General features: G+C 70.3%; 51 protein-coding genes (2 of these 51 only partly in view). 21 read left to right on the top strand and 30 right to left on the bottom strand.

Translation table 11 applies throughout. The features are described from left to right. From ACG04R_RS09560 to prfB, 3 genes are all read right to left on the bottom strand, one after another. Positions 1-622: the 5' portion of a class 1 fructose-bisphosphatase gene (locus ACG04R_RS09560; RefSeq protein ID WP_394408742.1), read on the bottom strand. Its footprint begins 389 nt before the window's first position; only the first 622 of its 1011 coding nucleotides appear in the window; its start codon is at positions 620-622; its stop codon lies off the left edge, out of view. Positions 623-627: 5 nt separating this feature from the next. Then, the gene (gene pepN, locus ACG04R_RS09565) at positions 628-3303 is read right to left on the bottom strand and encodes an aminopeptidase N (protein ID WP_394408745.1); all 2676 of its coding nucleotides are present in this window, start codon (positions 3301-3303) and stop codon (positions 628-630) included. A gap of 99 nt (positions 3304-3402) precedes the next feature. Beyond that, a protein-coding gene (gene prfB, locus ACG04R_RS09570) for a peptide chain release factor 2 (RefSeq protein ID WP_394408749.1) occupies positions 3403-4507 on the bottom strand; the annotation gives its coding sequence in 2 pieces (ribosomal slippage) (positions 3403-4425 and positions 4427-4507; 1104 coding nt in all). Positions 4508-4565: 58 nt separating this feature from the next. On the opposite strand from prfB, the gene ACG04R_RS09575 reads away from it, so the two are divergent. Next, a complete protein-coding gene (locus tag ACG04R_RS09575) occupies positions 4566-4820 on the top strand; it encodes a DUF4212 domain-containing protein (protein WP_394408752.1) in 255 nt (84 codons plus the stop codon). Positions 4821-4832: 12 nt separating this feature from the next. Here ACG04R_RS09575 and ACG04R_RS09580 read toward each other — a convergent pair whose 3' ends face one another. Continuing rightward, positions 4833-5672 (bottom strand): substrate-binding periplasmic protein, encoded by an 840-nt coding sequence (locus ACG04R_RS09580; protein WP_394408755.1) that lies wholly within the window; start codon positions 5670-5672, stop codon positions 4833-4835. Between the two features lie 67 nt (positions 5673-5739). After that, positions 5740-6636 carry an alpha/beta fold hydrolase gene (locus tag ACG04R_RS09585; RefSeq protein ID WP_394408758.1) on the bottom strand — a complete coding sequence of 299 codons (897 nt, stop codon included), beginning with the start codon at positions 6634-6636 and terminating at the stop codon, positions 5740-5742. Positions 6637-6680: 44 nt separating this feature from the next. Between ACG04R_RS09585 and ACG04R_RS09590 the strand changes: the two genes are divergently transcribed. The 3 genes from ACG04R_RS09590 (at position 6681) to ACG04R_RS09600 (ending at position 10692) form a co-directional block, all read left to right on the top strand. Next, on the top strand, positions 6681-7211 hold the full coding sequence (locus ACG04R_RS09590; protein WP_394408761.1) for a GNAT family N-acetyltransferase: 531 nt from the start codon (positions 6681-6683) through the stop codon (positions 7209-7211). A gap of 97 nt (positions 7212-7308) precedes the next feature. After that, a complete protein-coding gene (locus ACG04R_RS09595; RefSeq protein ID WP_394408764.1) occupies positions 7309-8994 on the top strand; it encodes an acetate--CoA ligase in 1686 nt (561 codons plus the stop codon). Between the two features lie 180 nt (positions 8995-9174). Continuing rightward, complete coding sequence (locus tag ACG04R_RS09600; RefSeq protein WP_394408767.1) at positions 9175-10692, top strand: glycoside hydrolase family 30 protein; 1518 nt, start codon at positions 9175-9177, stop codon at positions 10690-10692. 10 nt (positions 10693-10702) lie between these two features. On the opposite strand, the gene ACG04R_RS09605 is transcribed toward ACG04R_RS09600, so the two are convergent. From ACG04R_RS09605 to ACG04R_RS09625, 5 genes are read right to left on the bottom strand one after another with little or no spacing between them, the layout of a single operon-like run. After that, positions 10703-11344 carry a hypothetical protein gene (locus ACG04R_RS09605; protein WP_394408770.1) on the bottom strand — a complete coding sequence of 214 codons (642 nt, stop codon included), beginning with the start codon at positions 11342-11344 and terminating at the stop codon, positions 10703-10705. A 4-nt stretch (positions 11345-11348) separates the two neighbouring features. Then, a complete protein-coding gene (locus tag ACG04R_RS09610; protein ID WP_394408772.1) occupies positions 11349-12086 on the bottom strand; it encodes a hypothetical protein in 738 nt (245 codons plus the stop codon). Between the two features lie 24 nt (positions 12087-12110). Beyond that, positions 12111-12734: a hypothetical protein gene (locus ACG04R_RS09615; RefSeq protein WP_394408775.1), complete on the bottom strand. Its 624-nt coding sequence runs from the start codon at positions 12732-12734 to the stop codon at positions 12111-12113. Next, positions 12724-12960: a helix-turn-helix domain-containing protein gene (locus ACG04R_RS09620; RefSeq protein ID WP_394408777.1), complete on the bottom strand. Its 237-nt coding sequence runs from the start codon at positions 12958-12960 to the stop codon at positions 12724-12726. The genes ACG04R_RS09615 and ACG04R_RS09620 overlap by 11 nt, the downstream gene beginning before the upstream one ends. Continuing rightward, positions 12960-13508: a DUF2975 domain-containing protein gene (locus tag ACG04R_RS09625; RefSeq protein ID WP_394408781.1), complete on the bottom strand. Its 549-nt coding sequence runs from the start codon at positions 13506-13508 to the stop codon at positions 12960-12962. The genes ACG04R_RS09620 and ACG04R_RS09625 overlap by 1 nt, the downstream gene beginning before the upstream one ends. Positions 13509-13597: 89 nt before the next feature. Here ACG04R_RS09625 and ybaK point away from each other — a divergent pair, with 89 nt between their 5' ends. From ybaK to ACG04R_RS09640, 3 genes are all read left to right on the top strand, one after another. Continuing rightward, complete coding sequence (gene ybaK / locus ACG04R_RS09630) at positions 13598-14092, top strand: Cys-tRNA(Pro) deacylase (protein ID WP_394408784.1); 495 nt, start codon at positions 13598-13600, stop codon at positions 14090-14092. A 76-nt stretch (positions 14093-14168) separates the two neighbouring features. Continuing rightward, positions 14169-14879: a glycerol-3-phosphate 1-O-acyltransferase PlsY gene (plsY, locus tag ACG04R_RS09635; protein ID WP_394408787.1), complete on the top strand. Its 711-nt coding sequence runs from the start codon at positions 14169-14171 to the stop codon at positions 14877-14879. Between the two features lie 4 nt (positions 14880-14883). Continuing rightward, positions 14884-15237, top strand: a complete 354-nt coding sequence (locus ACG04R_RS09640) for a RidA family protein (RefSeq protein ID WP_394408790.1) — start codon at positions 14884-14886, stop codon at positions 15235-15237. Here ACG04R_RS09640 and ACG04R_RS09645 read toward each other — a convergent pair. Continuing rightward, positions 15234-15788 carry a flavodoxin family protein gene (locus ACG04R_RS09645; protein ID WP_394408793.1) on the bottom strand — a complete coding sequence of 185 codons (555 nt, stop codon included), beginning with the start codon at positions 15786-15788 and terminating at the stop codon, positions 15234-15236. The genes ACG04R_RS09640 and ACG04R_RS09645 overlap by 4 nt on opposite strands. A 22-nt stretch (positions 15789-15810) precedes the next feature. Next, positions 15811-18072, bottom strand: coding sequence for an aminotransferase class V-fold PLP-dependent enzyme (locus ACG04R_RS09650; protein WP_394408796.1), 2262 nt, complete (start codon positions 18070-18072; stop codon positions 15811-15813). Between the two features lie 98 nt (positions 18073-18170). Between ACG04R_RS09650 and ACG04R_RS09655 the strand changes: the two genes are divergently transcribed. Next, entirely contained in the window at positions 18171-18635 is a 465-nt protein-coding gene (locus ACG04R_RS09655; protein ID WP_394408799.1) for an Lrp/AsnC family transcriptional regulator, read from the top strand. A gap of 26 nt (positions 18636-18661) precedes the next feature. Here the strand turns inward: ACG04R_RS09655 and ACG04R_RS09660 are convergent, their stop codons facing one another. Genes ACG04R_RS09660 through ACG04R_RS09675 form a run of 4 tightly spaced genes read right to left on the bottom strand, consistent with a single transcriptional unit; the run spans position 18662 to position 22276 of the window. After that, positions 18662-19471, bottom strand: coding sequence for a sulfite exporter TauE/SafE family protein (locus ACG04R_RS09660; RefSeq protein WP_394408802.1), 810 nt, complete (start codon positions 19469-19471; stop codon positions 18662-18664). A 3-nt stretch (positions 19472-19474) separates the two neighbouring features. Continuing rightward, positions 19475-21142, bottom strand: a complete 1668-nt coding sequence (locus tag ACG04R_RS09665; RefSeq protein WP_394408805.1) for a bifunctional protein tyrosine phosphatase family protein/NAD(P)/FAD-dependent oxidoreductase — start codon at positions 21140-21142, stop codon at positions 19475-19477. A 29-nt stretch (positions 21143-21171) separates the two neighbouring features. Further along, positions 21172-22068, bottom strand: coding sequence for an MBL fold metallo-hydrolase (locus tag ACG04R_RS09670; protein WP_394408808.1), 897 nt, complete (start codon positions 22066-22068; stop codon positions 21172-21174). Positions 22069-22090: 22 nt separating this feature from the next. Further along, entirely contained in the window at positions 22091-22276 is a 186-nt protein-coding gene (locus ACG04R_RS09675) for a YgaP family membrane protein (protein WP_394408811.1), read from the bottom strand. Between the two features lie 255 nt (positions 22277-22531). Here ACG04R_RS09675 and ACG04R_RS09680 point away from each other — a divergent pair, with 255 nt between their 5' ends. Beyond that, positions 22532-23857, top strand: a complete 1326-nt coding sequence (locus tag ACG04R_RS09680) for a sigma-54 interaction domain-containing protein (protein ID WP_394408813.1) — start codon at positions 22532-22534, stop codon at positions 23855-23857. Here the strand turns inward: ACG04R_RS09680 and trxC are convergent. After that, positions 23854-24276 carry a thioredoxin TrxC gene (gene trxC, locus ACG04R_RS09685; RefSeq protein WP_394408815.1) on the bottom strand — a complete coding sequence of 141 codons (423 nt, stop codon included), beginning with the start codon at positions 24274-24276 and terminating at the stop codon, positions 23854-23856. The genes ACG04R_RS09680 and trxC overlap by 4 nt on opposite strands. A 243-nt stretch (positions 24277-24519) precedes the next feature. On the opposite strand from trxC, the gene cydP reads away from it, so the two are divergent. From cydP to ACG04R_RS09710, 5 genes are read left to right on the top strand one after another with little or no spacing between them, the layout of a single operon-like run. Then, on the top strand, positions 24520-24696 hold the full coding sequence (cydP, locus tag ACG04R_RS09690) for a cytochrome oxidase putative small subunit CydP (protein ID WP_394408818.1): 177 nt from the start codon (positions 24520-24522) through the stop codon (positions 24694-24696). Continuing rightward, positions 24693-26249: a cytochrome ubiquinol oxidase subunit I gene (locus tag ACG04R_RS09695; RefSeq protein WP_394408821.1), complete on the top strand. Its 1557-nt coding sequence runs from the start codon at positions 24693-24695 to the stop codon at positions 26247-26249. Before cydP ends, ACG04R_RS09695 begins: the two co-directional genes overlap by 4 nt. A gap of 10 nt (positions 26250-26259) precedes the next feature. Further along, positions 26260-27402, top strand: coding sequence for a cytochrome d ubiquinol oxidase subunit II (cydB, locus tag ACG04R_RS09700; RefSeq protein WP_394408824.1), 1143 nt, complete (start codon positions 26260-26262; stop codon positions 27400-27402). 11 nt (positions 27403-27413) lie between these two features. Beyond that, positions 27414-27536 (top strand): cytochrome bd-I oxidase subunit CydX, encoded by a 123-nt coding sequence (gene cydX, locus ACG04R_RS09705; RefSeq protein ID WP_394408827.1) that lies wholly within the window; start codon positions 27414-27416, stop codon positions 27534-27536. Next, positions 27533-27808 (top strand): cyd operon YbgE family protein, encoded by a 276-nt coding sequence (locus tag ACG04R_RS09710; protein ID WP_394408830.1) that lies wholly within the window; start codon positions 27533-27535, stop codon positions 27806-27808. Before cydX ends, ACG04R_RS09710 begins: the two co-directional genes overlap by 4 nt. A gap of 26 nt (positions 27809-27834) precedes the next feature. Here the strand turns inward: ACG04R_RS09710 and ACG04R_RS09715 are convergent, their stop codons facing one another. Then, a complete protein-coding gene (locus ACG04R_RS09715; protein ID WP_394408834.1) occupies positions 27835-29853 on the bottom strand; it encodes a DEAD/DEAH box helicase in 2019 nt (672 codons plus the stop codon). A 136-nt stretch (positions 29854-29989) separates the two neighbouring features. On the opposite strand from ACG04R_RS09715, the gene ACG04R_RS09720 reads away from it, so the two are divergent. Continuing rightward, positions 29990-30769 (top strand): oxygen-binding di-iron domain-containing protein, encoded by a 780-nt coding sequence (locus ACG04R_RS09720; RefSeq protein ID WP_394408837.1) that lies wholly within the window; start codon positions 29990-29992, stop codon positions 30767-30769. A 30-nt stretch (positions 30770-30799) separates the two neighbouring features. On the opposite strand, the gene ACG04R_RS09725 is transcribed toward ACG04R_RS09720, so the two are convergent. From ACG04R_RS09725 to ACG04R_RS09740, 4 genes are read right to left on the bottom strand one after another with little or no spacing between them, the layout of a single operon-like run. After that, positions 30800-31285: a hypothetical protein gene (locus ACG04R_RS09725; protein WP_394408840.1), complete on the bottom strand. Its 486-nt coding sequence runs from the start codon at positions 31283-31285 to the stop codon at positions 30800-30802. 36 nt (positions 31286-31321) lie between these two features. Then, positions 31322-32041, bottom strand: a complete 720-nt coding sequence (locus ACG04R_RS09730; RefSeq protein ID WP_394408843.1) for a M56 family metallopeptidase — start codon at positions 32039-32041, stop codon at positions 31322-31324. A gap of 7 nt (positions 32042-32048) precedes the next feature. Continuing rightward, positions 32049-33299, bottom strand: a complete 1251-nt coding sequence (locus ACG04R_RS09735; RefSeq protein ID WP_394408846.1) for a M56 family metallopeptidase — start codon at positions 33297-33299, stop codon at positions 32049-32051. Then, complete coding sequence (locus ACG04R_RS09740; RefSeq protein ID WP_394408849.1) at positions 33292-33672, bottom strand: BlaI/MecI/CopY family transcriptional regulator; 381 nt, start codon at positions 33670-33672, stop codon at positions 33292-33294. The genes ACG04R_RS09735 and ACG04R_RS09740 overlap by 8 nt, the downstream gene beginning before the upstream one ends. A gap of 117 nt (positions 33673-33789) precedes the next feature. Between ACG04R_RS09740 and ppk2 the strand changes: the two genes are divergently transcribed. Together ppk2 and ACG04R_RS09750 are read left to right on the top strand one after the other, a co-directional pair. Continuing rightward, positions 33790-34695 carry a polyphosphate kinase 2 gene (gene ppk2, locus ACG04R_RS09745; protein ID WP_394408852.1) on the top strand — a complete coding sequence of 302 codons (906 nt, stop codon included), beginning with the start codon at positions 33790-33792 and terminating at the stop codon, positions 34693-34695. Between the two features lie 99 nt (positions 34696-34794). Continuing rightward, positions 34795-35139, top strand: a complete 345-nt coding sequence (locus ACG04R_RS09750) for a glutaredoxin family protein (protein WP_394408855.1) — start codon at positions 34795-34797, stop codon at positions 35137-35139. Between the two features lie 96 nt (positions 35140-35235). Here the strand turns inward: ACG04R_RS09750 and ACG04R_RS09755 are convergent, their stop codons facing one another. Beyond that, the gene (locus tag ACG04R_RS09755) at positions 35236-35520 is read right to left on the bottom strand and encodes a hypothetical protein (protein WP_394408858.1); all 285 of its coding nucleotides are present in this window, start codon (positions 35518-35520) and stop codon (positions 35236-35238) included. Between the two features lie 254 nt (positions 35521-35774). On the opposite strand from ACG04R_RS09755, the gene ACG04R_RS09760 reads away from it, so the two are divergent. After that, on the top strand, positions 35775-37763 hold the full coding sequence (locus ACG04R_RS09760) for a DUF4253 domain-containing protein (protein ID WP_394408861.1): 1989 nt from the start codon (positions 35775-35777) through the stop codon (positions 37761-37763). Between the two features lie 153 nt (positions 37764-37916). On the opposite strand, the gene ACG04R_RS09765 is transcribed toward ACG04R_RS09760, so the two are convergent. After that, entirely contained in the window at positions 37917-38552 is a 636-nt protein-coding gene (locus ACG04R_RS09765) for an L-threonylcarbamoyladenylate synthase (RefSeq protein ID WP_394408864.1), read from the bottom strand. Between the two features lie 184 nt (positions 38553-38736). Between ACG04R_RS09765 and ACG04R_RS09770 the strand changes: the two genes are divergently transcribed. Beyond that, the gene (locus ACG04R_RS09770; protein ID WP_394408867.1) at positions 38737-39786 is read left to right on the top strand and encodes a PEP-CTERM sorting domain-containing protein; all 1050 of its coding nucleotides are present in this window, start codon (positions 38737-38739) and stop codon (positions 39784-39786) included. Positions 39787-39793: 7 nt separating this feature from the next. Here the strand turns inward: ACG04R_RS09770 and ACG04R_RS09775 are convergent, their stop codons facing one another. The 5 genes from ACG04R_RS09775 to ACG04R_RS09795 form a co-directional block, all read right to left on the bottom strand. Next, positions 39794-40672 (bottom strand): 3',5'-nucleoside bisphosphate phosphatase, encoded by an 879-nt coding sequence (locus tag ACG04R_RS09775; protein WP_394408870.1) that lies wholly within the window; start codon positions 40670-40672, stop codon positions 39794-39796. A 45-nt stretch (positions 40673-40717) separates the two neighbouring features. After that, positions 40718-42634, bottom strand: coding sequence for a methyl-accepting chemotaxis protein (locus tag ACG04R_RS09780; protein WP_394408874.1), 1917 nt, complete (start codon positions 42632-42634; stop codon positions 40718-40720). A gap of 80 nt (positions 42635-42714) precedes the next feature. After that, on the bottom strand, positions 42715-44529 hold the full coding sequence (locus ACG04R_RS09785; RefSeq protein WP_394408877.1) for a bifunctional diguanylate cyclase/phosphodiesterase: 1815 nt from the start codon (positions 44527-44529) through the stop codon (positions 42715-42717). 208 nt (positions 44530-44737) lie between these two features. Continuing rightward, positions 44738-46462, bottom strand: coding sequence for a single-stranded-DNA-specific exonuclease RecJ (gene recJ, locus ACG04R_RS09790; protein WP_394408880.1), 1725 nt, complete (start codon positions 46460-46462; stop codon positions 44738-44740). Next, complete coding sequence (locus tag ACG04R_RS09795) at positions 46459-47334, bottom strand: hypothetical protein (RefSeq protein WP_394408883.1); 876 nt, start codon at positions 47332-47334, stop codon at positions 46459-46461. The genes recJ and ACG04R_RS09795 overlap by 4 nt, the downstream gene beginning before the upstream one ends. A gap of 95 nt (positions 47335-47429) precedes the next feature. Here ACG04R_RS09795 and ppk1 point away from each other — a divergent pair, with 95 nt between their 5' ends. Together ppk1 and ACG04R_RS09805 are read left to right on the top strand one after the other, a co-directional pair. Then, positions 47430-49499 carry a polyphosphate kinase 1 gene (ppk1, locus tag ACG04R_RS09800; protein ID WP_394408886.1) on the top strand — a complete coding sequence of 690 codons (2070 nt, stop codon included), beginning with the start codon at positions 47430-47432 and terminating at the stop codon, positions 49497-49499. Positions 49500-49503: 4 nt separating this feature from the next. Then, entirely contained in the window at positions 49504-49965 is a 462-nt protein-coding gene (locus ACG04R_RS09805) for a SixA phosphatase family protein (RefSeq protein WP_394408889.1), read from the top strand. Positions 49966-50019: 54 nt separating this feature from the next. On the opposite strand, the gene ACG04R_RS09810 is transcribed toward ACG04R_RS09805, so the two are convergent. After that, positions 50020-55343, bottom strand: partial view of a hypothetical protein gene (locus ACG04R_RS09810; RefSeq protein ID WP_394408892.1) — the 3' portion only. 2209 nt of this gene lie beyond the right edge of the window; 5324 of the gene's 7533 nt are visible here — the last part of the coding sequence; the start codon falls outside the window, past its right edge — the gene reads right to left on this strand; it ends in the stop codon at positions 50020-50022.

Genomic DNA, 55343 nt, shown 5'->3' on the forward strand with positions numbered 1-55343 from the left:
TCGCGAATTCCTTCGTGTCCTCGGGAATCCTGATCTGGTCCTGCGTCAGCACCCACGAACCCGTCTCGCGGTCCAGCGTGAAGACGGCGACGCCGTCGCCCACCGTCAGCACCAGCATGCTCTGCGGGCCGTAGACGCAGTAGCCGGCGGCGGCCTGCTGCTTGCCGGGCTGCAGGAAGTCGTCTTCGCTGACGCCGCGCGAATGGCCCACCTTGCGCAGCACGCTGAAGATGGTGCCGATGGAGACGTTGACGTCGATGTTGGACGAGCCATCCAGGGGGTCGAACAGCAGCAGATATTCGCCTTGCGGGTAGCGGTTGGGCACGACGTAGATGCCGTCCATCTCCTCGCTGGCCATGGCAGCCAGATGACCACCCCACTCGTTGGCCTCGATCAGCACCTCGTTGGCGATGATGTCGAGCTTCTTCTGCACCTCGCCCTGCACGTTCTCGCTGCCGGCGGAGCCGAGCACGTCACCGAGGGCGCCCTTGTTGACGGCGATGGCGATGCGCTTGCAGGCGCGCGCGACGATCTCGATCAGCAGCCGCAACTCCTGCGGGATGTGGCCGTGTTCGCGTTGCTGCTCGATGAGGTACTGGGTGAGGCTGGTCTGGCGGGACATACTGCTTAGGCTCCAGAGGCGAGGGCGCGTTCGACGATCTCGCGAACGTCGGTGGACAGGTCGGACTTGGCGGCCACGCGGGCGATGGCTTCGCGGGCGGCGCTGCGGTAGGGCTCGGCAAGCTGGGCCCAGCGGTCCATCGCGCGGGCGACGCGGCTAGCGAGCTGCGGGTTGATGGCGTCCACGGCCAGCACCTGCTCGGCCCAGAACACGTAGCCCGCGGCGTCGGTGCGGTGGAAGGCGGCCGGGTTGAACATGCACAGGGATGCAAGCAGGCTGCGTGCCCTGTTGGGGTTCTTCAGCGTGAAGTCGGCGTGCTTGGTCAGCGCCTTCACGCGGGCGAACACGCGGCCTTCGGACTCGGGCGCGCGGGCTTGCAGCGCGAACCACTTGTCGATGACCAGCGCGTCGTCCTTGAACAGCGCGTGGAAGCGCTCCAGCGCCGGCGCAGCCAGCTCGGCGCCCGCGTTGACGAGGGCAGCCAGTGCGCCGAGGCGGTCCGTCATGTTGGACGCGTCCTTGAAGCGCTGGTAGGCCTTGCCGGGCCAGACGGTGTCGCCGGTAGCCTGGGCGTCCAGCACCAGCATGGACAGTGCGAGGTTGGCCAGGGCGCGCTTGCCGGAGGACACCGGATCGGGCGTGTAGCCGCCCTGGATCTGGTGCGCCTCGAAGGCGGCGGCCCAGTCGTCGCGCAGTGCGCTGGCGAGCTGTGTCTGTGCCGCGATGACGGCGGCGTGGATGGCCTGCGGGTCGACGACGTCCAGCTGCTCGGCGATGTAGGCCTCGCCGGGCAGCGTCAGCGCCAGTTCCTTGAAGGCCGGGTCCAGCTCCGGGTGGTTGAGCACGCCGCGCATCGCGTCGATGAAGACGGGGCTCAGCACCAGCGGCTGGCCGGCGCGCAGCGCGTGCAGGATGCGGTTCAGCGCCAGGCGCTGGCCGGCTTCCCAGCGGTTGAACGGGTCGCTGTCGTGGCGCATCAGCACCAGCAGGGCCGCGTCGGACAGGCCGTCATGCAGAACGACCGGGGCCGAGAAGCCGCGCAGCAGCGAGGGCACCGGCTCGCTGTCGATGTTCTCGAACACGAAGGTCTGCTCGGCCTGGTCGAGCACGAGGACCTGCTCGGTGTCGCCGTTGGCGTTCAGCGCGAGCGCGGTGCCGTGGCGGTCCAGCAGGCCCATGACCACCGGGACGACTTGCGGCTGCTTGTCGGTCTGGCCGGGTGTGGCGGGCGTCTGCTGCGTGAAGCGCAGCGTGTAGGTGCGGGCAGCGGCGTCGTGCTCGCCAAAGGCCGTCACGCGCGGCGTGCCGGCCTGCGAGTACCAGCGCTTGAAGGCGTCCAGGCGCGTGGCGAGGGCCGATCCGGGGTTGGCGTCGGCTATTGCCGCGGCGAAGTCGTCGCAGGTCACGGCCTGGCCGTCATGACGCTCGAAGTACAGCTTCATGCCGGCCTCGAAGCCCTTGCGGCCGACCAGTGTCTGGTACATCCGAACGACCTCGGCACCCTTCTCGTAGACAGTGGCCGTGTAGAAGTTGTTGATCTCGCTGTAGCTGTCCGGGCGCACCGGGTGGGCCATCGCGCCGCTGTCCTCGGGGAACTGCATGGCGCGCAACTGACGCACGTCCTGGATGCGGCAGACCGCGCGCGCCGACGTCGTGCCGGCCATGTCCATGCTGAATTCCTGGTCGCGGAAGACGGTCAGGCCTTCCTTCAGCGACAGCTGGAACCAGTCGCGGCAGGTCACGCGGTTGCCGGTCCAGTTGTGGAAATACTCATGCGCGACGATGGACTCGATGCGCGCGAAGTCGGCATCCGTCGCCGTGGCCGGCGAGGCGAGCAGGGCGCTGGTGTTGAAGATGTTGAGGCCCTTGTTCTCCATCGCGCCCATGTTGAAGTCGGACACGCCGACGACCATGAAACGCTCCAGGTCCAGCGGCAGCTGGAAGCGGGCCTCGTCCCAGACCATGGACGCGATCAGCGAGTTCATCGCGTGCTCGGTCTTCTCCAGGTCGCCGCGGCGCACATAGACCTGCAGCAGGTGGTCCTTGCCGGCGCGGGTGCGCACGCGCTGCTCGCGCGCGACGAGGTCGCCCGCGACGACGGCGAGCAGGTAGCTGGGCTTGGGGAAGGGGTCGGACCAGACGGCGAAGTGGCGGCCCTTGTTGCCAGGTTCTTCCAGCGTGCCGCTGCTCACCAGGTTGCCGTTGGCCAGCAGCACCGGATACTTCGTCGCGTCGGCGCGCAGCGTGACCGTGTAGACGGCCATCACGTCCGGCCGGTCCAGGAAGTAGGTGATGCGGCGGAAGCCCTCGGCCTCGCACTGCGTGAAGAAGCTGCCGCCCGAGGTGTAGAGGCCCGACAGCGCGGTGTTCTTCTCGGGGCAGGTGGTGTTGCGGATCTCGAGCGCGAAGTCGGCATCTGGAGCGTTGTCGATGACCAGCTCATTGCCTTCCTGGCGGAACGACACGCTGCTGCCGTCGATCAGCACACGCAGCAGGTTCAGCTCTTCGCCGTGCAGGCGCAGCGGGCCATGCGGCACCGAGCGGTTGCGCTCGACCTGCATCTTGCTCGTGACGAGGGTCTTGGCCGGGTCGAGGTCGAACGTCAGGTCGACCTTGCGAATCCAGAACGCCGGCTGCTGGTAGTCCAGCCGCTGGATCAGGGGAGCGGTGCCTTCACGCATGTGGGCTTCCTTGGGGGAGGGAAAGGTCAGGGCGGCCGCCGGATCACGGCAGCCGCCAGAGGCCGGCCAGGCAGGATGCGAGGCCGGCGGCGCGGGTCATCAGACGCCTTGCTTCAACGACTCGGTGATGAAGGGGTCGAGGTCGCCGTCCAGCACCTTCTGCGTGGCCGACGTTTCGTAGTTGGTGCGCAGATCCTTGATGCGGCTCTGGTCCAGCACGTAGGAGCGGATCTGGTGACCCCAGCCGACGTCGGTCTTGGTGTCTTCCAGCTTCTGCTGCTCTTCCATGCGCTTCTTCATCTCGTGGTCGTACAGGCGCGAGCGCAGGCGGCGCCAGGCGACGTCGCGGTTGCTGTGCTGGCTGCGGCCGTCCTGGCACTGCACGACGATGCCGGTCGGGATGTGCGTCAGGCGCACCGCCGAGTCGGTCTTGTTGATGTGCTGGCCACCGGCGCCCGAGGCCCGGAAGGTGTCGGTGCGCACGTCGGCCGGGTTGATGTCGATCTCGATCGAGTCGTCCACCTCGGGGTAGACGAACAGCGACGCGAACGACGTGTGGCGGCCGCCGGACGAGTCGAACGGGCTCTTGCGCACGAGGCGGTGAACGCCGGTCTCGGTGCGCAGCAGGCCGAAGGCGTACTCGCCTTCCACCTTGATGGTCGCACTCTTGATGCCGGCCACGTCGCCCGGCGTCTCGTCTTCCATCGTCGTCTTGAAGCCCTTGCGCTCGGCGTACTTCAGGTACTGGCGCAGCAGCATGCCGGCCCAGTCGCAGGCCTCGGTGCCGCCGGCGCCGGCCTGGATGTCGATGAAGCAGTTGCTCGGGTCGGCCGGGTTGTTGAACATGCGGCGGAACTCGAGTTCCTCGATCTTCTCGCGCAGCTTGGCGGCGTCTTCCTCGATGGCCAGCATGCCGGCCTCATCGCCTTCCTCGCGGCTCATTTCGAACAGCTCGGTGTTGTCGGCCAGCGAGCCGGTCAGCATCGTGATCGTGTCGACCACGGCTTCCAGCGTGCGCTTTTCCTTGCCCAGTTCCTGCGCGCGCTTGGGTTCGTCCCAGACCTTGGGGTTCTCCAGCGCGGCGTTGACTTCGTTCAGTCGCAGTGCTTTGCGATCGAAGTCAAAGATACCCCCTTAGCGCGTCGGTGCGCGCTGAGAGGTCGGCGAGCGTGTTGCCGATTTGGTTGATGTGTTCGATGTCCATGACGGGCGACGGTCTTCTGGGAAAAACGCGGATTTTCTCATGGGCCAGAATCAGCGCCATGAAGGAAACACCCCCCGACGACTACTGGCGCCGCACGCGGCAGCTCACGGTCTGGCTGCTGCTGGCCTGGGGCGTGGTCGCCTTCGTGCCGGTGCTGTTCGCGCGCGAGCTCAGCGTCGAGGTGTTCGGGTGGCCGCTGGCGTTCTGGCTGGCTTCGCAGGGCGCGCTGCTGGGGTTCTGCGCCATCGTCATCGTCTACGCCCGCTGCATGCGCCGGCTGGACGAGTCGGTCGGCCCCGGCGAGCCTCGCTGACGGGCAGGGTCCTCAGTTGGCCTTGAGCGCGTTGTCCATGCGCCGCGTCTCGGCCTCGCCGAAATGCTGCGCATAGCACTGCCTCACCCAGCCTGTCTTCACCATCTCGGTCAGGCGCTGGTCCAGCAGTGCGATGGTGCGTACCGGCACGGCCTGGCGGTTCACGTACAGGCCCAGCACCTGGGGCCGGGCTTCGGGCTCGTCGACGATGACGAGGTCTGCCGGCAGCGTGCCGTCGCGGCGCATCTTCACGTGCACGGCGTTGGGCATGAGCGCGACCTGCACGCGACGTGCGGCCAGCTTGGCGCCGAGGTTGGTGAAGTCGGGCGAGTATTCGGCGCGGCGGATGGCGAGCAGCTGCTCCAGGTGGGCGTCGATGCGGCTGTTGGTGCGGATGCCGCGCACGACGCCGAGCGTCAGCTCCGGGCGGCGGACGATGTCGGCCAGGCCGCGCAGGCCGGTGGCGGCCTCTGGCACGACCAGCAGGTCGTGCTTGGTGTAGCCGTAGGGCAGGTGGGCGCCGACGCGGTCACGCTCCGGCGTGCGCAGCATGGACGTGATGATGTCGACCGCACCGCGGTCGAAGTCCAGCAGCGCCCGGGCGCGGGGCAGGAAGACAAGCTGGAACGGGCAGCCGGTGCGGGTCTGCAACTCGTTGACGAGGTCGGGGATGAGGCCGCGGATCTGCCCCTGTTCCTGGTAGCTGCCGAGCCCCAGGTCCGACACGGCGACCTTGAGCGGGCGATCGCAAGAGGCCTGGGCGGCCGCGCCGCCGCACAGCATGGCCACCGCCAGCGCCAGCCAGCGGCGTCGGCCGCCGCGCTGTCGGATCGTGGTCTCGTGTCCTGGCATGGCTGAATTCTGCCGACGCAGCGTCATAAATGACCTGCGGTGCGTCAAGCCGTGAGGCAGGCGGGGGTCAATCGAGAAATAGTTCCAGTCTGGCGGCCAGCGCCTCGGGCTGGTCGTGGTGCAGCATGTGGCCGGCGTCCTGCAACACAGTGCGCTCAAGACCCGGGACCAGCGCCAGTCGCGCCTCGAAGTCGTCACGCGGGTAGCGGGTGCCCCAGAAGCGCGTCAGTTGGTCGTCGCTGCCTTCGATCCACAGCGTCGGCGCGGCAATGCGTTGCCAGCAGGCCAGCACCTCGGCCTTGCGGTAGAGCACCGGGTTGGCCAGCTTGTGGGCCGGGTCGGCGTTGAGCAGGAAGCCTTCGGGGGTTTCGCGCGCCCAGTGCTGCGCCAGCCAGGCAGCCTTGTCGGCGGCCAGGCGCGGGTTGTTCTTGCGCAGGCGCTCGGCCACGTCGGCGAGCGTCGCGTAAGGGCGCAGGGTGGGCGGGTCCTTCAACTCGTCCAGCCAGCGGGTCAGGCGTTCGGGCGCGGCGGCGGGCGAGACATCGGGCATGCCGAAGCCTTCGAGGTTGACCAGGCGGCGGATGCGCTGCGGCCGCACGCCCGCGTAGCTCATGACGACGTTGCCGCCCATGCTGTGGCCCAGCAGGTCCACCGGCGCGTCGGGGCTCAGCCGGTCGAGCAGGGCGTCGAGGTCGCCGAGGTAGTCGGGGAACCAGTAGCTGTCGCTGCCGGACATCTCGCTGAGGCCGAAGCCGCGCCAGTCCAGCGCGACGACCTCGCGGTCCTGCTTCAGCGCGTCGACGACGAACTGGAACGACGCACCAACGTCCATCCAGCCGTGCACCATGATGAGCGGCGGCTGCCCTGGCACGGTCTGACCCCAGCGAAGGATGTGGTGCCGCAGGCCGCGAAGGTGCAGGAATTCGTCTTGGTGGACACGGTGCGGGGCGTAGACATCGGGCATATCCGCACTGTAGGACACGGCAGTCCGCGGACAATGGCGTCACCATGCCCGCACCCCGCCACGACATCCGCGCCGCCGAGCCGCGCGACCTGAGAGCCATCGTCCAACTGATCAGCGAACTTGCCGAGTTCGAGAACCTGACGCACCTGTTGGAGGTCACGCCGGACAGCCTGGACCCGCACCTTTTCGGCGACGAGCCGTCGGCGGAATGCCTGGTGGGAGAGATCGACGGCGAGGTCGTTGCCTTCGCACTTTTTTACAAGAACTTCTCGACCTTCCTGTCCAAGCCCGGGCTCTACCTGGAGGACCTGTACGTGCGCCCCGCCCACCGCCGCAGCGGTCTGGGCCGCGCACTGCTCATCGAGCTGGCCCGGTTGGCCTGCGAGCGCGGCTACGGCCGCTTCGACTGGACCGTGCTGGACTGGAACGAGGACGCCATCCGCTTCTACGAGAAGCTGGGCGCCGAGGTGCTGCCCGACTGGCGCATCTGCCGCCTGACCGGCGACGCGCTGGAGCGCTACAGCGACGGCGACCGGCCGAGCATGTGGTCGCCGTCGAGCTGGCTCGGTCTGTGACCTGACGGCCCGGGGGGAGCTCCGGGCAATCCATGAGGCCAGCGCTGACAGCGCTGGCTAGCATTCCGCCCCTTTTCTCCCTAGAACGGGGTGGGTGATGGAAGACCGTTACGCGCAGCTGCACGCCGCCTTCCGTTGGCAGGTGCCGGACGACTTCAACATCGCCGAAGCCTGCTGTGGCCGCTGGGCGCGTGAGACGCCCAAGGCGACGGCGATCTACTTCGACAGCGAGAGCGGCTGCCGAGCCGTCTACAGCTACGCGCAGCTGCAGCGTGCCGCCAACCGGCTGTCCAACGCCTTGCTGAACCAGGGCGTGCGCCGCGGCCACCGCGTGGCCATCCAGCTGCCGCAACGCTTCGAGACGGCCGTTGCCCACATCGCCATCCAGCAGATCGGCGCGATCGCGATGCCGCTGTCGCTGCTGTTCGGCGCCGAGGCGCTGGAGTGCCGGCTGCAGGACAGCGGGGCCGTGCTGGCCATCGCCGCCTGTGAGGCGCTGCCGGCGCTGCGCGAGGTGAAGGCGCGTTGCCAGGCGCTGCGGCGCATCCTGGTCGTCGGTGATTGCACCGTGGAGGCCGACGAGCTGCCGTGGATGGACGCGCTGCAGGCCGAGGAGGCGCGCTTCAAGCCGGTGGCAACCAAGGCCGGCGACCCGGCCATCCTCATCTACACCAGCGGCACGACGGGAGCGCCGAAAGGCGCGCTGATCCCGCAGCGGGCGCTGGTGGGCAACCTGACCGGCTTCGTCGCCAGCCAGGATTGGTTCGGCTTCGACCCCTTCAACGCCAGCAAGCCCAGCGATGCGGTGTTCTGGAGCCCGGCCGACTGGGCGTGGACCGGCGGGTTGATGGACGCGCTGCTGCCGACGCTGTACTTCGGCCGCCCCATCGTCGCGTGGCAGGGCCGCTTCTCTGCTGCCAAGGCCTTCGAGCTGATGGCGGCCTACGGTGTCACGCACGCCTTCCTGTTCCCCACCGCGTTGAAGGCCATGATGAAGGCCGAACCCCGGCCCAGGCGCCACGGCCTGAAGCTGCGCGCGCTGATGAGCGCCGGCGAGGCCGTGGGCGACGTGGTGTTCGGCTGGTGCCGCGACGCTTTGGGCGTGCCGGTCAACGAGATGTTTGGCCAGACGGAGATGAACTACGTCGTCGGCAACTGCCAGGCCTTGTGGCCGGCCAGGCCGGGCAGCATGGGCCGCGCCTACCCGGGCCACCGCGTGGCCGTCATCGACGACGACGGCCGCGAATGCTCGCCGGGCGAGATCGGTGAAGTGGCCGTGCATGCGCGTGACCGCCACGGCGAGCCGGACCCGGTGTTCTTCCTCGGCTACTGGAACAACGACGCCGCGACCAAAGCCAAGTTCACCGGCGACCCCGCGGACAGCTGGTGCCGCACCGGCGACCTCGCGCGCAGCGATGCCGACGGCACGTTCTGGTACGAAGGCCGCGCGGACGACGTCTTCAAGAGCGCGGGCTACCGCATCGGCCCCGGCGAGATCGAGAACTGCCTGCTCAAGCACCCGGCCGTCGCCAACGCCGCCGTCGTGCCCAAGCCGGACGCCGAACGCGGCGCGCTGGTCAAGGCCTACGTCGTGCTGGCCGACGGTCATGCAGGCGACGCAGCGCTGGTCGAGGCGCTGCAAGCCCACGTGAAGGCGCGGCTGGCGCCCTACGAGTACCCCAAGGAAGTCGAGTTCATCGCCGCACTGCCGATGACGACCACCGGCAAGGTGCAGCGCCGCGTGCTGCGGCTGCAGGAGCTGACGCGCGCCGCCGCGGCCTAGAGGCTCCCGCCTTGCCCTTGTGACCGGCATTGTCGGCCACGGCTTGGAATCGGTTCCATTGTTTGAGGTGAAAGCACGGGCGACGCTGACCGCCTCGTGATGCTTCTCTATTGACAAGTTCATGCCCTGTCTCGGACACTGAATTGGAACCGATTCCAATTTCAACCCAGGAGACAGAACGTGACAGGACGAAGCATCGTCGGCGGAGCCGTGGGCGCCCGTGGCACATGGTGGGGTGCGCTGCTGGCCGCAGCGCTGGTGGCTGGCTGCGGCGGAGGCGGTGGTGGAGGTGGTGCAACGACGACGCCGACAACCCCAACCACCCCCACCACACCCAGCACGCCCACCCCGGTTCCCACCGGTACCACGGCCGAGCTCTGGATCACCACGCCCGACCAGGCCTCGCTGCTGGCCGCGCAGACGGCACTGCCGCTCTACACCGGCGCGGCCTCGGGCGCGACCATCACTGTCGACGCGACGCAGAAGTTCCAACAGATGGTGGGCTTCGGTGCCGCCATCACGGATGCGTCGGCCTACGTGCTCCAGCACGACATGAGCGCCGCGCAGCGCGACGCCTTGCTGGCCGACCTGTTCGGCCCGCAGGGCAACCGCTTCGGCTTCACGCGGCTGACGCTGGGTGCGTCGGACTTCTCGTCCACGCACTACAGCTACGACGACATGCCCGCGGGCCAGACGGACCCGACGCTGGCGGGCTTCTCCATCGCCCCCGCGCGCCAGGACGTGCTGCCCACCGTGCGCGCCGCGCAGGCGTTGAACCCCGACCTCGCGGTGATGGCCACGCCCTGGAGCCCGCCGGGCTGGATGAAGACGACCGGCTCGCTCATCCAGGGCTCGCTGAAGACCGACAGCTACGACGCCTTCGCGCGCTACCTGACCAAGACCGTGCAGGCCTTCGGTGCCGAGGGCGTGACGGTGGACTACCTGAGCATCCAGAACGAGCCCGACTTCGAACCCGCCAACTACCCCGGCATGAAGCTCAGTGCCCAGCAGCGCATCACGCTGGTGGGCGACTACGTGGGCCCGGCGTTGAAGGCCGCGGGGTTGCAGACCAAGCTGCTGGAGCTGGACCACAACTGGGACCTGAGTGGCCAGGTACTGAGCGTGCTGGGCGACACCAAGGCGGCCGGCTTCATCACCGGCGTGGCCTGGCATTGCTATGCGGGCGACGTCAGCGCGCAGTCCACCGTGCATGACGCCTACCCCACCATGGGAACCTTCTTCACCGAGTGCGTGGGCGGCGACTGGTCGCCGGGCTTCGGCGACACGCTCGGCTACAACATCCGCACGCTGATGATCGGCGCCACGCGCAATTGGGCGCAGAGCGTCGTGATGTGGAACCTGGCGCTGGACCAGAACCACGGCCCCCATCTGGGCGGTTGCGACAACTGCCGCGGTGTCGTCACCGTCGACAGCACGACCGGTGCCGTGACGAAGAACGCCGAGTTCTACGCGCTGGGCCACCTGAGCCGCTTCGTGCAGAAGGGCGCGCGCCGCATCGCGTCCACCAGCGGCACGGGCAATGTGCTGTCGGTCGCCTTCCAGAACCCGGACGGCACCAGCGTGCTGCTGGCCTACAACAACAACGCGACGGCCACCAACGTCGTCATCAACGCCGCGGCCGGCAACTTCTCGTACAGCATGCCGGCGCAGTCGGCGGCGACGTTCCGCTGGAAGTAGCGCGCGCTGCTCACTTGCACTTGTAGGGCTTGCCGATCATCGAGACGGTGCTGGGTGCGACGCTGCTGTTGAAGGCGTTGTTGTCGGAGATGCGCGAGCGGAAGATCTCCACGCAGGTGCTGCCGCGGCGCATGACGGTGCGGTATTCACCTTGAGCGCCGACGCTCTGCGCATGGTTCTCGACGGGCTCCTCGACCCACGCGCCGGCGCCGCCGGTGGCATCGGCGATGCGATCCTCCAGCGTCGGCTTGGGCGTGTTGCTGCGCGGGTCGCTGAGCGCCGGGTTGCGCGCGGCCGCGGACGACGCGGCGTAGCCCGGCGGCAGGGTCAGGCGCAGGGCGGTGCGAGGCGGTTCTGCGGGCCTGGCCTCGGCGGGCGGGACGACGTGGATCACGGCGGGCGGCGCCGGTTCGGTGGCCGCCGCAGGCGCCGTGGCGGCCTGTGGTGTCGGCAGGGATGGGCGCACCGCCGCGGTCGGCGCAGGGGTGACGCGCGTCGGCTTGCGAGGCTGCACCGGCACGATGATGCGCATGGATACGGCCCGGCGCTCGCCAGCGTCCGTCATGGGTGGCGCGCGGTGAAGCCACAGCGCCACCAGCGCCGCGGCATGCAGTGCGACGACGAAGGCGCGGGCGGGCCAGCGGTGGTCCATCGCGCTAGAGCTTGATGCTCAGCTTGGTGTTGGCCGGCGGCACGAGGCGGGCGGCGTCGGGCCAGCTCTCCTGGCCCGTCAGCAGCGTGCAGGGGCGGCCCTTCTCGCCCTTCTTCGCGTCGGGGTCGCGCTCGTCGGCGGCCGGCGGCAGGGGCAGGCCCAGCAGTTGGCCGTCGGGGGAGCCTCCCTCGCGCCACTCCAGCTCCCAGGTCGGCGTGGCCGAGCACACGCGCACGGCCTGGATGCGCGGGAACAGCCAGCGCAGGTAGAAGGGCAGCAGCTCCTCGCGCAGCGTGCGCGCGACGCGGATGGCCTGGCGCACCTTGGCCATGGTCAGCTCCTCGGGCTTCACGTTGAGCTCGATGGTGCCGCGCACGGCCAACTGGCCCTTGGGCACGTTGGTGGCGAGGTCGGCCGTCTTGGCCTCGGCATCGGACAGCACGGGCAGATCGAACCCGCCTTCAGGGTGGATCTTGATGGGGTAGTCGGCGTCGTCGCTGGCGACGGCCAGGCGGATGTCGGCCACGGGGCGCTTGGTCTTCTCGGTGTCGACCTTGAAGTCCATTCGGTACACGCCTTCGCCGTAGCGGCGCATCTTGGAGATGACGCTGTTGATCTGCGCGTAGGGCAGGGCACTGCCGTCGCGCTTGAGCTCGGTTCGCACCGGCGGCAGGACTTCGAGTTCATCGGCGTGGGCGGTGGCGGTGGCGAGCAGCAGGGCAGGCAGCAGGAGCAGGCGCATGGCGGGTCGAGGTGGTGGGCGGGGTCAGCGCCGTTCGCAGCGGTAGGCGGGCGTGGCGCCCCAGGGCGTGGGTGCCGATGCTTCGTCGAAGGGCTGGCGCCCAGCGGTGCGGTTGCGATGCAGGTTGATGCAGGTGTTGCCGCGGCGCAGGCGCACCGTGTCGGCATCCATGCGCTCCTCGGCCCAGCGCCCGTCGCCACCGAGGTCGTTGGCGATGTGCTGGCCGAAGCGGCTGACGGGCGTGTTGCCGCGTGGGTCGTCCAGGGCCGGCTGGCGCCGTGCGGCGTCGGCCAGATCGGGCAACGTCAGCCGCAGCGGCGCGGACGGCTGTGGTGTCGGCGCGGCCGGGAGTGCGTCGGCGGTGCTGGGCTCGATGAGGTCGGGCGATGCGGCTGCTGGTACGGGTTCGGTGGTCGGCACCGCATCGGAGAGGTGCGGTTGCGGCGCGGCGGGCGGCATCACCGGCATCGGCGCGGTCGGTGGCGCGGGCCTCACGGGGATGAGTCGCAGCTCGCTCCAGTCGCGCGGCACGTTGCCGGCCGGCTGGGGGCGCGTGTTCAGCAAGGCCAGCACGCCGGCGTGCAGCGCGAGGATCAGCAGCCAGGCCGGCGCAGACGGGGCCCGCTGCGGCATGCGTTCAGCCCACATCGCCGTCGCCTTCGGGTTCGGGGCCGGGTTCCCACGCGAGCAGGTCGCCGGGCTGGCATTGCAGGGCCTCGCAGATGCGCGACAGCGTGTCGAAGCGCACGCCCCGCACCTTGCCGCTCTTCAGCAGCGACAGGTTGGCCTCGGTGATGCCCACGCGCTCGGCCAGCTCGCGCGAGCGCATCTTGCGCCGGGCGAGCATGACGTCGAGCGTGACGACGATGGGCATCAGATGAATCCAGCGTTCTCGTCGGCCACGCGAACCGCTTCGTGAAGGACTTGAGCCAGCGCCAGCAGCAGCAGGCCGAACAGCAGCGCGAGGTAGTGGTCGGACGACAGGCCGAACCACAGTTGGCGTTGGCCCTTGGGGTTGCCCCAGGTCAGCGCCAGGATGGCCAGCGTGTGGCCCAGCGGCTGGACCGCCGCGAGGCTGCTGACGCCCAGTCCCAGGCGGCGCAGATGCAGGGCCGGGCGCGGCGACAGCAGCTCGCCCTCGGCGAAGCAGCCGAACAGCGACCACATCTGCCACAGCGAGAACAGGATCACCGAAGTGGGCAGCATCATGGCCGCCAGGCCACCGAGCCGTGCGCCCATGTCCAGCTGCACGAGCGAGAGGTTCCAGGTCTTCTCAGCCACTTCGGCGACCCAGTCGGGCTGGGCCCAGAAGAAGAACGGCAGGATGCCGATGACCACGACGCCGAACAGGCACAGCAACCTCACGACCCAGGCCAGTCGGCGGATGCGCCGCAGGCCGTCGGAGGAAATGGAGTCGGGCATGGGGGTCTCTGAGGCGACAGGAAAACTTACTGTAAAACAATAATTCATTGCTGCGCTGCAGAATCTTGTCTCACCCCGAAAATGGAGGGATGAGCAAGAAGAACAGTCATGTCAGCGAGACCCCGGCGACGCAGGTGCTGCGTCGCGCCGGCATCGAGTTCACCGAGCACGTCTACGACTACGTCGATCACGGCGGCACCGCGGAGTCATCCAAGCAACTGGGCGTCGACGAGCATGCCGTCGTGAAGACGCTGGTGATGCAGGACGAGAAGGCAGAGCCGCTGATCGTGCTGATGCACGGCGACCGCACCGTGAGCCTGAAGGAGCTGGCGCGCCAGATCCCGTGCAAGAAGGTCGAGCCCTGCAAGCCTGAGGTGGCGCAGCGCCACAGCGGCTACCAGGTCGGCGGCACGTCGCCGTTCGGCGTGCGCAAGGCGATGCCGGTGTTCGTCGAGGCATCGATCCTTGAATTGCCGAAGATCTGCATCAACGGCGGCCGGCGTGGTTACCTCGTCGGCATCACGCCCCAGGTGCTGACCGACCTGCTGCAAGCGCGGCCGGTGAGCTGCGCGAACACAGCCTGAACCGGCATCGGGCGAAGGTCCGCACTCAGGGAAGTCCGGCGTGGACGCGTGCCTGGCTGCACGACAATGCCGCCCCATGCAAACCGCCTATTCCCTGCTGGCCGCGCTTGCCGGCTACCTTATCGGCTCGCTGTCCTTCGCCGTCATCGTCAGTCGCGCGATGGGCCTGTCCGACCCGCGCTCCTATGGCTCCGGCAACCCCGGCGCGACCAACGTGCTGCGTTCGGGCAACAAGGCTGCGGCCATCCTGACGCTGGTGTTCGATGCACTGAAGGGCTACCTCCCGGTGCTGGCCGTGAAGCTTTGGGGCGCGCCCTACGGCCTGGAGGAGGGCACGATGGCACTGGTCGGCCTGGGCGCCTTCCTGGGCCATCTGTGGCCGGTGTTCTTCAGGTTCGAAGGCGGCAAGGGCGTGGCCACGGCGGCCGGCGTCATCTTCGGCCTCAACCCGCTGCTAGGGGTTGCGACGCTGGCGACCTGGATCATCATTGCCGCGTTCAGCCGCTACTCGTCACTGGCCGCCATCGTGTCGGCCGCGTTCGCGCCGATGTATCAGTTGCTCATTTGGGAAGCCGGCCCGACCGCGCTGGCCCTGATCATCATGGGTCTGCTGCTGGTGTGGCGCCATCAGGCCAACATCAAGAAGCTGCTGGCCGGCACCGAAAGCAAGCTGGGCCAGAAGGCCGCGGGCGCGACGCCGGCGCCCGGCACCAGCAAGAAGCATCCGCACGGCACCGGCCCCAAGCCGGCCGGGCATTCGCATCACCATCCCTCACGAAAGAAGTGACCTCATGAGCAACAGCATCGACCGCTACGACGTCGGCCCCCGCATGTCCGAGATGGCCGTCTACAACGGCGTGGCCTACCTGGCCGGGCAGGTGGCCGAGGACGGCAGCCAGGGCATCGAAGGCCAGACGGCCCAGGTGCTGGCCGCCATCGACAAGCTGCTGGCCCGCGCCGGCACCGACAAGTCGCGCATCCTGCGTGCGCAGATCTTCCTCGTCGACCTGGCCGACTTCGCCGCGATGAATGGCGTGTGGGAGAAGTGGGTCACCGCCGGCCACACGCCGCCGCGCGCCACCGTGCAGGCCGCACTGGCCCGCCCGGAGTGGAAGATCGAGATCGTCGTGACCGCCGCCGTCTAAGCCGCGAAAAACGAATCCGCCTGCGCAAGGGCGGCCACGTCGGCGTCGATGGCGCCCGGCGGGCCGCCCTTGCCCCATAAGGCGCCGCCGAAACGCATGCCGAGGAAGTCGCCGCACAGGCGGGCCGAGTCCAGCATCGGCTGGCTCTTGGCGCGGTCGCCGCTGGTTGTCACGACGTGCAGCGTCTTGGCGGCCATGCTGGCCTTGAAGTCCACACCCGGCACGCGCATCCACGCGCTCCAGTGGTCCAGGTAGGTCTTCAGGTTCGACGGGAAGCTGAACCAGTAAGTCGGCGTGACGAGCACGAGGTCCGTGCAGGCCAGCGTCGCATCCAGCAGCCGGGCCATGTCGCCCGTCGGCGCGGGATAGGTGCCGGCCGTGTGGCGCAGGTCCACGAAGGGCAGCAGCTCGAAGTCGGCCAGGCGCAGCCAGGTCTGCGTCGTGTTGGCCGGCAGCTGCGCCGCGGCGCGGCGGGCGAGCTTCTCGGTGTTGCCTTCGTGGCCGGGCTCGCGTGTGGACGCGAGCAGGAAGAGGTAATGGGGCTTCGACATGCGCGGCATGCTAGCCGCCCGATCACGCGGCCACAGCCTCGCGGATGCCGTGGCAAAGCGCCACGCCGCCGTCCAGGCTCCAGGCCTGTTGCAGCCCCAGCCGACGCAGCGCCTGGGCGGCCTTTGCGCTGCGGTTGCCGCTGCGGCAGTACACCAGCAGCGTGATGTCGGCGCCGCCGGACAGCCAGCCGGGCAGGGCGTTGACCAGCGTGGACAGCGGCACGGCTTCGTGATGCCAGCCGGGGCCCAGGTCCGGGCGGCTGCCCAGGCGCTGCTCGTAGGCCTCGCGCACGTCGACGGCCAGCAGTCGCCGGCCCGGTTGCGGCAGCGCCAGGGTGTCGTCGAGGCTCAGCACGACGCGGGCGGCGTTGCTGCAACTGTCGACCCGCGCGCCGCAGGCCATCGTCTGGTACTCCGTGGGCGGCAGGTCTTGTTCCAGCGCGGCCTTGGCGCGGGCGAACGAGACATCGTCCAGGCCATCGAGCAGCAGCGAGGCCAGCAGCGGCTGGCGGGCGATCTCCGTGCCCAGCGTGCAGGCGTGGCGTTCGTCGTAGTCGTGGCCCGGCAGCAGCAGCGCGTGGCGGCCCACGGCGGCGTCGAGGGCGCGCAGCGTCGGGCCGAACGCCAGCGGCTGGCTCACCGGGAAGTCGCTCCGGCCCAGCGCCCCAGGCATCACCGTGTCGCCGACGAAGGCGGCCACCAGCCCGGTGGCGTCGCGCCACAGGTAGGTCACCGCATCGCTCGTGTGCCCCGGCGTGGGCAGGCGCGTGAGGCGCTGCGTGCCCAGCTGGATGGTGTCGGCACCCAGGGGCCAGCCGAGGGCATCGGCGGGCGGTGCGTCGGCCAGTGCCGGGGGCAGGGCGGCCCACAGCGCCGCGGCGGCGGACGCGTGGTCGCCGTGGCTGTGCGTGTCCAGCACGGCGGCCGGCGCATAGCCTTGGCAGCGCAGCCACTGCGCCAGCGACTCGGTCAGCTCGGGCGGTGGGTCGATGACGACACAGCGTCGCGTGGCGGCGTCGGCGACGACGTAGCAGCAGGCACCGTCGACGACATGCCGGGTCAGGCGCGGCGCCGGTGCGGCGGGTGTGCGATGGTCGCGCGTCATGCTGGGTGTCAGACAGCTCTCGCGCAGCGCGGCGCCGCAGTCCCGCAGGCGCCGGCAGGTCTCGTCGACGAGGTCGGCCGTGGTGGCCGGGCCGAAGGACAGGCGCACGGCCGACGCGCAACGCCACGGCGCCAGCCCCATGGCTCGCAGCACGTCGCTGGGCTGGGACTTGGCTGCACCGCAGGCCGACCCGCCGCTGACGCGGATGGCCGCCGCGTCGAACAGGTCCAGCAGCAGCTTGGAACTCAGCCCCGGCACCGAGAAGTTGATCGTCGTCGGCAGGCTGGTGGCCGGGTCGGCATTGAACACGACGCCAGGGAAGGCCTCCTGCAGCGCCGCGCACACGCGTGTGCGGTAGGCCTGCATCACGTCGGGCGGCTGGAAGCGGCCCGCCTCCAGCGCCGTGAAGACGGCACCCAGCGCGGCGATGCCGGGCATGTTCTCGGTGCCGGAGCGCTTGGCGCCTTCCTGGCCGCCGCCGGTGATCAGCGGCGTCAGCGGCGCGCCGTCGCGCACGTAGAGCAGGCCGATGCCCTTGGGCGCGTACAGCTTGTGGCCGGAGAAGGGCGCGTAGTCGATGGGCCGGGCCGACAGGTCCAGCGCGAGCTTGCCGAGTGCCTGCACGCTGTCCACCAGCCACAGCGCCGGCGAGCCCGCGAGCGCGTGCTGGATGCCGTCCAGGTCGCTGACGACGCCGGTCTCGTTGTTGGCGGCCATCGTGCACACCAGGCCGGCGCGCGGCGCATGGCGCTGCAGCCAGGTCAGGTCGTGGCGGCCATCGGTGCCGACGGGGATAGCCAGGATAGGCAGGTCCAGCCGCAGCAGCGCGTTCCAGTGCCGCAGCGCCTCGGGCACGGCCTTGTGCTCGGTGGCGCCGTACAGCAGCAGCTCGGCCCGGCCGTCACCCTGTTCGCGGCGCTGGCGCAGCGCGTTCAGTGCGGACAGCACGGCCGTCTGGATGCCCTCGGTGGCACCGCTCATGAAGAGAAGCTGCCCCGTCGGCGCGCCCAGCACGCGCCGCGCCTTCGCGCGCACGCCGTCTATCAGGGCGCGGGCCTTCAGGCCGCTGCCGTGGGTGCTGCTGGGGTTGCCGAAGTCGTCCTCCATCGCCGACAGCGCGGCCAGGCGGGCCTCGGGCAGGACGGGAGTGGTTGCGTTGGCGTCGAGATAGATTTCCATGGCCGTGGAATTCTGTAGAGAACGGCGCGCAAACGCCCTGCAGAATTTCTCTCAATTGGCCTAAAAATCGCAAGCATATTCCGAGTTTTGGATTGAAGATGAAATTGGATTCCATCGACAAGCGCCTCATCGAGGCGCTGCAGCACAACGCGGAGACGCCGGTCGCCGAGCTGGCCGACGCGGTGGGCCTGTCGCAGACCTCGTGCTGGCGCCGTGTGCAGCGCCTCAAGGACGCGGGCGTGCTGCGCGCCAGCGTGATGCTGGTCGACCGGCATCAGGTCAACGTCGGCGTGACGGTGTTCGTGTCGGTGCGCACGAGCACGCACAGCCAGGACTGGTTCGACCGCTTCCACGCCGCCGTGCAGGCCATCCCCGAGGTCGTCGAGTTCTACCGGATGAGCGGCGATGTCGACTACCTGCTGCGCGTCGTGGTGCCCGATATCGCCGCCTACGACCAGGTCTACAAGCGGCTCATCCGGGACACCCAGCTGTCCGACGTGTCCTCCAGCTTCGCGATGGAGGAGCTGAAATTCACGACGGCGTTGCCGCTGTCCTACGTCTGAAGGCGATGGCCTGCGGCGTGGCTGCGTCAGTGCCCGGCGGCCCGCACCAGCATCGCCATCGCCACCACGGCGGCCAGCACGCCGAAGGCCTGCTGCAGCCGGGCAGCGTTCAGCCGGGCGGTGAGCCGGCGGCCCGCCAGCAGCGCCAGCACGGCGCCGGCCGCGAACGGCGCGGCGACCTGCCAGTCCATCGCACCCTGCGTGGCTGCGCCCAGCACGCCCCCTACCGACACCAGCGCGATGACCGCCATCGACGTGGCCACGACGCCGCGCGACGGCACGTTGCTGATCTCCGAGAGCATCGGCACGATGACGAAGCCGCCACCCACGCCCAGCAGGCCGCTCAGCAGGCCCGACAGCGCCCCGGTCAGCGCCAGCAGCGCCGTGCACGGTGCGCGCCATGACAGCCGGCCGGTGGCCGGGTTCATCGCGCACGCAGGCCGGCGCCGGGGCTGGCTGTCGGCTGCCGGCGCCCGCGGCCGCAGATGGCGCCACGCGACCCAGGCCAGCACGAGGGCGAACAGCGCCATCACCGGGCCGTTGGGCAGGCGGTGCGACAACTCCACGCCCAGCGGTGCGATGAGCATGCCGGTCAGCCCGATCAGCAGTGCGGCTCGGTAGCGGACGATGCCCTCGCGCAGGCCCAGCAGGGCGCCCAAGGCCGCGGCCAGCCCCACGGCCAGCAGCCCGACCGGGGCGGCCTGCGCCATCTGCAGGTGCAGGCCGAACACCAGCAGCGGCACGGCCAGGATGCCCCCGCCTGCACCCGTGAGTGCCAGCACCACGCCGACGACGGCGCCCATCAGCAGGCTCAGGCCGGTGACGTCTGGCGCCACGGGTCAGCCCACCATCTCGGGCTCGGCCAGCCACTCGCGGCCCTTGAGCATGCCTTCCCAGTACAGCGGCGGCAGGATTCGCTCTTTCAGGAGCCAGGCCAGGCGCGACGGCCGAGTGCCGTCGATGAGCCACTTCGGGAAGCTGGGCGCCACCTTGCCGCCGTAGGTGAACTCGGCCAGCACGATCTTGCCGCGCTCCACGGTCAGCGGGCAGGAGCCATAGCCGTCGTAGCGGGCCTCGCCCTGGGCGGCGCCGCGGGCGGCCAGCACGTTGTGCGCGACGACGGGCGCCTGCTTGCGTGCGGCGGCGGCTGTCTTGGCGTTGGGGGTGTTGGCGGCATCGCCCAGCGCGAAGACGTTGGCATGGGCCCTGTGGCGCAGCGTGGCCGGGTCAACGTCCACCCAGCCGGCGGCATCGGCCAGCGGGCTCACGCGAATGAAGTCCGGCGCCTTCTGCGGCGGCACGACGTGGATCATGTCGAACTCGCGCACCACCTGGGTCTTGCTGCCGTCGGCGTGGGCCTGGCTGAAGGTGGCGGTGCGGGCCGGGCCGTCGATGGCGGTCAGCGTCTGGCCGAAGTTCAGGTGGATGCCGTAGGCCTGCACGTACTGCATCAGTGCGGGCACGTAGTCCGCCACGCCGAACAGCACGGCGCCGGCGTTGCAGAACTGGATGTCCACGTCGCGCAGCACGCCGGCGCGGCGCCACTGGTCGGCCGACAGGTACATCGCCTTCTGCGGCGCGCCTGCGCACTTGATGGGCATGGGCGGCTGCGTGAACACCGCGCGCCCGCCGCGCAGCTGCTGCACCAGTTGCCAGGTGTAGGGCGCGAGGTCGTAGCGGTAGTTGGAGGTGACGCCATGGCGGCCCAGTGTGTCCACCAGACCGTCGATGCCGTGCCAGTCCAGCTTCAGGCCCGGACAGACGACGAGCTGCCGGTACTTGACCACGCGGCAGCCGTCGAGGATGACCGCGTCGCGCTCGGGCTCGAACGCGGCCACGGCGGCCTTCAGCCAGTGCACGCCGCGCGGCAGCACCGAGGCCAGCGTGCGCGCGGTGGTGGCCGCGTCGAACACGCCGCCGCCCACCAGCGTCCAGCCGGGCTGGTAGTAGTGCACGTCGGCCGGGTCGATGATGGCGATGTCCAGGTCGGGCTGGCGCGCCAGCAGGCTGCTGGCCACCGCGATGCCGGCTGCGCCACCGCCGACGATGACCACCTCGTGCGTCGCGTCCGCCACCTCCACGGGCGTCTTGCCGCCGTTGACGAGTCGGCGCACGACGCCCTTGAGGTCGTAGCCGGCGCGGGCCGCGCGCTCGATGATCTCCGGCAGGGGCCGCTGGCCGGACTGCGACAAGGCCCACATCGTCGTCGAGCGCATGCCGGTGCGGCAGAAGGCCAGCACCGGTTTGGCACTGCCGGCCAGCAGCTCACCGAACTGGCGGCCCTGCTTGTCCGTGACCTTGCCGGACTCGGCCGGCAGGTAGTGCATCGTGATGCCCAGGCCGCGCGCCGCGGCCTCCAGTTCGGCGAACACCGGCTGGTCATTGCCTTCGCCGTCGGGGCGGTTGCAGATCAGCGTCCGGAAGCCGGCGTTGAAGATTTCCGCCAGGTCGGCGGCGTGGATCTGGGCGGCCACGGCCAGGTCCGGTGTCAGCGTCTTGAGTTCCATGCTTGTCTCCTCGCGGGTGTTGTCGGAACTCAGACCGCGTTCAGCGGGATCTTGAGGTAGCGCACGCCGTTGTCCTCGGCGGGCGGCAGTTCGCCGGCGCGCATGTTGACCTGCACCGACGGCAGGATCAGCGTGGGCATGCCCAGCGTCGCATCGCGTGCGTTGCGCATGGCGACGAAGGCGTCCTCGCTGATGCCGTCGCGCACGTGCACGTTGTTCGCGCGCTCGTCGGCCACGGTGCTGATGAACTGCACTTCACGGCCGCCGGGCTGGTAGTCGTGGCACATGTAGAGCCGGGTGTGCGGCGGCAGGCTCAGCACCTTGTTGATGGAGCGGTACAGCGTGCGGGCGTTGCCGCCGGGGAAGTCGCAGCGGGCGGTGCCGTAGTCGGGCATGAACAGCGTGTCGCCGACGAAGGCGGCGATGTCGGCGTCGGCACCCTCGCCGGCCGTGACGACGTAGGTCATGCAGGCCGGCGTGTGCCCCGGCGTGTGCAGCGCGCGGGCTTGCAGGCCACCGATGGCGAAGGCTTCGTCGTCCTGGAGGAGGTGGTCGAACTGCCGGCCGTCGCGGGCGAAGTCCGGACCGGCGTTGAACAGCTGGCCGAACACCTGCTGCACGGTGGTGATGTGGCTGCCGATGGCCAGCCGGCCTCCCAGCGCGCGGCGCAGGTAGGGCGCGGCGGACAGGTGGTCGGCATGCACATGCGTCTCCAGGATCCACTGCACCTGCGCGCCGAGGTCACGCACGCGGGCGATGAGGCGGTCGGCGCTGGCGGTGTCGGTGCGGCCGGACTTGGGGTCGTAGTCCAGCACGCTGTCGACCAGCGCGCATTGCATCGTCTCGCGGTCCAGCACGAGGTAGCTGACGGTCCAGGTGCCCGGATCGAAGAAGCCTTCGACCTGCAGTCGGGAAGGAGTGGTCATGTCGGTCTCCCGTGGCGGCGGCTCAGCGCCGGCAGGTGGTGATGCCCAGCACGGCGTACAGCGGGCAGAAGCCCAGCGCACCCGTGAGCAGCGGCACGACGCCGACCCAGCCCCACACCCCCACGGTGCCGGTGGCCGCCAGCGCCAGCAGTGCCAGCCCGGCCGCCACGCGCACGCCGCGATCCACGGTTCCTTCATTCGCCTTCATGTCTGTCTCCTCGAGAGCCTTCGGGTTGTGCCGCCGCCCTGGCAGGGGCGGTGGTCGTCCCTCGCTTCTTTTCAAGACCCGTGCCAGCGTTGGTCGCTGCAGGGTTTGGCGTCGCAAGTTATTGATGCAGCACAGGATTCGCGCGCGGGCGGCGCTGTCGCGGCATCGCCGGGCCTGCGCCGGCTGCCGCCATGTCCGGCAGATTGGCAGTGAACTGGCAGCGCCTGGCAGTCGTCGCCCACAATGCGCCCCACCATGCCCGCACACGCCGACGCCGCACCGCCCGTACAGGCGCTCGTCTCCTACCTGGAGCACGAAGCCCAGCCGATGATCGTGATGGACCCGGACTACAACATCCTGGCCGCCAACACCGCCTACCAGCGGCAGTTCGGTACGGCGGACCGGCCTTACCTGGGCCACAAGTGCTACCGCGTGTCCCACCACTACGACGTGCCGTGCGACCAGGCCGGCGAGCACTGCCCGATGAAGCGCGCGTTCGAGCTCAAGGGCCCCGACCGCGTGCTGCACATCCACCACACGCCGCGCGGCCCCGAGCACGTGGACGTGGAGCTGCGCCCCATCCTCGGCGCCGATGGCCAGGTGGTGGCCTATGTGGAGCGGCTGACGACCGTCAGGCACGCCTCCGCCCGCGCCAGCCAGGCCGGGCTGGTAGGGCGCTCACCGGCCTTCAACAGCGCGCTGGAAGCGGTGCAGCGCGTGGCGCGATCGGAGCTGCCGGTGCTGCTGCAGGGCGAGTCGGGCACGGGCAAGGAGCTGTTCGCGCGTGCGGTGCACGAGGCCAGCGACCGGCGCGAGGGCCCGCTCGTCGTCGTGGACTGCTCGGGCCTGCCCGAGACCTTGTTCGAGAGCGAGCTGTTCGGTCACGAGAAGGGCGCGTTCACCGGCGCACAGCACCGCAAGCCGGGCCTCGTGGAGACGGCTGCCGGCGGCACGCTGTTCCTCGACGAGATCGGCGACGTACCGCTGGGCATGCAGGTCAAGCTGCTGCGGCTGATCGAGTCGGGCACGTTCCGCCGCGTCGGCGCCACCGAGACGCAGCAGGCCGACTTCCGGCTCGTCGCCGCCACGCACAAGCCGCTGCAGCAGATGGTGGCGGACGGCAGCTTCCGGCAGGATCTCTACTACCGCATCGCCGCCTTCCCCATCTTCCTGCCGCCACTGCGCGAGCGGGCCGACGACATCCCGCTGCTGGTGGACTCCTTCCTGCAGCGCGGGGGCAAGGCGGCGCAGCGGCTGGTCATCCAGCCGGCTGCGATGGCCCGGCTGCAGGCCCACGACTGGCCCGGCAACATCCGCGAGCTGCGCAACGTGCTGGAGCGCGCGCGGCTGTTCGCCGATGACGGCATCGTGCGGCCCGAGCACCTGCCCGAGTGGCTGCACGCGCCCCGGCAGGTGCTGGCGCCGACGGCGGCATCGCCGGCCGTGCCGGAACCGGCGGCGGACGCCGAGATTTGCCGCCTCGTCGCCGAGGGGCGGCTGAGCCGGCGCGAGATGGCCGAGCAGCTGGGCCTGAGCGAGCGCACGTTCTATCGGCGGCTCAAGGCGCTGGGCTTGAGTTAGCGCAGGGCCGCATCCACCCATGCGCTGAGCTGCGCGGCCGACATCGCGCCGCTCTGCCGCGCCACCTCGCGGCCGCCAACGAACAGCAGCGTCGTCGGGATGCTGCGGATCTGCAGCGCCGCGCTGCTGCGGGGGGCGGCGTCGCTGTCCACCTTTACGAAGCGCAGCTCGGGCCGCGCGGCGGCCAGTTGCTCGAACTGCGGCGCATAGGACCGGCAGGGGCCGCACCAGGCGGCCCAGAAGTCCACCAGCACCGGCGCCTCGGTGCCCTGCAGGTAGGGGCCCAGGTCCGCGTCTCCCAACGCCACCGGCTTGCGCGGCGCCACGGGCTGGCCGCAACGCCCGCAGGTGGGATCGTCGGCCACACGTTCATCGGGGACGCGGTTGCGGGTGCCGCAGTGGGGGCAGGCGAGCAGCATGGTGGGCTCCAGTGGATATGCGCCCTAGATCGGGCGCGGCGTCGAAACTTAAAGAGACCGCTGCACCGCCACGCGGTGTGACTGCCATGCGCCACTGCCAGTGACTGCGTGGCAGTCGCGGCTGCCGCCGGATGGCAGACCTGGCAGCCCCTGATGACGAGGCGAAATCGTTGTCGTGACAGCCACTTGGCGACTTGCCGGTCAAGGTGTGCTGGCTGGCATGGATCTTGGGATGAACCGGTCATGTCACACGATGAACACCGCCTCGTCCGCCACCTGGCCTGGGTGGTCGTCATCAAGCTGCTGGCGCTCGTCGGCCTCTGGTGGATGTTCGTGCGCGACCAGCATGTCAGCACCGACGCCGCCGCGGCCGCCCGACACCTTGCAGCACCCGCCCCCGACCAAGGAGAACCCCGGTGATCTCGGAACATGTCGTCGACCTGTCGCGTCTGCAGTTCGCAGCCACGGCGATGTACCACTTCCTCTTCGTGCCACTGACGCTCGGCATGGTGTGGCTGCTCGTCATCATGGAGACGGTCTACGTGATGACGGGCAAGACGGTGTGGAAGGACATGACCCGCTTCTGGGGCAAGCTCTTCGGCATCAACTTCGCGCTGGGCGTCACGACCGGCATCACGCTGGAGTTCCAGTTCGGCACGAACTGGGCCTATTACTCGCACTACGTCGGCGACATCTTCGGCGCGCCACTCGCGATCGAGGGCCTGATGGCCTTCTTCCTGGAGAGCACCTTCATTGGCCTGTTCTTCTTCGGCTGGAATCGGCTGAGCCGTCCGCAGCACCTGCTGGTGACGACGCTGATGGCCGTCGGCACCAACCTGTCGGCGCTGTGGATACTGATCGCCAACGGCTGGATGCAGAACCCCGTGGGCGCCGAGTTCAGCTACCAGACCATGCGCATGGAGATGACCGACTTCTGGGCCGTCGTCTTCAACCCCGACGCCCAGGCCAAGTTCGTGCACACCGTGTCGGCGGGCTACGCGACGGGTGCCATGTTCGTGCTGTCCGTCAGCAGCTGGTACCTGCTCAAGGGCCGGGATGTGGAGTTCGCCAAGCGCAGCTTTCGCGTGGCGTCGGCCTTCGGCCTGGCCAGCGTGCTCAGCGTCATCGTGCTGGGTGACGAGTCCGGCTACACGGTCGGCGAGGCCCAGCAGACCAAGATGGCCGCCATCGAAGCGATGTGGGACACCGAGCCCGCTCCGGCCAGCTTCAACATGATCGCGGGCATCAACGAGGCCGAGCAGAAGAACGACTGGGCCGTCGAGATCCCTTACGTCATGGGCATCATCGGCACGCGCAGCCTGAGCAAGGAGATCCCGGGCATCCGCGACATCAAGGTCAAGAACCGGGAGCGCATCGAGCGCGGCATCCAGGCCGTCATCGCCCTGGAAGCCCTGCGCAAGCACCGGGACGATCCGGTGGCGCTGGAAGCCTTCGAACGCCACAAGGCCGACCTCGGCTTCGGCCTGCTGCTGAAGAGGTACGTCACCGATGTGCGTCAGGCCACGCCCGAGATCATCGAGCGCGCCGTCAACGACACCGTGCCCCGCGTCACGCCGATGTTCTGGAGCTTCCGCCTCATGGTGGGCCTGGGCATGCTGATGCTGGCGCTGTTCGGCCTGTCGTTCTGGACCACGCTGAAGGGCGCCTGCGCCTACCGGCCCTGGCTGCTGAAGTGGGCACTGTGGATGCTGCCGGCGCCGTGGCTGGCCTGCGAGCTGGGCTGGTTCGTCGCCGAGTACGGCCGCCAGCCCTGGACGATCTACGGCGTGCTGCCCACGCACCTGAGCGTGTCCACCATCAGCGCCGAGAGCCTCTACGGCTCGCTGGCCGGCTTCGTGGGCTTCTACACGGTGCTGCTCATCGTCGAGGTCTACCTGATGCAGAAGTTCGCGCGCCAGGGGCCGGGGTCGCTGGGCACCGGCCGCTACGACCACGAACCCGCACACGCCTGAGGAGAACGCCATGATCGACTACGCAACCCTGAAGATCATCTGGTGGCTGCTGGTGGGCGTGCTGCTCGTCGGCTTCGCCATCATGGACGGCCATGACATGGGCGTCGGCACGCTGCTGCCCTTCGCCGGCCGCAGCGACGAGGAGCGTCGCGTCGTCATCAACACCGTCGGCCCGCACTGGGACGGCAACCAAGTCTGGTTCATCACGGCGGGCGGCGCCATCTTCGCCGCCTGGCCGCTGGTCTACGCCACCGCCTTCAGCGGCTTCTACTGGGCGCTGCTGGCGGTGCTGTGGGCGCTGTTCTTCCGGCCCGTCGGGTTCGACTACCGCAGCAAGCTCCACGACGCCCGCTGGCGCAGCACCTGGGACTGGGGCCTGTTCATCGGCGGTGCCGTGCCGCCGCTGATCTTTGGCGTGGCCTTCGGCAACCTGCTGCAGGGCGTTCCCTTCCAGTTCGACGACTACCTCGTCAGCAACTACACCGGCAGCTTCTGGCAGCTGCTCAACCCGTTCGCGCTGCTCGCCGGCGTCGTCAGCAGCGCCATGATCACGATGCACGGCGGCACCTACCTCGCGCACCGCACCGAGGGCGTCATCCAGGCGCGCGCCATTGCGGCCACGCGCGGCGCGGCGGTCGTGACGGTGCTGGCCTTCGTGGCGGCCGGGCTGTGGCTGCGCTTCGGCGGCATCGAGGGGTTCGCGATGACCCAGGCGCCCGATCCCAACGCCATGCCCGATCCGCTGGCCAAAGTGGTCGTGCGCAGCGCCGAGGGCTGGTGGAGCAACTACCGCCGCCTGCCGGCGCTGTGGGCATTGCCCGCGCTGGGCGTGGCCGGTGCGCTGCTGGCCGCCGGGCTGGCCGGTGCGCGGCGCACGCTGTCGGCCTTCGTCGCGTCATCGCTCGCGATGCTGGGCATCATCGGCACGGCCGGCGCAGCCATGTTCCCGTTCATCATGCCGTCGTCCAGCATGCCCGGCGCGAGCCTGACGGTCTGGGACAGCGTCTCCAGCCCGATGACGCTGGCACTGATGCTCGGCGCCACGGTGCTCTTCATGCCGCTGATCGTGCTCTACACCGGCTGGGCCTACCGCGTGATGCGCGGCAAGGTCACGGTCGAGCACATCCGCGCCAACGAACACACTGCCTACTGAAAGGGCCTGCCATGTGGTACTTCGCCTGGATTCTGGGTGTCGGCTTCGCCGTGCTGCTGGCCGTGATGAACGCGATGTGGGGCGAGATGGCCGAGGACCGGCGTGCCTCGCATCGACAGGACGACGAAGCATGAGCACGGCGACGTCACCCGGCCTGCACTGGCCCAGCCTGCTGACCGGCCTGGCGCTGATGCTGGTGGGCACGGCCTACCCGCTGCTGTTCGCGCGCGCCAACGGCCATGCTGACCACGGGCTGGCGACCCTGCTGTTCTGGGCCATGAGCGCGGGCTTCGTGCGCGGTGTCGGCTACGTGCCGCGGCATCGTGCCTGGCGCTGGCTGTTCTCCGGCTGGGCCTGTCTGGCTGCGCTGGTGCTGGCAGGTCTGGGCGTCGGGCTGAGGCCTTAGCCGAGCTCAGCCGGGCTCAGCCGGGCTCAGCCGGCGCGTTTCGCGCGCTCGCGCCAGAACGCCGCGTCGATGAGCTGCTCGGCGCCCGTGCGGGCGTTGACGAGCCAGAACTGCTGGCCGTCCGGGCTGACGCGCACCACCTCGCCCTCGTGCCGCCCCGCGCTCACGCGCTGGCCGAGCGTGTTGGCCGGAAAGCCGGGTTGCCGCGCCAGCGCCAGCAGCGGCGTCACCGCCCGCGTGTCGCCGGCCAGCCGCAGCCGTTGCACCAGCGGCGCCAGCAGCGGGCTGGCCGCGTCGGCGGGCGACACGAACAGCACCAGCTTGGCCTGCGCCCGGCTCAGCGCGACGTTGAGCAGCCGCTGCGCTTCCTCGCCGTGCAGGAAGGGCTGGGCGCCGTCGGCCGGGTCGAACAGCACGACCGGCGCCTCGCTGCCCTGGGCGCGGTGCACGGTGCTGACGCGCAGCGACTCCGGCAGCCCGCGTGCCCGCAGCCGCTGGCGGATCAGCGCACGCTGGGCGCGGAACGGTGTCAGCACGATCAGCTCGTGCGGCTGCCACGCGCCGCTGGCCAGCGCCTGCGCCAGCAGCTCGGCGATCGCCTCGGCCGACTCGCGCCGCACCGGCCCGCGCTCGGCGGCCACCCAGCCGCCGTCGGTCTTCAGGCGGTGCACGTGGACGTGCGTGTCGGCGGCGATGCCGCCCAGTTTGCGCTGCCGCGCTGCCTGCCAGTCCGGCGACGCTGCCGAGTCGCCTGCCACGCGAAGCGCGCCGTCGTAGAACAGCTGGCTGACCAGCTCGCCGATCGGCGGCGCCATGCGCGACTGCTCGTCCAGCAGCGCCACGGCCGGGCTGCTGCCGCGCGGCATCTCGGCAAACGCCGAGCGGCCCAGCCAGCGGCGCGCGGGCGGAGAGTCGCTGCGCAGCACCGGCGACAGCTGCTGCGGGTCGCCCGCGAACAGCCGTGCGCGGCTCAGCGGCATCAGCACCAGTGCGTGCGCGAGGCTGACCTGGCTGGCCTCGTCGAACACCAGCAGGTCGAACGGCGGCTCGCCGTCGGGCGACATCTCGCGCAGCGTCTTGAGCGTGAAGGCGGCGCGTGTTGTCGTCATGCTGGCCAGGCGGCAGCGTTGCAGCACCTTCAGCGACGACGCGCGCAGCTCGTCACGCAGGGCGGCGACGCGGTCTGCCCAGGCCTTCAGCGCGAGCGCGTCGCGGGCCGATGGCCGCTGGCCCTCGGCGCGTGCAAGGCGGGCGATGAGGTCGCGGTCCTGCGTCGGGATCAGATGCTCGCGGCCTTCGTAGGCGGCGGCGTCGAAGCGCGTGCCCAGCCGTTGCACGTCGGCGCGGAGGTGCCCGCGGCGGCCTTTCTCCAGCGCCTTGTCGACAGCCAGCGTCGCCTGATCCACGGCCTGGTTGGTGGTGGACAGCAGCAGCACCCGGGCCTGTGGGTGGCGGTCCAGGTACTCGGCCAGCAGCACGCCCAGCGTCGTCGTCTTGCCGGTGCCCGGCGGGCCCCACAGGAAGCCGCTGCTGTGATGGATCAAGCCGAGCGCCGCGCGCTGCGCCGGGCGCAGCCAGCGGAAGGGCTCGCCGGTCAGCGCCATGCCGCCGCGCAGCGGCTGCGGGCTCGACAGGTCGGGCAGGCCCGCCAGCGCTGCCTCAGCCCACGGCGTGTCGTACCAGGCGTCGGCCACGGCGTTCAGGAAGCGCGTCGGGTAGAGGCGGATCAGGTGCCCGGCCGGCGGTGGTGGGCTGCTGGCGTTCTGCAGCACGAGCTGGTCGTCTTCGGCGACGACGGCCAGCACGCTCGCCCCGCCTTTGGTCGGCGCGCCCCACCACGCGGAGGCGCCGTCCAGGCTGTCGTCCAACAGCGCCTGCGCCGATGCCGCGCCCGGCCGCTGGCCCTCGGCGAACACGTAGCCCGGCTCCAGCGTCACGCGCCACAGGCTGCCGTCGCGTTCGGTGTGCAGCACCTTGAAGTCGTAGTACTCGGGCGTGGCCGACAGCTCGGCGCTCAGGGCCGCGCGGACGTCGGCAAGGCTCATGGATCAGCGAAGACGAAAGACGAAAAGCGCAGACTGTAATTGCATCCAGTATTTGACTCGGCTTGATCCCGCTCAAGACCTGCCACGCGCAGGGCAGTTAGCCTGCGCAGCCACCACCACTGTCCGGGTTGCCAGGATGTCCATCGAGTTGTTCCGCCAGGGCCGGCATGTCTGCGCCATGTTCTCCAGACTGGGTGACGAGGGCGGCGACGCCGTGCAGTCCAACCAGTTCCTGCTGGTCAACGGCGACACCGGCGCCATCCTCGACCCCGGCGGCAACATCGCCTATCACCAGCTGTACCTCGGCATGTCGGCGTTCTTTCCGCCGCACAAGCTGGCCGCCATCCTGGCGTCCCATGCCGACCCGGACATCATTGCGTCGCTGGACCGCTGGATGACGGCGACCGAGGCGCCGGTCTACATCTCGCGCCTGTGGGAGCGGTTTGCGCCGCATTTCTGCAAGCCCGGCAAGACGCTGGGCCGCGTCGTGGGCCTGCCCGATGCCGGCCAGCGTTTGCGGCTGGGCACGGGCGACGACCGCTTCGAGCTGTGGGCGTTGCCCGCGCACTTCCTGCATGCCGAGGGCAACTTCCAGTTCTACGACCCGGTGAGCCGCATCCTGTTCTCCGGCGACCTCGGCGCCTCGCTGGGCGGCGGGCTCAACCCCGAGCAGTCGGTGACGTCGCTGGCCGCGCACATCCCGCGCATGGAAGGCTTCCACCGCCGCTACATGGTCAGCAACAAGGTGCTGCGGCTGTGGGCGGCGATGGTGCGTCAGCTGGACATCCAGATGATCGCGCCCCAGCACGGCTCGCCCATGGTGGGCGCGGCCGTGCACGAGTTCATCGACTGGGTCGAACAGCTGGAGTGCGGCGTCGACCTGTTCGGGGCTGAGAACTACCGGGTGCCGGGCTGAGGCTCGCGGCAGGCCAGTGCCGGCCTGACGTCACAGCTTGGCTGCGCCCTGCAGCGTCGGCGTGATGACCACTGACAGCAAATCCATCGCCGCAGGGTCGTTGCTCCCGAGTTCGATGGTGGCCTTGATGCCGTTTCGTGTGATCAGCCTGGGGCGTGCAACCACGTTCAGCGGCGCGCCCCTGCTGATTTCGGCCTGCAGGTCGATCTTGTCGTCTCCCAGGTCCCGGGCCTCGATGGCGATGGCCAGGGAGTCCGGCGTGGGGTGGTCGGGCGTGCCGTTGAACATGACTAGCGCCCGCTTGCCCAGAGCCGTGCGGACGGTAGGTTGGCTCGTCAACGTCGTGCGGGCCTTTTCGGGGCCTGTGACGTGGCGGATGTCCAGCTTCAGCTCCACCTGCGGCCCCTCGGCGTCGGGCGAGGTGTCCTGCGCGGCGTAGGCCAGGCCCACGACGGCGAGCAGCGCGAGGCCGAGGGCAGCGGCGCGACGCCGTGGCAGCAGGGCAGGGCGGTTCAACATGGCAATCCTTTCGACAAGCGGATGGGAGCTGCCTCAGCGACTGGCCAGCGGCGCGCCGTGGTGCGTGAGGTCGTGCGCCGCGAGCAGCGCGCGGGTGTAGGTGGCGAGGGCATCCGGTTGACGCGCCAACACGACCGCGTCGCAGGCGAGTTCCTGGTCGGCCTGCATGCGGCGCGCGGCAGCCCAAGCCAGCGGGTTCCACCAGTGCAGCGCGGTGAGCGTGCAGGCCAGCAGGTTCCAGGCGTTGTCGTGGCGGGTGCGGTGCACTTCTTCGTGGGCCAGGATCAGCTGGCGCTCGTCGGCGGTGAAGCGAGCCTCGAAGTCGGCCGGCAGCGCCACGCGCGGCCGCCACAGGCCGACGAGTGCGGGGCTGGTGCCGGCCGGCAGCCGCGTGCCGTGGCGGGCGAGCCGCCATTGCCGCGCTGCTTGCAACGTCAGCACGAGTGCCGCGCCGCCCAGCCAGGCGGTCAGCAGCAGTCGAGGCCAGATCGCTTCGGGCGTGGGTGCGGGCAGTAGTGGCGCCGCTGCCGTGCGGGCCAGGTCAGCGACCGTCACGAGTACCGGCAGCGGCCTGGCGCCGAGACTGGGCAGCAGCGGCGTCACGAGCAGCGCCGGCAGCAGCAGCCAGGCCGCGTAGGTCGCGCGGGCACCGAGTTGCTTCAGCAGCAGCGGCCGCAGGGCCAGCAGGAGCAGCGTGCCCAGGCTCAGCAGCAGGGCCTGACGTTGCAGAGCGGCCAGCAGCGAGTCGGTCATGGCGGCGTCAGAAGGTGTTCTTCGGTGGCTGGAAATCGGCGGGCAGCGCCGTCGGGGTCAGCTCCAGCGCGAACTTCTCGTCCGAGTCGGGGCGAGTGATCTCGATGCGGGCTTTCTGGCCCCAGGCGGACATGAAGCCGGGGTGACCCAGTTCGATGGCGGGCTCTCCGTGGCTGATCTGCGTCCTGATCGCAGCCGAGTCCCCGGCCTTTTTCGGCCAGAGCGTGATTGACAGAGGCTCCTTCGTCCAGTCGGGCTCGTCGCCGGGCAGGCCGATACCTTTTAGCAGGACGGTCACGCGTTCACCATCGCGACCGACAACGCGGGCCTCGATAGTCGACTTGGAACTTCCCTGGCTGCGCTCTACCTTCAGCTGCATTTCGATGTAGCCGGCGCCGGCCGCAGCTGGCGGCGGGCTCTCCGCCGCGTAGGCCAGCGTGGAGACCGCAGTCACGCCAGCGGCCAGCAGCAGCGCGCGGCGGCGGTTCAAGGGACGAGGGCGGTTCAGCATGGCAATCCTTTCAACGAGCGGGTGTGTCGTGCCCCAGCGGCTGGCCAGTGGCGCGCCGTGGTGCGTGAGGTCATGGGCCGCAAGCAGTGCACGCGTGTAGTCGGCCAGCGCGCCGGGCCGGGCGGCGAGCACGGCGGCGTCGCAGGCCAGCTCCTGGTCGGCCCGCAGGCGGCACGCCGCCCACCAGGCCAGCGGGTTCCACCAATGCAGCGCCGTCAGCACGCAGGCGAGCAGGTTCCAGAGGTTGTCCAGCCGGTCGCGGTGAACCTGCTCGTGGGCGAGGATCAGCTCGCGTTCCGTGGGCGAGAAGCGCTGCTCGAAGTCCGCCGGCAGCGCGACGCGCGGGCGCAGCAAGCCGACGAGGGCGGGGCTGCTGCCGGCGGGTAGCTGAGCACCGAGGCGAGCCAGGCGCCGTTGTCGGCGGGCCTGGGTCGCGGCAACCAGCGCCGAGCCGGCCAGCCACAGCGCCAGCCAGACCACTGCGCGGTCAGGCGGCGGCGCGGGCAACGACGGCACCGCCACGGTTTCCGCGGTGCCCGATGCCTGCAGCACCACGCGCAGCGGCTCTTGCGCCGGCCGCGGCAGCGCCGGCGTTGCCAGCAGCGCCGGCACGATGAGCCAAGCCGCGTAGACGCTGCCGGCACCCAGGCGCTTCAGCAGCAGCGGGCGCAGCGTGGCCACCAGCACGACGCCCACGCTCAGCAGCAGCGCCTGCTGCAGCAGCACCGCCAGCAGCCGCTCACTCATGCCCCTGCTCCTTCAGCAGCGCCTTCAGCGCCTCGACGTCCTCGGGCTTGAGCTTGCGCTCCGACGCGAACTGCGCCACCAGCGGCGCCAGGTGCCCGCCGAACAGGCGGTCGATGAGAGACAGGCCGGTGTCGGCCACCCAGGCGTCCTCGGGCACGGCGGGCGCGTACAGGAAGCGGCGGCCGTCGCGCTCGGCGGTGACGGCGCCTTTCTTCAGCAGGCGGTTCAGCAGCGTCTTCACGGTGGCGAGCTGCCAGCCCTGGCGCGGGCCCAGCGTGGCGGCGATCTCGTCCGCGCCCTGCGGGGAGCGCGCCCAGAGTTCACGCATGACCTGGGCCTCGGCGTCGCTGATGGGAGGAGGCGTTTTTTTCATGATTACGTGTGTAAACGATGGCGAATGATTACGCATGTAAACGATGCTGTCAACAGGGCTTGTCACAGCCTTGCCATGACGTCGCCCTAGCTTCCCGGTTTTGCGTTGGGAGCCGCCGTGAGCTACATCGAAGACGAACTGGTGAAGCGCATTCACCGTGACCTGCAGGACGATTTCGACGAGGAGCTGGAGCTCGAACTGGAAGACCGCGAGTACGGCGTGACAGCCGGCGACGAGCCTGCTGACGCGTCGACCGAGCGCAAGCGCTACTTCCGCGAGCTGTTCCGGCTGCAGAGCGAGCTGGTGAAGCTGCAGGACTGGGTGCAGCACACGGGCCACAAGGTCGTCATCCTGTTCGAGGGCCGCGACGCGGCAGGCAAGGGCGGCGTCATCAAGCGCATCACGCAGCGTCTGAACCCGCGCGTGTGCCGCGTGGCCGCGCTGCCGGCGCCCAACGACCGCGAGCGCACGCAGTGGTACTTCCAGCGCTATGTGTCGCACCTGCCGGCGGCCGGCGAGATCGTGCTGTTCGACCGCAGTTGGTACAACCGCGCCGGCGTCGAGCGCGTCATGGGCTTCTGCACCGACGACCAGTACGAGGAGTTCTTCCGCTCCGCGCCGGAGTTCGAGCGCATGCTGGTGCGCTCGGGCATCCAGCTCATCAAGTACTGGTTCTCGATCAGCGACGACGAGCAGCGCGTGCGCTTCCTGGGCCGCATCCACGACCCGCTGAAGCAGTGGAAGTTGAGCCCCATGGACCTGGAGTCGCGCCGCCGCTGGGAGGAATACACCAAGGCCAAGGAGGTGATGCTGGAGCGCACCCACATCCCCGAGTCGCCATGGTGGGTCGTCAAGGCCGACGACAAGAAGCGCGCGCGGCTGAACTGCATCCACCACCTGCTGAGCCAGATGCCCTACGAGGAGGTGCCGCACGCCGACATCGAGCTGCCGGCCCGCGAGCGCCGCGAGGACTACATCCGCCATCCCGTGCCCGACGACATCGTCGTGCCGGAGGTCTATTGACCCCTCGCCCAGCCCGCCGCGGCCGTGGCGATGCTGGCCGTCGGGCGGGCTCTACTGGCTGTTCGTGAAGCTGTTCTGAGGGGCGCCTAGGATGGGGCCATGAAGCGGCCCCCGCTGTCCCTGATCCTCGTCGTGGCAGGCACCTGGCTGGCCTCGGCGGCCTGGCGCAGCCATGTGGCGTCCGAGGACGGCAAGGCGCTGGCGGCGCTCGTCAAGCCGGGCGACATCCGCATGATCTCGTCCGAGACCTGCCCCTACTGCCTGGCCGCGCGGCGCTGGATGGCCGAACAAGGCCTTCCCTTCCAGGAATGCTTCATCGAGCGCGATACGCAATGCCTGGCGGACTACCGGGCGCTGGGTGCCGCGGGCACGCCCACGCTGGTCGTGCGTGGCCAGCGCGTGGTCGGCTTCGACCGGGCACGGATGCTTGAAATTCTCAAATAGGCCGAGCCGAGTCGGCAACGCTGGCTCAGCAGCGCTGGCGACTCGGCTCGGCGGTGTTCTGGAAAGGCGTCATTCGCATGAAGTGATCACCTTCGCTCAGATGCGCTTGGTCGTCGTCTTGGCGGCAGCGAGCGTGGCCTGGCGCAGCAGCGTGGCTTCGCTGTGGCCGTTGATGATCACGCGCGGCAGCTGGGCCACTTCGCGCACGGCGGTGCCAGTGACGACGACGCGGGGCAGCACGGCGACTTCGCGCACGGCCTTGCCGGTGATGACGACGCGCTCCAGCTTGACGACTTCCTGCGGGGCGGCCTGGGCGGCGACGGTGGACAGGGCCAGGGCGACGGCGGCAGCAGCGGTAAACAGGGTGGTTTGCAGGCTCATGATGGACTCCGTTCGGTGGGTTTCGAGAAGCGTGATTGCTTGTTCGATGGAGTCAGTTTCGGCAACGCGGCCGGCCGCTTCCAGCCACCTGCGATCAAGCGCGAGCCGCGCTGGATGAACTGCAGGCGCGACGGATGAAACGACGGCGCGGGCCTCCGCCGGCTGACGTGAATAAGCCCGCGCGGCCCGGGCCCGAGCCGTTCCTACACTGCGGCGCTATCACCACTACACCGGCTTCGCGCCGGCATGCCGCCATGGGAGCCTGGAGCCACGAAGCCTTCGGCAACGACGACGCGCTCGACTGGGCCCAGGGCCTGGAAGACGCGGACGACCTGTCGCTCATCGAAGCAGCGCTTGCCGCCGTCGCCGACGAACCGGCGGGCGATCTGGACGCCTCGCTGGCGACCGAGGCCCTGGCCGCCATCGAGCTGCTGGCCCGACTGCGCGGGCATCCTGGCGAAGAAACCTGCCCCGAGGTCGCCGAGGACTGGATGGCGCGCACCCGGCTGGTGCCGCCCGGGCCGCTGGTGCAAAGGGCGCTCGCCGTGCTGGCGCGCATCGGCGGCGACGAATCCGAGCTGAAGGCGCTGTGGGACGACAGCGACAGCGCGGCCGACTGGCAGGCCTCGCTGGCCGAGTTGCGCCGCCGGCTGCTGGCGCCGCCCCAGCCCCTGGAGCTTCCCGCGGCGCTGGACGCGGTCGGCAAGCTGGTGCGCAGCCTGACCGATCTCGCGTTCGTCGTGCCGGACCTGCCACCGCCCGAGATGAGCCGCGGTCCGTTGGCCGCGATGGCCCGGCCCCGGCTGTTCGCCGCCATCGTGGCGGCCGAGGCGCTGGGGGACCGGGCCGGCGTGCGCGAAGGCATCACCCGGTTGTGGGGGCTGCTGTCGCCGGCCAGCGACGGCAAGATGCTGTGGGACCTGGCGGTGCGCGAAGCCAAGACCTGGGCCGCCGAGGGGCGGCTGGACGAGGCGCTGGCGGCGCTGGAAGCCTGGCGGGATAGCGCGGAGGCGATCGGCCCGGGTACGTTCGACATGCGGGCCATCGCGGTCTGCCAGGAGGCAGGCGCGTACGAGGAGGCCGAGAAGCTGCGCAAGCGCCTGATCGACGCCGGCCAGGGCGCCACGATGCAATGGCTGGACCTGGCGCTGCGCGAGGCCCGAGCCGGCTCGGCACCTGCAGCCGCGGCACTACTCGCCACGCATGCAGCGCAGTTCGACAGCCCCGCCCTGGCACCCTGGGTCGACTTCGCGCGCGGCATCCTGGCCGTGCGGGACGGGCAGGCGGCGGCTCTCGACCTGTTGACACCCTGGGTCGCCGGTCGCGTCACGCAGGCGGCGGCAGGCCCCGCGGTCTGGCCCTTCCTCGGCATCGGAGGCGGGTGGTGGGCGCTGGCGCTGCATCAGGCGGGTCGCACCGATGACGCACGGGCCGCGCTCTCGGCCATCAGGCCCCTGCTGCTGACGCCGGAGAACGCGCTGCTCGTCGACGAACTGAAGGCTGCCGGGCTGCTGGCAGCCCATGAGCAGGTGCCCGCGTTGCCACGCCCGCCATCACCCGAGTCTGAGCGGGCCGGTGTGGAGGCCGATCACGGCGTGTTCCGCACGGTCACCGTGCGCGGCGTGAACGCCCTCAAGCAGGTCGAGGCGCTGCGCCGAGCGTTCGCGCAGGGCAGCAGCCGGAACTACCCCTTCCTGATCGGTGACGCCGACGATGTTGCATCGCTGCTGGAAAGCCTGGAGCCGCCCGCCGACGGCGGCCTGGCCACGCTCGCCGCGTCGCGCGACGTGGACGCCGAGGCCTGGCTGCGTGACCGCGCGCCGATGACGCCGCGCTGGCGAGATGGCGACGCCGAGCCGTCGCGCGTCGTGCAGACCCAGTTCGACACGCTCTCCGGCCAGCTGAAGCCTCTGATGTTCATTGGCCTCGTTGAGCTGGAGAACCCCGCCGAGCTGTGTGCCCGCCTGGGCTACGGCGGCTGGAATGACTGCCCCGCGCCCGAGGTGCATGTGGCCTTGCAGCGCCGTTGGCGTGAGCGTTTCGGCGCCGAGCCGGTGGCCGTGGGCCAAGCCGTCATCGAGTTCGCCGTGACGCGGCCGCCGGATGACCGCAAGGCCGCGCTGGCGCTGGCTGCCGAACAGCAGGCCTACTGCGCCGACATCGTCGAACAGGGCGTGGGCAGCACGGCCGCGTTGGCTGCGACGCTGCTCGATGCGCCGGTCTGGTACTTCTGGTGGGATTGAAACCAGCCCCTCGCCCAGTCTTGCGCCGGCTGAACGCCGGCAAGCCCAGTCGGTCCCCCGAGGGGACGGCGATGCTCGCGGCATTGAGCCGCGAGCACATCGCCCGCAGGCCGGCTTGGGAGCGGCCCGGCGCTCGGCCTACGGTTTGGCGCGTCAGTCCAGCTGCAAACCCAGCCGCGCCAGCTCGCCGCGCCCCTGGCGCACCAGCACCGGCTCGTCGCCCTGGCTCAGGTCCAGCACGGTGGTTGGCTGGGCCGGGCAGGCGCCGGCGTCCAGCACGAACTGCAGCTGGCGGTCCAGCCGCGCGCAGACGTCGGCGGCATCGTTCATCGGCTCGGTCTCGCCGGGCGGGATCAGCGTCGTCGACAACAGCGGCTCGCCGAATAGCGCCAGCAGGTCCTGCGTGACGCGGTGGTCCGGCACGCGCAGGCCGATGGTGCGGCGGCTGGGGTGGGACAGCCGGCGCGGCACTTCCTTCGTCGCCGGCAGGATGAAGGTGTAGGCACCCGGTGTGGCGAGCTTGAGCAGCCGGTACTGGCGGTTGTCGACCATCGCGTAGGTGGCCAGCTCCGACAGGTCGCGGCACAGCAGCGTCAGGTGGTGCTTGTCGTCGACGCCGCGCACCCGGCGCAGTGCCTCGGCCGCGGCCTTGTCGTCCAGCCGGCAGACGAAGGCGTAGCTGGAATCCGTCGGGATCGCGCCGACGCCGCCCGCCTGCAGCATCTGCGCGGCCTGGCGCAGGAAGCGCGGCTGGGGGTTGTCGGGGTGGACTTCGAAGAGCTGGGCCACGCAGCAATGCTACAGCGCGATCGCGTCGGGCTTGGTGTCGACGGAATTTACATGGTTGCAACGTTAGCAAGCGGCGCCTTGGTGTCGCAGTCGATCTGCCTCCTATGACGGAGCGCCGCGGGAGGCGTTGATGGCCTGGAACTTGCCTGCGTGTCGCGACGGTGGTGATCAACCGGGAGTCGACATGAAATTCCTGCTCGTCCTGAGTGCCCGGGCTGCAGCCTGCGCAGCTCTGATGTTGCCGATGGCCTCGGCCCAGGCCGGTGTGGTCTACGGCCTAGACCCCACGGGCCTGACCGGCTCCATCCTGCGCTGGGACGCGGCCTCCCACGTCATTGATGGCAACGAGCGCTCGCTGGAAGGCGGCCTGAGCTATTCGTTGTCGGGAGGCTCCTTCGAGGCTTTCCGCGACAGCTTCACCTGGTCCGGCGCGTTGCCGAGCGTGGCGGCCTTCACCCAGACGGTCCAGGACGCGTTCGCGGCATGGACGTCGGTGGACCCCGTGACTCACCTGGGTACGTCCCTGAGTTTCGTGGCCGACCTGGGCACGGCCGTGCAGGGTGTGGCCGGCGGCGGGCTCGACACCAACGGCGCCGATATCGACCTGATCGCAACGAACGACGCCTACTTTTGGGACCCGGGCAACAGCCGCCACCAGGCCGAGACGTATGTCGGTTCCAGCGGCCAGCCGGTGACGCTGACATCGGGCGTGGCGAACTACGCCAATTCGAGCGCCATTTCGGGCGTCGACATGTACATCAACAGCAACCCTGAGGCGGCCTACACACTGGACGTGTTCCGGCGCCTGCTGACGCATGAGATCGGCCACGCGCTCGGCGTTGGCGACGCCGAGGCGGAAATCGAACCCGGCAACTTCATCGACGACAACTTCAGCGCCGCCGACCCGGGCGGCACGCTGAACAACTCGTGGGCGCTGCTGGTCAACCCCCTCGATCCCTCCGGCTCGGTCGGCCTGCATCGCTACGACATCGGTGCCGGCACGACCCAGCTTCCGGACGTCAACCTGCTGATGGAGTCGAACGGCCTGGGCATCAGTGCGGAGAATCCGCTCACCAACCTCGTGCCTCTGGGCAACGACGAGTACGGGACGCGCCAGTTCCTCTACCCGCAACTGCTGGCCGTCAACAACGTGCCGGAGCCGGGCTCGCTGGTCCTTGTCGGCGGTGCACTGGCTGTCCTTTGGGCCGCCACCCGGCGCCGCCGCCAGGGCTGAACGGTTCTCAGCCGGCGACGCCGGCGTGATGCACGCGTTCCTGCAGCGCCTGCCAGACCGGCGTGAGCCGGTTGGCCAGCGGCGGCAGCGCGCCGAGGTCGATGCGGCTTTCCTCGGGGCAGTGGAAGTCCGACCCGCGTGACGCCAGCAGGCCGAACTCGATGGCCGTGTCGGCGTACTGCTGGAATTCCGCCGCCGTGTGGCTGCCGGTGACGACCTCGATGCCGCGCCCGCCGTGGCCGATGAACTCGGTGATGAGGGCGTATTCCTCGGTCGGCGTGAAGCCGTAGCGGCCCGGGTGGGCGATGACGGCAATGCCGCCAGCGCGGGTGATCCAGCCCACCGCGTCCTTCAGCGCCGCCCACTTGTGCGGCACGAAGCCGGGCTTGCCCTCGGTCAGGAAGCGGCGGAACACCTCCGGCACGTCGGCGCAGTGGCCCGCGTCGACGAGGAAGCGGGCGAAGTGGGTGCGCGAGATCAGGTCGGGGTTGCCCACGTACTGCAGCGCCCCCTCGAAGGCGCCGGGGATGCCGGCCTTGGCCAGGCTGGCGGCCATCTCGCGGGCGCGCGGCTCGCGGCCGCCGCGCGTGGCCTTGAGCCCGTCGATCAGCTCCTGCGCCTCATGATCGAAGCCCAGGCCCACGATGTGCACCACGCGCCCGGCGAAGCTGACCGAGATCTCGGTGCCGGTGAGGTAGGGCAGGCCGATGGCCGCGGCCGCCGCGATGGCGCGCGCCTGGCCACCGATCTCGTCATGGTCGGTCAGCGACCACAGCTGCACCCCCCCGGCCTTGGCGCGCTCGGCCAGGGCTTCGGGCGTCAGCGTGCCGTCCGAGACGACGGAATGGCAGTGCAGGTCGGCGTTGAGGGCGGCATCGAGGTTCACAGCCCCGATTTTGGCAGGCCGGCCAAGCCGGCCCTGGCGCCAGGGTTACAGGCGGAACGCGTTCACCGTGCTGTCCATGTTCTCGGCCTGGCTGCGCAGGCTGGCGGCCGACGCGGCGGCCTGCTCGACGAGGGCGGCGTTCTGCTGTGTCATCGCGTCGATGGCCTGCACGGCTTCGCCGACCTCGGTGGCTTGCGCGGCCTCAGCACGGGTCTGCTCGGCCATCGCGTGGATGAGGCCGGCCATCTCCTGCACCTTGCCGTGGATGGCGCGCACGGCATTGCCGGCCTGCGCCGCCTGGGCCGTGCCGGTTTCCACGCGCTCCACCGACTGCTGGATCAGCGTCTTGATCTCGCGCGCCGCCGTGGCGCTGCGCTGAGCGAGGCTGCGCACCTCGGCGGCGACGACGGCGAAGCCGCGGCCCTGGTCGCCGGCCCGCGCGGCCTCGACGGCGGCGTTGAGCGCGAGGATGTTGGTCTGGAAGGCGATGCCGTCGATGAGGCCGGTGATGTCGGCGATGCGCTGGCTGGCGTCGGCGATGCCCTGCATGGTGCCGACGACCTCGTCGACGACGTGGCCCCCGCGAGCGGCGACGTCGGCCGCGGAGCCGGCCATCCCCTCGGCGTCGACGGCAGCCTGGCTGCTGTGGTGCACGGCGGCCGTCAGCAGCTGCACGTGGGAGGCGGTCTGCTCCAGGCGGGCGGCGGCCTGCTCGGTGCGCAGAGCGAGGTCGTGGTTGCCCGCGGCGATCTCGCCGGCCGCGTTGCGGATGCCGCCGGCATCGGCATGGATGCGTTCCACCAGCCCGCGCAGCCGCTGCTGCATGTGGCCCAGCGCCACCAGCACGCGGCCCAGTTCGTCGTGCCGCCCCTGGGGCACGGGCTGGCTGAGGTCGCCTGCGGCGATGCGCTCGGTCACCTCCACCATCTGGCGTACCGGCAGCAGCAACTGGCGAATGGCGCGCACCATCACCCACAGCATGGCGGCCAGGGCCAGCGGCAGCAGCGCCATCAGCGCGTTGCGGCGGTGGGCGGCGCGCTCGGCGCGGGCCGACAGGCCGGCATCCAGCGTCTCCATCACCTGGGCGCTCAGCTGGGCCTGCAGCTCGCCGGCCTTCGTGAGGTGGGCCGCCAGTTGGTCCAGCGGGTAGTTCACGTCCTTGGCGGCAGCGTCCAGCGTCTTGTCGACCTGCTCGCGCTGGGCCGTCAGGCTCTGCAGCAGCGGTTCCAGCCGCTGGTTCAGTTCGGCGTCGCGGGCCTGCAGTGCCAGGTGCAGGCGCTGCTGCATCAGCGCCACCTGCTCGCCGTAGCGTGTGTGGGCGGCGGAGATGCGGGCCAGGTCGTCCACCGCGGCGGCGCTGGCCAGCGCGGCGAGTTCAGACAGTGCGTCCTGCACGCGCGGCGCGGCCTGCAGGCCGGCGTCGATGGCGAAGTGCGACGCCGCCTCGGCATCCAGCAGCAGGCCCGTGCCGGCGTTCAGCTCGGCCAGCGCCTCGAAGGCTTCGTTGGCCAGCGCGGCCTGTGCGTCGAGCAGGCGGGGCACGTCCAGCGGCCCCTGCGCGATGCCGCGGGCCAGCTCGGCCTCATGGCCGCGCAACGCGGCGGCGCGCTCGCGCTGCGTCGCGGCGAGGGCCGGCGGCAGGCCGTCGCCGAGCGTGCCGTCCAGCGCCTTCAGCGCGGCCTGCACGGCCTCGGTGGCGGCGACGGCCTGGGGCTTGCGGTCGGGCTGGGTGGACAGCGCCTGCGCAGCGAGGCCGCGCTGCGCCTGCAACCGCGCCAGGACCGCCTGCCAGGCGCGGTTGGCGGGCAGGGCGCGGTGCTGCAGCGCGGCGGTGTCGAGCTGGCCGGCGTAGCCGCGCAGCAGCAGCGCGCCGGGCAGCGCGCCGAGCATCAGGGACAGGCAGGCGACCAGGGCGAGCCGCGTCCGCAGGCTCCAGTGTTCTGTAGCTTTGAGGAAGTTCATGGCGATGTAGGGAGCGGCCGCGTCGTTGCGGCACGTCAAAGGGCAGGGCGACCGCCACGTTGCGGCGCCCGGGATGGAGGTCAGGCCGCCAGCAGGGCCCGCTGGGGCGTGCGACGGTCGACGAAGAAGCGGCTGCCGCCGGCGCGGCCCTTGGCCACGCGCTTGGGCTCGGCCAGCGCCGCGCTGAGGGCGCGCGCGCCGTCGAAGCTGCCCGGCAGGTGCAGCACGGCACCGGCGGAGAAGGTGGGCAGCGGATGGAAGCTGGGCTGGTTCTGACGATTCAGCGTCACGTATCCGCCGGCGGCCAGGTGCTCGGGCGAGAAAAAGCTGCGCACGCCGGTGTCGAACGCCGAGCAGATCCGTTGCAGCCGCGCCTCCCAGTCGGGGCTGGTCAGCGCCATGACGAAGTCGTCGCCGCCGATGTGGCCGACGAAGTCCACCTGAGGGTCGGCGGCGTGCGTCAGCACGCGGGCGGCGAGGCGGATGATGTCGTCGCCGACGCGGTAGCCGTAGACGTCGTTGAAGGGTTTGAAGTGGTCGATGTCCCACACGACCGCGGCGAAGGTCTCGCCGGCCTCGATGAGGCGGTCCAGGTGGTTGTCGATGGGCACGTTGCCGGGCAGCAGCGTCAGCGGGTTGGCGTAGCGCGCGGCGTGCACCTGCAGGTCGGACACGGCCTTGAGGAGGTCGGAGCTGCGGCCGGCGCCGAAGTAGGCACCGTCGCGCGTGACGATGAAGCCGTCGATGAGCAGGCGCTCGTCGAGGTTGGACATCGCATCGCTCATCGCGCGCAGCGGCGTGGCGACGTCGAACACCAGCGGGCTCTTGTCCATCAGCTCGACGCAGCTGCGCTTGTCGAAGATGTCCATGAAGTAGCGCTCGGTGCTGCGCTTGAGCACGTGCAGCGAGCGCAGCACGCCGATGGGGCGCTGCTGGTCGTCCAGCACCGGGATGGCCAGCAGCTGCTCGTCGCCGTGGAAGAGGTCCACGATGCTGCGGCAGTTGGTGGCGGCCGTGACGGTGAGGCCGCGGCGTGCCAGCTGTGCGGCGCTGGTGATGGTGCCCTGGCTGACCGGCAGCGCGAGGTCGTTCTGCAGCAGCCGCGGCTGGGCGTCGGCTGCCAGCCGACCGCTCCACTGTGCGCTCAGGCTCGTGCGCGGCGTGGCGCTGGGGCGGGCGAACAGGTAGCCCTGGCAGATGGTCACGCCCAGACGGCGCAGCACGTCCAGGTCGGGCTCCTGCTCCAGGCCTTCGGCGACGACCTCGCAGCCGCTGGTGGCGGCCATCTCGACGATGGAGCGCACGAACTGCTGCTTCAGCGGCTCCTGCGCGATGCCGTCGATGAAGTGGCGGTCGATCTTGACGAAGTCGGGCCGCATCTCCATCCAGCGGCGCAGGGACGCGAAGCCTTCGCCGAGGTCGTCCAGCGCGACGCGGAATCCCCGCTCGCGCAGCGCCTGCAGCGCGTCGTCCAGCTGGGCCAGGTCCTCGACCGGGCGGGTCTCGGTCAGCTCGATGACGACGCGCGACGTCGGCAGGCCCAGTTCGGCCAGTTCGGCGGCCAGCAGGCCTGCATGCTCGCGGGCGCCCATCAGCGTGTCGGCCGTGACGTTGAGGAACAGCTGGCCGGGCAGGCCCAGCGCCTTGAAGCGCTCGATGGCGCGCTGGACGATCAGGTGTTCCAGCTCGACGAGCCGGCCCAGGCGGGCGGCGGTCTCGAACAGGACCAGGGGCGAATGCAGGGGACCATCGGCGGGGGCACGGGTCAGGGCTTCGAAGCCGTAGATCTCGGCGCGGTCGATGGCGACCAGGGGCTGGAAATGAATGTCAAAACTGAGCTGCTCGATCAGTCGATCGAGAGCCTCGGCAAGGGGATCGGGCGCGGGAACGCGCATGGGGGGCTCCGGGTCGCCAAGCCCGCCCGAGACATCCGGGTTGGCTGGCGAGCGGCATTCTTGAAACCCCTTGTGACATTCCGGTGACGCCGCCCCCGCGAGCGCGGGGGCTTGCCAACTCCGTCACATCCGGGCGGAGCGACGGGCAGCCCCTAGCCGGCCCGTGTCCCCGTGGGGACCGTCCAAGGTACGCCTTGGACGAGGGGCTTCAGGCACTGGCCTCGATCACGTATTGCACGCGTTGCTGGCCTTGCCATTCGTCCAGCGAGAGCCGGTAGGCCAGCGTGACGTGCTCGGGCAGCATCTCGATGTGGTTGAACCAGATGCCGTCGATGAGCTTGCCGGCCTGACGCAGCCGCAGCTTGAGGTGCTTCTCGCCGACGAGCCGCTGCGAGACCAGCTCGAAGCGGTCGCAGAACACCGGCGCCTCGAAGCCCTGGCCCCAGACCTGGGCGTCCAGCAGCCGCGCCGTCTCGGGCGTGGCGGCGTCGGCCGGCAGCGCGCCGTCGTGGCGCAGCGTGCGGGTCAGGTCTTGCTCGTTGAGCCATTCCTCGGCCACGCGCGCGAGCGCCAGCGCGAAGCGGTTGATGTCGTCGACTGCCAGCGTCGCGCCGGCTGCCATGGCGTGGCCGCCGAACTTGGCCAGCAGGTCGGGCTCGCGCTTGCTGACGAGGTCCAGCGCGTCGCGCAAGTGAAAGCCCGGGATGGAGCGGCCCGAACCCTTCAGGTGGCCGTCGGCACCGCGGGCGAAGACGAAGGTGGGGCGGTGCACGCGGTCCTTGATGCGCGACGCGACGATGCCGACGACGCCCTCATGGAAGTCGGCGTCGAACAGCGCGACGGCCGGTGGCAGCGCGCCCTGCAGCGCGTCGATGAGCCCGTCCAGCCGGGCCTCGGCCATCTCGCGCATGCCGCTCTCGATCTCGCGGCGCTCGCGGTTGATGGTGTCGAGCTGCGTGGCGAGTTCCAGCGCCCGCTCGGCGTCGTCGGTCGTCAGCGCCTCGATGCCCAGCGTCATGTCGGACAGGCGACCGGCCGCGTTGATGCGGGGCCCAAGCGCGAAGCCGAGGTCGAAGCCCTGGGCCTTGCTCGCGTCACGCTTGGCCGCGCTGAAGAGCGCCATGACGCCCGGCTGCGCGCGGCCGGCACGCATGCGCTTGAGGCCCTGCGCGACGAGGCGGCGGTTGTTGGCGTCCAGCTTGACGACGTCGGCCACCGTGCCCAGCGCGACGAGGTCCAGCAGGCCGTCCAGCCGCGGTTCGGGCTGGGGCAGGGCGCCCCGTGAACGCAGCTCGGCGCGCAGGCCCAGCAGCACGTAGAAGGCCACGCCGACGCCGGCCAGCGACTTGCTCGCGAACGTGCAGCCGGGCTGGTTGGGGTTGACGATTGCCGAGGCCTCGGGGACGACGAGGGCGCCGTCGACCAGGGCGGGCAGGTGGTGGTCCGTCACCAGCACCTTGAGCCCCTGGGCGCGGGCGTGGGCCACGCCGGCGAGGCTGGCGATGCCGTTGTCCACCGTGACGAGCAGGTCGGGTTGCTGCTCCAGCGCCAGGTCGACGATGGTGGGTGTGAGGCCGTAGCCGTGCACGGCGCGATCGGGCACGACGTAGCCGACCTGGCCGGGCCGGGCGCCCAGCAGGCCCAGCCCGCGCAGCATGACGGCGCAGGCGGTGGCACCGTCGCAGTCGTAGTCGGCCACGATGACGATGCGCTCGCCGTGCTGCAACGCATCGGCCAGCAGCCGCGACGCGTCGGCCATGCCCTTGAGGCCGGCGGGTGGCAGCAGCTGGTTCAGGTTCTCGTCCAGCTCCGCCGCCTCGCGCACGCCGCGCGCGGCCAGCAGGCGGGCCAGCAGTGGGGCGACGCCGGCCTGCTCCAGCGCCCAGGCGGTGCGCGGGTTCACTTCGCGTTCTATCAACCGTGGGGAGTTCATAGCGCCTCCAGCACGGCCGTCGCCTCCGGCGCCCTAAATCGGCGCTTGAGCTTCTCGACCAGCGACAGCGGCTGCGCCGTGAACCGGCGCGCGAAGCGTTCGCCGGCCAGCGTCAGGCTGGTCAGCTCCCTGGCCAGCGGGCCGGCGTCCAGCCGTTGCCAGGCTTCGGCCCAGGCGGCGAGGTCGCCGTTCAGCAGCGGCTCGGTCAGGCGGGCGTCGATGGTCACGTCGGACTTGCCGCCGTTGCTGCGGCCGATGTCGCCGATCCACACCGAGTTGATCGCATGCTCGCCGCGGGCCTCGCGCTCCACGTTCAAGGCGTGGCCGTGCATCAGCATCTGCGCCTCGTTCTGCCAGCGGCGCAGCGTCCTGGCTTCGGGCAGCCAGGGTTCGATGGGCCGGCCGGCGGCGCGCTCGAAGCTGGCGGCCTGCAGCCCGTCCAGTGCCGTCGCGTGGCCGATGGCCCAGCGCGTCGCGTCAAGCAGCCGCCACTGCCAGCCTTCGGACTCGGGCCACAGTTCGTGCAGCAGCGCGGCGAAGCGGGCCGCGTCGGATTCAGAAAGGTTGAGCGCCGCCGGCGGCAGCACGTCGACGCCGTCGGTGCCGACGGCCAGATGCACCGGCGTCATCAATGCCCAGCTCAACTCAGGCCCGGCGTCCACAGCCCAGGCTGCGGCGCTGGGCTCGGCCTGGCCGCGCAGCGCGGCCAGCGCCAGATGGTGCGGTGGCTGGGGCGAGAACTCGTCGCTGCCCCAGGTCTCGGCGGGGCTGAGGCGGGCCAGTTGCGCGCTCAGGTTGGGCAGGGCCAGGCTGGCAAAGGCATGCCGAGCGGCCTCGTCCAGCGCGCTGGCATGGGGAATCATCAGGTGCATGGGGGCGGATTATCGGAACCCCGGGAAGGCGCCTCTGTGAGGCCCTCCCTAGACCTTCCATATGGCTGTCATAAAGCGTTCATACACTTTTCATCATGACCGCCCCCTTTCCGCCGACTCCGCTGAAACTGCTCAACCGCGAACAGGCCATCCTCGAGTTCAACCGCCGCGTGCTGGCCCAGGCCCAGCGCGAGGACGTGCCGCTGCTGGAGCGGCTGCGCTACGTCTGCATCGTGTCGAGCAACCTCGACGAGTTCTTCGAAGTGCGCTTCGCCGACATGCTGGAGGCCGCGCGCGATCCGCTCAGCACCGTGACCGGCCAGGACGTGGACCGCGTCGGCCGTGCCGCGCACACGCTGATCGACGAGCAGTACCACGTCTTCAACGAACAGCTGACGCCGCTGCTGCACAAGCAGCGCATCGTCATCCTCAACCACGCCGACCGCGACGAGCCGCAGCGCGCCTGGGTGGGCAAGTTCTTCGAGCGCGAGGTCAAGCCGCTGCTGGTGCCCGTGGGCCTGGACCCGGCGCACCCGTTCCCGCAGGTGGCCAACAAGTCGCTGCACTTCATCGCGCGGCTGTCGGGCAAGGACGCCTTCGGCCGCGACAACCGCATCGCCATCGTCAAGGTGCCGCGCGTGCTGCCGCGCGTCATCAAGCTGCCGGCCAACCTCAGCGACGGCCGCCAGGCCTTCGTGCTGCTGACCAGCGTCATCCGCGCGCACCTGGAAGAACTCTTCCCCGGCCGCAAGGTCGAGGCGTTCTCGCAGTTCCGCGTCACGCGCGACTCCGACCTGGAAGTGGACGAGGAGGAGATCGCCAACCTGCGCCACGCGCTGCGCTCGGGGCTGACGACGCGCCATTTCGGCCGCGCGGTGCGGCTGGAGGTGGTCAACACCTGCCCGGCCGAACTGTCGGAGTTTCTGCTGGAGCAGTTCGGCCTGCCCAACGCGGCGCTGTACCGCGTCAACGGCCCGGTCAACCTCGTGCGCCTGAACGAGCTCATCGACCAGACCGACGCGCCGGGCCTGCGCTTCAAACCCTTCGAGCCGGCCTGGCCAACCGGGCGGCTGCCGCGGCACAAGTCCATCTTCGACAAGCTGAAGAAGAGCGATGTGCTGCTGCACCACCCCTTCGAGAGCTTCGACCCGGTCGTGCAGATGCTGCGCGAGGCCGTCGCCGACCCCGACGTGCTGGCCATCAAGCAGACCATCTACCGCACCGGCGCCAAGTCGGAGCTGATGGACCTGCTCATCGAGGCGGCCCGGCGCGGCAAGGAGGTCATGGCCGTCGTGGAGCTGAAGGCGCGCTTCGACGAGGAGGCCAACATCAACTGGGCCGAGCGGCTGGAGGCTGTCGGCGCGCAGGTGGTGTACGGCATCGTCGGCTACAAGACGCACGCCAAGCTGCTGCTGATCACGCGCCGCGAGGGCACCAAGCTGCGCCGCTACGCCCACATCTCGACCGGCAACTACAACCCCAAGACGGCGCGGCTGTACACCGACCTCGGCCTGCTGACCGCCGACGGCGACCTGACCGCCGACGCGGACTCGGTGTTCCGCCAGCTCGCGTCGCTGGGCAAGTTCAAGGCGCCGCGGCGCATGCTGCTGGCGCCGTTCAACATGCACAGCCGCATGATCGAGCTGCTGGGCCAGGTGGAGGCTGCGGCCCGCGCCGGCTACAAGGCCGCCCGTATCGTCGTGAAGATCAACGCGCTGACCGACGCCGAACTCATCCACGGCCTGCTGCGCGCGGCGCAGGCCGGCGCCAAGGTGGACCTCATCGTGCGCGGCGCCTGCATGCTGCCGCCGGGCCTGCCGGGCGTCAGCGAGAACATCGTCGTGCGCTCGGTCGTCGGCCGCTTCCTGGAGCATTCGCGCATTTGCTACTTCCGCTGGGCCGAGGGTGATGACGGCGAGGCGCTGTTCCTGTCCAGCGCCGACTGGATGAGCCGCAACATGTTCCGCCGCATCGAGGTCGCTTGGCCGGTGATCGACGCCAGGCTGCGCCAGCGCGTCATCGACGAGGCGCTGCTGCCCTATCTGCACGACACGCTGGACGCCTGGCAGCTGGGCCCGGACGGCCGCTCCGTGCGCATCAGCGACAGCGGCATCAGCGCACAGCAGGCGCTGATGCGCCGCTACAGCGACGGTGGAGGAGACTGACGCGATGGATCTGATCCTGTGGCGCCACGCCGAAGCCGAGGTCATCGCCCCCGGCCAGGATGACCTGCAGCGCGCGCTGACGCCCAAGGGCGAGCGCCAGGCGCGGCGCATGGCGGCGTGGCTGAACCACCGGCTGGCCGCGACGACGCGCGTGCTCGTCAGCCCCGCTCTGCGCTGCCGCCAGACGGCCGACGCGCTGGGACGCGAGATGCGCATCGCGCCGACGCTGGCGCCGGACGCGCCGATCACGGCGCTCGTCGAGGCCTCGCGCTGGCCCAAGTCCAGCGAGCCGGTGCTGATCTGCGGTCACCAGCCGACGCTGGGCCTGCTGGCGGCGCATCTGCTGGCGGGCGTGGATCAGGAATGGGCCGTCAAGAAGGGCGCGGTCTGGTGGCTGCGCTGGCGCCAGCGCGACGGCGAGCCCGAGGTCACGCTGCACGCGGTGCAGGGGCCGGACGCGCTCTGACGCGGCCAACAGACCCGGCCCGCGATGCCGGGCCGGCCGCCCATGGGCAGTGGTTCAGAACCAGCGGTTGGCCGCGTTGCGCTGTTCCTGCTCCTGCTGCAACAGGTGGTGCTGCAGCGAGTTCCCGGGCATGAGCAGCTCATGCGAGGCCGCCGCCGGCAGGATGGTCGCGGGCTCGGCCAGCAGTGGCGTGGACGCGGGCTGAAGCAGGTCGCCGAGGCTGGGTAGGTCAGCATGGCTGGTGGTGGCGGTCGTCGCGGCGGTTGATGCTGCATGGCCGAACCAGACGTCGTCCAGCTCGCTGCGGCTGCCGTCGCTGCGGGTGTAGCCGGCCTGCAGGCCGATGAGGTTGCCGTTCTGCGTGGTCGAGCTGCTGGTGGCGCTCAGGTCCAGCTCGACGATGCCCAACTGGGCCAGGCTGAGCAGTTGCCCGCCCGAGCCGTTGGTGGCGTCCACCCAGACCTTGAGGTGGCTGAACTCGGTGTCCGCGGCGGTGAGCTTGCCGTCGTGGTTGCTGTCGAGGTCGGCCAGCGCCTGGAAGCCGTTGCTGGCCAGATGGCCGTTGGACAGCTTGGTGGCGGTGCCGAAGAGTTCGCTGCCGTCGTCGATGCGGCCGTTGCCGTTGCGGTCCAGCGCCAGCACGCCGGTGCCGGCGCCGGCCCAGCCGATCTGGCTCGCCTGGCCGGTGGCGTTGATGTCGAAGTTCAGGCCATGGGCCGCATCCACCGTGTGCACGCCCAGGCCGGTCAGGTCCAGCACCAGCGGGGAGGCCGCGGTCAGCGCCGAGCGCTGCGCCGGCGTCATGCCTTCGAGCTGGGTGCCGGTGAAGCCGGCAACGTGGTTCATGTCGATGGTCGACAGCTCTGTCGGGCTCATCGCGGCGATCTGGGCCGCCGTGAGCGCGGCGATGTTGGTCAGCGGCGAGGCGTTCAGCTGGTCGCCGGTGAGCGCCGCCACCGCCGGCGTGGCGATGGCGCCGATCTGCTGCGGGTCGAGCTGGCTGAACTGCGTGGGCGACAGCGCCTCGATCTGGCTGGCGCTGAGGGCCGCCACCTGTGAGGGCGTCATGGCCTGGAGCTGCAGCGCCTGCAGCGCGGCGACGTGGGCGGTGCCGAGCGCGGCGATCTCGGCGCCGCTCAGGCTGCTGATCTGGGCGGTGCTGAATGCCGCCACCTGCTCGGCCGTGAACTCGCTGAACTGGGTCGTCGTCATGACGTGCAGCGCGCCCGGATTGAGGCCCGACACGGCGGCGGCCGAGACGGCACCCAGCTGATCGGCCGACAGCGACAGCACTTGCGACACGCTCAGGCCACCCAGCTGGTCGGCACTCAGCGCCGCCATGTGCTGGGTGCCCAGCGCCGCGACCTCCGGCAACGTGAGGCTGCCGACCTGCGTGGCGGTGAGCTCGGCGACCTGGTCGGGGCGCAACTCAGCAAACTGACTTGCAGACATCGCATGCAGCACGTTGGTGCCGATGCCGGGAATGGCCGAGGCGGACAGCGCGCCGACCTGTGCGGGAGACAGCGACAGAAACTGCGGGACCGTCAAGCCGCTGAGCTGATCGCTGCTCAGCGCCGCGATCACGCTGGTGGACAGCAGGCTCAGATGGGCGGGCGTGATCGCGCCGAGCTGGCTGGCGCTGAGGCTGGCGAACTGGTCGGGGCTCAGGGCCTGCAGCTGGTCGTTGCTCATGACCACCAGCTGCGTGCCGGTCAGCCCGGGCATGTGGGCCACGTCGATGAGGGCGAGCTCCGTGGGGCTCATGGCGCTGATCTGCTGCTGCGTCAGCGCCGAGATGTTGGCCAGCGGCGAGGCGTTGAGCTGGTCGCCGCTGAGCGAGGCCACCACCGCCGGGCTGAGGGCGGCGATCTGCTGCCCGCTGAGCTGGCCGAAGTGGGCGGGTGACAGGGCCGCCACCTGGGTCACCGTCAGCCCGGAGACCTGGGCGGTCGTCAGCGCCTGGATCTGCTGCGGCTGCAGCGCGGCGATGTGCTGGGTCTGCAGCGTGGCCACCTCGGCGGCGGTGAGGGCGCTGATCTGCGAGGGGCTCAGCGCGGCGACCTGGTCGGGGCGGAGCTGGCTGAACTGGTCCACCGACATCCCGTGCAGGGCGGTCGGGTTGATGCCGTCGATGGCCGCGGGCTGCACGGCCGCGAGCTGGGCCGGCGTCAGCGACAGCAGCTGCGCCACCGTGAGGCCGTAGAGCTGGTCACCGTTGAGTGCGGCGATGACGGCGGTGCTCAGGCCGCTGAGGTGGTAGGGCGTGATGGCGGCGACCTGGTCGGGGCTCAGGCTGGCGAACTGGTCCGGGCTCAGCGCCGCGAGCTGCGCGCCGTTGAGGCTGCCCATGGCCTGGTCGCTGAAGGCCGCCAGCTGCTGGGGCTGGAGCACGGCCAGTTGGGCCCCGGTGAGCGCCTGCAGCTGGGCGCTGGTCATGTGCGCGATCTGGTCGGCGTTCAGCGCGCGCAGCGCCTGCGGCGTCAGCGCCTGAACTTGCGTGGGGTCCAGCATCGAGATCTGTGCGTCGGTCAGCGCGGCGACCTGGCCCGACGTGAAGGCCTGGAAGCTGGTGTACGCGATGGCATGCAGGGCCGCGGTGGACATGCCGGCCAGGCTGTCGGGCAGCAGGGCCTGCAGCTGCTGGGTGCTCAGCAGCACGGTCTGGCTGCTGTCCAGGGCGTGCACCTGCGTCGCCGACAGGGCGGCCAGCGCATCGGTGGTCATCAGCTTCAGGTCGGCCGCCGGCAGCGTGGCGATCTGGGCGGTGCCCAGGGCGGAGAACTGGGTGTCATGCAACGCCTGGAACTGCGTCGTCGTCAGGGCGTGCACGGCGGCCGCGGACAGCGAGCCGACCTGGGTCAGCGTCATCGCGGCCAGCTCGGCCGTGCTCAGGCCCGGCGCCTGGGCGGCCGTGAGCGCTGCGATCTGGTCCGTGCCCAGGTTGGGCAGCGGCGTGGCCGTCAGCATCGCCAGGGCATCGCTGCTCAGTGCCGCGAAGACGCCGCTGTTGAACGCGGTTGCCCCCGCGGTGCCCAGCAGGCTGAGCTGGTCGGTCGTCAATGCCGCAACGGCGGTGCCCGACAGTGCGTTCAACTGGGCGGTGCTGAGGCTTTGCAGCTGGTCGTTGGTCAGCCCGTTGAGCTGGGTGCCGCTGAGCCCCTGCACCTGCGCGCTGACCAGGCCGGCCAGCTGGGCCGTGCCGAGCTGTTCGAGCTGCAAGACGCTCATGGCCGCCACGGCGGCGGAGCTGAGTGCGCCGATCTGGTCGCTGGAGAGCGCATGCAGGTCAGCGCTGGTGAACTGCTGCAGCTGGCTGGCCGTCAGCCCGGCGACCTGTCCCGTGCCGAGCGCGGGAATGACGGCGCTGAGCGCCGGCCATTGCGTCGCGGTGATGGCGGAGAGCTGGTGGCTCGTGAAGGCCTGGAACTGGTCGGTGCTGAACTCCAGCAGCTGTGCCGACCCCAGGCTTTGCAGCGCACCCAGCGGCAGCGCCTTCAGCTGGGTGTCGCTGAAGGCATGCATCTGCGTGCTGCCCAGCCCTTGCAGCGCCCCGGCGCTGAGGTTGGCCAGCTGCGCGGTGCCCAGGGCGGCCAGCTGGTCGGCGCCCAGGCCATTGATCTGCGTGCTGGTCAGCACCGACATTGCGCCGGAGGCCAGCGCGGCGACCTGGGACAGGCTGAGCGCATGCAGCTGCGTGCTGCTCAGGCCGGCGAGCTGGGTGCCATTCCAGGTGGCGACCTGGGTCGTCGACAGGGCCGCCAACTGGGCCACCGTCGTCGAGGTGATCTCGGCCCGCGTGAGCGCGCGCATGTCGGCCGTGCCGAGCGCCTGCAGCTGGGCCGCGCCCAGTGCCGTCCATTGCTGGGTGGTCATCGCGGCGATGAAGCCGGGGTCGAGGCTGCCGACCTGGTCCGTCGTCAGCGCCATGACCTGGGTGGTGCTCAGGCCGGGCGCCTGGCGGCTGCCGAGCTCCGACCATTGCATGTTGGTCAGGCTGGCCAGGCCGGCCGTTCCCAGGCCCCGCACCTGGGCCGAGGTCATGCCGGCGAGCTGGGTGGCGGTGAGGCTGTGCAGCTCGTCGGGGGTGAGGCTGTTGAACTGGGCCGAGCTGAGGGTGGAGATGGCGGCGGCGCTGAGCGAGGTGAAGGCATCGCTGCTCAGCGCCTGCAGCTGGGCCGAGGTCAGCACATGCACGGCCTGCGTCCCCATGGCCTGGAGCTGGTCGACGCTGAGCTGCGAGACCTGGGTCGGCGTGAGCGCGGCCGCGTTGACGGCGGACAGCGACTGAAGCGCCGATGTGCTCAGGGCGGCGATCTGCTCGGGCAGCAGGGCCTGCATCTGGTGGGTGCCGAGGTTGTTGACCTGCGTGCCGCTGAAGGCCGCGAGCTGGTCGTCGCGCAGGCCTTGCAGCGCGCCGTCGCCCAGCGCATGCAGCTGGGACGCCGTGAAGGCCTGCAGCTGTGCGCTCGTGAGCGCCGACAGCTGCGAGCCGGTCAGGCTGCTGACGAGGGCGTTGGACAGCCCCGCGATGGCGGAGGGGCTGAGCGCGGCCAACTGCTCGGCCGACAGCGCCTGCATCTGCTGCGCGGTCATGCCGTTGGTCTGCCGGCCGGTCAGCGCGGCCACCTGGTCGGTGCCCAGGGCCGCCACGGCGCTCGGGCTGAGGCGGCCGAACTGGCTGGCGGTCAGGGCCGCCAGCTCGGTCTCGTTGAACGCCGCCAGCGTGCTCGGGCTCAGCACGGCCATCTGCGCCAGCGGCAGCGCAGCCACATTGGCCGCGCCCAGTGCGGCGATCTGGTCGGCCGACATCGCGCCCAGCTGCACGGCCGAGAGGTTGGCCGCGGCGATGCTGGTCAGCGATTGGATCTGCTCGGGCCTCAGGGCCTGCACCTGGTCGGCGGTCATTGCCATCACGGCCGCGGCACCGAGGCCGTGGATGGCGGACTTGCTGAGGGCGCCAATCTGGTCCGGGCTCAGCAGCGCGATGGACTGGGCGTTGAATGCGCCGGTCTGGGTGCTGGTCAGCGCGGCGAGCTGGTCGATCGTGAGCGATGAGAAGGCGCTGCTGGAAAGCGCGTGCAACTGGGCGCCGCTCAGCGCGGCGATCTGGGCCGTGCCCATCATCTGCACGTCGGCCCCGCTGAGCGCGGCGATCTGGCGGTTGTTCAGCGCCTGCAGCGCGCCGGCCCCGATGAAGCGGAACTGGTCCGGCGTCAACGCCGCCAGTTGCGCCGTGGACGCGCCGATGAACTGCTTGGCGGTGAGTGCCGCCAGCTGGTCGGCGTGCAGCGTGGCGACTTCGGTGGCCGACAGTTGCGCGAACTGGGCGCTGCCCATGGCGGCGATCTGTGCGCTGCCCAGGGCCTGGATGGCTTCGG

It is taken from the genome of Pelomonas candidula (genome assembly GCF_043555985.1).
GTDB lineage: Bacteria > Pseudomonadota > Gammaproteobacteria > Burkholderiales > Burkholderiaceae_C > Pelomonas > Pelomonas candidula.

What these genes read in the sequence shown, in the direction of transcription:
- ACG04R_RS09620 (WP_394408777.1), bottom strand. Translation starts at nt 12,960, where the DNA reads ATGCCCATCGTCGTCACGCTCGACGTCATGCTCGCCCGGCGCAAGATG.
- ACG04R_RS09645 (WP_394408793.1), bottom strand. Translation starts at nt 15,788, where the DNA reads ATGTCGAAGCCCCATTACCTCTTCCTGCTCGCGTCCACACGCGAGCCC.
- ACG04R_RS09735 (WP_394408846.1), bottom strand. Translation starts at nt 33,299, where the DNA reads ATGAGTGAGCGGCTGCTGGCGGTGCTGCTGCAGCAGGCGCTGCTGCTG.
- ACG04R_RS09595 (WP_394408764.1), top strand. Translation starts at nt 7,309, where the DNA reads ATGGAAGACCGTTACGCGCAGCTGCACGCCGCCTTCCGTTGGCAGGTG.
- ACG04R_RS09740 (WP_394408849.1), bottom strand. Translation starts at nt 33,672, where the DNA reads ATGAAAAAAACGCCTCCTCCCATCAGCGACGCCGAGGCCCAGGTCATG.
- ACG04R_RS09575 (WP_394408752.1), top strand. Translation starts at nt 4,566, where the DNA reads ATGAAGGAAACACCCCCCGACGACTACTGGCGCCGCACGCGGCAGCTC.
- ACG04R_RS09675 (WP_394408811.1), bottom strand. Translation starts at nt 22,276, where the DNA reads ATGAAGGCGAATGAAGGAACCGTGGATCGCGGCGTGCGCGTGGCGGCC.
- ACG04R_RS09680 (WP_394408813.1), top strand. Translation starts at nt 22,532, where the DNA reads ATGCCCGCACACGCCGACGCCGCACCGCCCGTACAGGCGCTCGTCTCC.
- ACG04R_RS09720 (WP_394408837.1), top strand. Translation starts at nt 29,990, where the DNA reads ATGTCCATCGAGTTGTTCCGCCAGGGCCGGCATGTCTGCGCCATGTTC.
- ACG04R_RS09710 (WP_394408830.1), top strand. Translation starts at nt 27,533, where the DNA reads ATGAGCACGGCGACGTCACCCGGCCTGCACTGGCCCAGCCTGCTGACC.
- ACG04R_RS09785 (WP_394408877.1), bottom strand. Translation starts at nt 44,529, where the DNA reads ATGCGCGTTCCCGCGCCCGATCCCCTTGCCGAGGCTCTCGATCGACTG.
- ACG04R_RS09750 (WP_394408855.1), top strand. Translation starts at nt 34,795, where the DNA reads ATGAAGCGGCCCCCGCTGTCCCTGATCCTCGTCGTGGCAGGCACCTGG.
- ACG04R_RS09590 (WP_394408761.1), top strand. Translation starts at nt 6,681, where the DNA reads ATGCCCGCACCCCGCCACGACATCCGCGCCGCCGAGCCGCGCGACCTG.
- ACG04R_RS09580 (WP_394408755.1), bottom strand. Translation starts at nt 5,672, where the DNA reads ATGCCAGGACACGAGACCACGATCCGACAGCGCGGCGGCCGACGCCGC.
- ACG04R_RS09650 (WP_394408796.1), bottom strand. Translation starts at nt 18,072, where the DNA reads ATGGAAATCTATCTCGACGCCAACGCAACCACTCCCGTCCTGCCCGAG.
- cydX (WP_394408827.1), top strand. Translation starts at nt 27,414, where the DNA reads ATGTGGTACTTCGCCTGGATTCTGGGTGTCGGCTTCGCCGTGCTGCTG.
- recJ (WP_394408880.1), bottom strand. Translation starts at nt 46,462, where the DNA reads ATGAACTCCCCACGGTTGATAGAACGCGAAGTGAACCCGCGCACCGCC.
- ACG04R_RS09665 (WP_394408805.1), bottom strand. Translation starts at nt 21,142, where the DNA reads ATGGAACTCAAGACGCTGACACCGGACCTGGCCGTGGCCGCCCAGATC.
- ACG04R_RS09655 (WP_394408799.1), top strand. Translation starts at nt 18,171, where the DNA reads ATGAAATTGGATTCCATCGACAAGCGCCTCATCGAGGCGCTGCAGCAC.
- ACG04R_RS09795 (WP_394408883.1), bottom strand. Translation starts at nt 47,334, where the DNA reads ATGCACCTGATGATTCCCCATGCCAGCGCGCTGGACGAGGCCGCTCGG.
- ACG04R_RS09755 (WP_394408858.1), bottom strand. Translation starts at nt 35,520, where the DNA reads ATGAGCCTGCAAACCACCCTGTTTACCGCTGCTGCCGCCGTCGCCCTG.
- ACG04R_RS09715 (WP_394408834.1), bottom strand. Translation starts at nt 29,853, where the DNA reads ATGAGCCTTGCCGACGTCCGCGCGGCCCTGAGCGCCGAGCTGTCGGCC.
- ACG04R_RS09610 (WP_394408772.1), bottom strand. Translation starts at nt 12,086, where the DNA reads ATGCGCCTGCTCCTGCTGCCTGCCCTGCTGCTCGCCACCGCCACCGCC.
- ACG04R_RS09605 (WP_394408770.1), bottom strand. Translation starts at nt 11,344, where the DNA reads ATGGACCACCGCTGGCCCGCCCGCGCCTTCGTCGTCGCACTGCATGCC.
- cydP (WP_394408818.1), top strand. Translation starts at nt 24,520, where the DNA reads ATGTCACACGATGAACACCGCCTCGTCCGCCACCTGGCCTGGGTGGTC.
- trxC (WP_394408815.1), bottom strand. Translation starts at nt 24,276, where the DNA reads ATGCTGCTCGCCTGCCCCCACTGCGGCACCCGCAACCGCGTCCCCGAT.
- cydB (WP_394408824.1), top strand. Translation starts at nt 26,260, where the DNA reads ATGATCGACTACGCAACCCTGAAGATCATCTGGTGGCTGCTGGTGGGC.
- plsY (WP_394408787.1), top strand. Translation starts at nt 14,169, where the DNA reads ATGCAAACCGCCTATTCCCTGCTGGCCGCGCTTGCCGGCTACCTTATC.
- ACG04R_RS09730 (WP_394408843.1), bottom strand. Translation starts at nt 32,041, where the DNA reads ATGACCGACTCGCTGCTGGCCGCTCTGCAACGTCAGGCCCTGCTGCTG.
- ACG04R_RS09805 (WP_394408889.1), top strand. Translation starts at nt 49,504, where the DNA reads ATGGATCTGATCCTGTGGCGCCACGCCGAAGCCGAGGTCATCGCCCCC.
- pepN (WP_394408745.1), bottom strand. Translation starts at nt 3,303, where the DNA reads ATGCGTGAAGGCACCGCTCCCCTGATCCAGCGGCTGGACTACCAGCAG.
- ACG04R_RS09585 (WP_394408758.1), bottom strand. Translation starts at nt 6,636, where the DNA reads ATGCCCGATGTCTACGCCCCGCACCGTGTCCACCAAGACGAATTCCTG.
- ACG04R_RS09625 (WP_394408781.1), bottom strand. Translation starts at nt 13,508, where the DNA reads ATGCCCGACTCCATTTCCTCCGACGGCCTGCGGCGCATCCGCCGACTG.
- ACG04R_RS09615 (WP_394408775.1), bottom strand. Translation starts at nt 12,734, where the DNA reads ATGTGGGCTGAACGCATGCCGCAGCGGGCCCCGTCTGCGCCGGCCTGG.
- ACG04R_RS09770 (WP_394408867.1), top strand. Translation starts at nt 38,737, where the DNA reads ATGAAATTCCTGCTCGTCCTGAGTGCCCGGGCTGCAGCCTGCGCAGCT.
- ACG04R_RS09640 (WP_394408790.1), top strand. Translation starts at nt 14,884, where the DNA reads ATGAGCAACAGCATCGACCGCTACGACGTCGGCCCCCGCATGTCCGAG.
- ACG04R_RS09670 (WP_394408808.1), bottom strand. Translation starts at nt 22,068, where the DNA reads ATGACCACTCCTTCCCGACTGCAGGTCGAAGGCTTCTTCGATCCGGGC.
- ppk1 (WP_394408886.1), top strand. Translation starts at nt 47,430, where the DNA reads ATGACCGCCCCCTTTCCGCCGACTCCGCTGAAACTGCTCAACCGCGAA.
- ACG04R_RS09780 (WP_394408874.1), bottom strand. Translation starts at nt 42,634, where the DNA reads ATGAACTTCCTCAAAGCTACAGAACACTGGAGCCTGCGGACGCGGCTC.
- ybaK (WP_394408784.1), top strand. Translation starts at nt 13,598, where the DNA reads ATGAGCAAGAAGAACAGTCATGTCAGCGAGACCCCGGCGACGCAGGTG.
- ACG04R_RS09760 (WP_394408861.1), top strand. Translation starts at nt 35,775, where the DNA reads ATGGGAGCCTGGAGCCACGAAGCCTTCGGCAACGACGACGCGCTCGAC.